This is a genomic window from Streptomyces sp. NBC_01166, assembly GCF_045039765.1.
Classification (GTDB): Bacteria; Actinomycetota; Actinomycetes; order Streptomycetales; family Streptomycetaceae; genus Streptomyces.
In genome coordinates, this window is record NZ_CP108613.1 from 3,188,513 (window position 1) to 3,246,183 (window position 57,671).

Below are 57,671 nucleotides of genomic sequence, written 5' to 3' on the forward strand. Positions count from 1 at the left end.
GGGCGGCGTCGTCGGGCAGGGCGTAGGAGACCGCGTCGCACAGTTCCCGCAGCGGCCGGTCCGGCGGTGAGAGCGCCTGGACGAGCGTGCCCTCACGGAGGTCGGCGTGGTCCCGCAGCGCGTTGCTGTGGAGCACGATCAGGCTGCCCTCCCGGAGCGGGAAGGAGGCCGCGGCGACGGGCCCGCGGCTTTCCGAGCCCAGCGGCGGCCCCTGGGGGACGGTGACCTCCGTCGTGGTGCCGTCCGCGCCGATGACCAGGGGGGCGCAGTGCCCGGCGGAGGCCACGGTGCACGTCTCGGTGAACGGGTCGTACACGGCGTACGTGCACGACGCGGACAGTGGTTCACGGTGCAGCGGGTCGCTCTGGGGCAGATCCGCGCGTTCCCGCGCCAGCCGGTCCGCGGTGTCGTACAGGCGCGCCAGCAACTCGTCGGGCTCCAGGTCGAGTGCGGCGAGGGCGTGGACGACGGTGCGCAACTGCCCCATGGTGGTGGCCCCGTGGATGCCACTCTCGGTCACCTCCCCGATGACGAGGGCGGTGCGGGCGCCGGGCAGCGCGATCGTGTCGAACCAGCTGCCCGCGCCCCCGCCGGGCAGCAGCAGGTGGTCCGTCTCGACGGCGGGCTGGGGGGACGGGCGCTGGGGAAGCAGCCGGCGCTGCAGGGCGCTGGCGATGGTGTACTCGTGCACGTAGCGACGGGCGGTGTCGATGCCGAGAGCGGTGCGGGACGCCACCGCGGCCGCCACGGGGATGTCCTCCTCGTTGAAGGCCTCGGAGTCGCCGCAGCGGTAGAGACTCATCAGCCCGAGGACGGCTCCGCGCAGCGTCAGCGGCGCCAGCAGGAGCGTGTGGGCGCCCTGCTCCCGGATGGAGCGCGCCCGCGCGGGGTCGGCGTCGGCCCAGGGCGCGTCCTCGACCGGGACGACACGGGCCCGCAGGTCGGACAGGGCCCGCTGGAACGGTGTCCCGGGCGGCACGGCCCGCACGTCGCCGATCGGGTGGGCCGGGTCGTCGCCACCGCCGAACGCGGCCCGCCGCAGCGGCACGTCCCGGCCGAGCGGCCCGGGCTGCGGGGTCTCACCGCGAAGGACCGTGTCGACGACCTCGACGACGCCGATGTCGGCGTAACCGGGGACCAGCGCGTCGACGAGGTCCCGGCAGGTGGCCTCCACGTCCAGCGTCCGGCCCACGCTGTCGCGGACCGCGTCGAGCGCCATGTCCCGGGCCTGGCGCCTCACCTCTTCGGTGACATCGACGACGGACACGGCGACGCCCAGGACGGTGCCGTGGTCGCCCGGCCGCGCCCCGAGCCCCTCCTGGAGCCGGAACGCCGTCAGGGAGAAGGTGCGCCGCCCACCGGGCACGTCGCCGGGGCGGGCGCGGAACGAGCGCTCGACGCCGGGCACCCCGGTGCGCAGGACCTCCCGTACGAACGCCTCGACCCGCTCCGGTTCCTCGAAGGCGCACACATCGCGGAAAGGCAGGCCGCGCAGCCGCTCGGTCTCGTCGGTGTCGGGGTCCATGGAGTGGTCGCTGATCCGCAGGAGTCGGAGCTCCGGATCGAGCACATGGACGCGTACGCGTGCCTGGGTGAACATCACGTCCAGCAGCGCCTGCCCGAAGGCCCCGGGGCCGGTGCTCTCCTCCGCGGCCCAGACGGCCCAGCCCGCCCCGGCGAGCGGCTCCAGCCGCAGCCCCGTACGCGCCTCGCTGCCCCCGTCCGCGCCCCGGGTGTCTCCCGCGTCGCCCGCCAGTACGTCCATGAGGCGAAGGCCCAGCGCCTCGGCGGTCGCCGCACCGAAGCGCCGCTCGGCCGCCCGGCTCCACCCGGTGACCACTCCGGCGCCGTCCACGACCATCAGGGGCGCGTCAGCCATGAACCCAGCTCCTTCGCCCCCTCGCGGCGGCCGGGCAGGGCCTCCGCACACGTGGACACGTACCGAACCAGCATCGGCCCGCGGCCCGCAGCCCGCTACCGGAGCAGGCGGGGGCGGGCGGGTCCGTGTGTCGGGGGGACCGCATAGCCTGCGCCCATGGACGACACGGGCGGGACCGACCGCAGCTTCCCCATGGCCCTGGCCGAGGTGGCCGGGGTCGACTTCTACGACGACCACTACCTCGTGGTCGACGAGGACGGGGACGAGTACCACCGCTTCGGCTTCGAGCCGAACCCGTACTTCGAGTCCGCCGAGTGGACCACCGAGCTGCTCCGAAGCTGGACGGGCAACAAGGAGGTCGACGGTGACGCCTACCTCGTCTTCGGCCAGTGCGGCGCGGGCGGCCGCGCCATGATCTGGCGCGCCCGGCCGGGCCTTCCGCTCGCCGACCAGCCGGTGGTGTTCCTGGGCTCCGAGGGCGAGCGCGGCGTGGTGGCGGGCAACCTCTCCGACTTCCTGTGGGTCCTGGCCGACGGCTTCGGTCCGAGGGAGGCCGCCCTGGCCGCCGAGCTCCCGTCCGAACCCGACGAGCCCCTGACCCGCATCGCCGGACGCCACGCAACGACACCCCGTCGGACGGCGCGGGAGATCGTCACCGGGGCCCGGGCGGAGTTCCCGGCCTTCTCGGAGGACCTCGACGCACTCTGCCGCTGAACCTGTGGGCGTCCGCCGTGGATCAGCGTGCCGACGCCGCAGGACGGCTGCGGTCCTCCGAGGGCGACGGCGTGGTGGGTGCCCGCCCGGCCGTACCTCGCAGGAAGCCGAACGAGAACACCCCGGCCCCGGCCATGACCACGGCCGCGCCGACCGCCGCGATGCCCAGCCCGTGGGTGAAGGCGTCACGCGCGGCCGACAGCACGGCGTCCGCGGTCGCGGCCGGCAGGTCGGCCGCGACCGCCGCCGCGCCGCCCAGGGTCTCGCGTACCGCGTCGGCGTGCTCCATCCCGGCGGGCAGGGCGTCGGCCATGTCCCTGCTGTAGACCGCGGCGCCGATGGAGCCGAGGATCGCCATGCCCAGGGCGCCGCCCAGTTCCTGGCCCGACTCCAGGACTGCCGCAGCCGATCCGGCGCGCTCCGGCGGGGCGGCGCCCAGGGCGAGTTCGTTGGCGAGCGTCATGGAGGCGACCAGACCGCCCGCGTAGACGGACCCGCCGACGAGGGCGAACCACAGGGGCGAGTCCGTACGCAGCTGCGCCAGCCAGAGGAATCCGCAGGCGGCGACGAGGAAGCCGCCACCCATCACGTACGCCCGGTCGGTCCGCTGGGCGAGCGCGGCCCCGGCCGGCGCCATGACGGCGACACCCGCGGCGGGCACGAGGCTCCACAGCGCGGCGGTGAGAGGGCTCTGGCCGAGCACGGACTGCAGGTACTGGGTGAAGAAGACGGCCATGCCCACCGTGGCGAACATCGCGAGCAGGTTGGCGAGCACCGGCCCGCCGAAGGCACGCCGTCCGAGCAGGCCGAGGTCGATCAGCGGGTGGGCGAGGTGCCTCTGACGCCGTACGAAGACGAGGCCGAGCACCAGCCCGGCGGCGACGCAGAGCGCGGGCAGCGGTTCGTAACCGTGCCGGGCCAGCTCCTTGATGCCGTAGATCACCGCGAGGAGGGCGCCGAGCGAAAGCGCGGCGCTGATCAGGTCGAAGCGGCCGCGGGCGGTGGTGGCGGTCTCCGGCACGAGGACGGGGACCAGCACGAGCAGAAGCACCATGGCGGGCAGGTTGATGAGGAACACCGAGCCCCACCAGAAGTGTTCGAGGAGCAGTCCGCTGACGACGGGCCCCAGCGAGATGCCGGTGGTCATGACGCCCGTCCAGACGGTCACCGCCTGCCCGCGCTGCTTCGCGTCGTGGAAGAGGTTGCGGATCAGGGCGAGGGTCGACGGCATCAGGGCGGCCCCGCCGATCCCCAGCAACGCGCGTACGCCGATGAGCACTTCGGCGGAGTGCGCGTACGCGGCCGCGACGGAGGCCGCACCGAAGACGGCGGCTCCGGCGAGGACCAGCGTGCGCCGCCCGATGCGGTCACCGAGGGCGCCCATGACGATGAGCAGGCCGGCGAGTACGAAGCCGTACATGTCCAGGATCCACAACTGCTGTGTGGCGCTGGGCTCCAGGTCCTGGCTGATGAACGGGATGGCGAAGTAGAGGACGGACACGTCCATCGAGACGAGGAGCAGCGGCAGCATCAGGACGCCGAGGGCGGTCCATTCCTTGCGGCCCGCGCGGGGGCCGGGTGTGTTCTCCATGTGCAGCAGGGAAGCGGGCCACGACGTACACCGCAAACAGCTCCCTAGTGCACCGGCCCGAACCCGCAGCTGACAGGGGTGCGGGCGCCCCAGGTGCACTAGTACGGTGGCGCCATGAGCACCGAACCGCCCTACCTCCGCATCGCCGGGGAGATCCGCCGCCGCATCGCCTCGGGCGAGCTGGGCCCGGGCGATCCGGTCCCGTCCACGCGCCGGATCACGCAGGAGTGGGGCGTCGCGATGGCCACGGCGACGAAGGCCCTCGGGGCGCTCAACCAGGAGGGCCTCGTGCGGGCGGTGCCCGGCATCGGCACCGTGGTCGCGGAGAGCGGCCGCGAGCGCGCCATGCCCCCGGGCCGGCAGCTCAGCCGCGAACGCATCATCCGTACGGCGATCGCGCTCGTGGACGCGGAGGGCCTCTCCGCACTCTCGATGCGGCGCCTCGCAACGGAGTTCGGCACCTCCACGATGGCCCTGTACCGCCATGTCCGGAGCAAGGGCGAGCTCGTCCAGCTGATGGCGGAAGCCGTCTTCGACACCGGCCCGCCCGGCCCACGCCCGACGGGCTGGCGCCCCCTGCTGGAGCGGGAGGCACGCTGGCTGTGGAAGCAGTACGAGCGCCACCCCTGGCTGGCCCGCGCCATGGCCGGCCTCACCCGCCCGATGGCCTCCCCGAACGCGATGCAGTACACGGAACGGGTCCTGACCGCCCTCACCGGCATCGGGCTCACCCCGGAACAGATGCTGCACGTCCACCTGACGGTGCTCGGCTACGCCCAGGGCGTCGCGATGGCCGTGGAGCTGGAGTCCCAGGCGCGGCAGGACAGCGGCATGACGGCGGACGAGTGGATGGCGGCGACCGAGCCACGCATGGACGCGATCCAGACGCCCACGGCCTACCCGGTGCTGTCCACACTCTTCGACAAGGACGGCTTCGACCTGGACCTGGACACCCTCTTCGAGTTCGGCCTGGCACGGGTTCTGGACGGGGTGGAGGGGCTGGTGGCGGGGGCGGGCTGATGCGACGGGCGGGCCGACGGCCTCGGGCTCCTATCAGTCGCACGATGAATTCATCAGGGATTCCCCTCATGTCGCACCTTTGCAATACGATCACATTCAACAACTAGCTCCGGGCCACTCACCCCCCACACAGGCCCCGTTCCGTCTGTGCGAGGAAGCCCATGCCGCCCTACCAGCCGTCCTCGGACTGGCAGTACGAGATCCCGACGACCGGCAGCAAGCGGCTCCCGCCCGCCGCCCGTTACGTCGAATCACTGTCGCATCAGGGGTACGGCTTCGAGGCGGCGATAGCCGACCTCGTCGACAACTCCATCGACGCGGGTGCGCGCAACGTCGTCATCAGCTTCCTGCGCGACGAGGATCGCCTTGTCAGTCTCCTGGTCGTCGACGACGGGCGGGGCATGAACGACGAGACGCTCGACACCGCGATGACGGTGGGCGGCCGGCAGGAGTACGGGGAGAACGCGCTCGGCCACTTCGGTGCCGGTCTCAAGGCCGCGTCCCTCTCGCACGCCGATTCGCTCACGGTGATCAGCCGCACCAAGCGCAGCCCGTCCACCGGCCGCCGGTGGCTGACAGCCCGCGCCCAGGCCGATTTCACCTGCGACATCGTGGACCCCGGCTACTGCCAGGACCTCGTCGACCGTTACGACGGCCTGATCGAGTGGCACGGCACCATCGTGCGCTGGGACAAGGTCCGCGCCTTCGACACGGTCACCGCCGGACAGGCCGACCGCTATCTCGACGACGCGATCGAGAAGCTGGAGACGCACCTGGGGCTCCACCTGCACCGCTTTCTGGCCGACGACTCGTTCAACGTCGACATCGTGGTCGAGGACGTCGCGACCAAGGAGGAGCTGGACCACCGGGGCGTCGAGCCGATCGACCCCTTCGGCTACCGCCTCCCCGGCCGGGCCGGTTACCCGCGTACGTACACCGCCCCCGTCGAGGGCGTCGGTGACGTGGCCCTGACCGCTCACATCTGGCAGCCGAAGTCCCCGCTGGTCAGCTTCCGCGGGATCGGGCCGCTCGCCGAGCGGCAGGGCTTCTACATCTACCGCAACAACAGGCTTGTGCAGGCCGGTGGATGGAACAGCACCCGCAGTGCCGAGGGCCACCTCGCGCTGGCCCGTATCGCGATCGACCTGCCGGCCGAGGCGAACGACGTCTTCAGTCTCACGGTCAAGAAGGACGGCGTGACGGTGACCCCCGCGTTCGCGCGAGGGCTCGAACAGGCGACGGACGCGACGGGGCACACCTTCGGCGAGTACGTCCAGGAGGCACAGACGACGTACCGGGAAGCCGCCAAGCGGGTCACCGAAGTGACGCGCGACGCGGTCATCCCTGCCGGGAAGGGTCTCGACCCGAAACTGCGGCGGACGCTGCGGGACGAACTGCCTGAGCTGGAGGGGGAGGAACCGATCACCTTCCGCTGGGCGTCCCTGGCACCGGATCTGTTCTTCGAACTCGACCGCGACGTACGTGAGATCAGGCTCAACAAGCTGTACCGGACGGCCTTCAACGGCGGCCGCAGGGGCGGGCTCAACGATGCCCCGGTCGTGAAGAGCATGCTCTATCTGATGGTGGAGGAGATCTTCCAGAAGTCTCGGGTACGGGCCACGCGCGCCGACAAGATCGCCTTGTGGAACAGCGTCCTGGTGACAGCGGCACGCTGCGAAATGACCCGCTGACACCCGCGCCGCACTCCGCCCCTCCCCGAGAAAGTCCGTACCGCCATGACCGACCACCTGTTCAACCTGCACGGCGATGTCCTTGCGGCCATGCGCCGGGGCCCGAAGGCGTTCGCGAAGCTGGCCTTCGTGCTCTCGGAGGCGGAGGAACCGGCCGACATCGACCTCGGCCACTTCCGGGACCGGATCGTCGCGGCCGGCCCGGGGGACGAACTCATCGCACTGTGGCACCGCACGCTGACCGCCTGGGATCTGGCGGAGCAGTCGGACTGGTCCGATGCCCCGCCGCGTACGGACGCCCGGCGAGCCGACACCCATGACCGTCTCGGCTTCGGTGCGGACCTGCGAAAGGCCCTGGACGAAGCGGTGCCGGTGTTCAAGGAGCCCGGGGCCACGGTCATCAGCAAGGAGTTCACGTCCTGGTACTCCAGGGACATGGCGGCGGCGCGCGCCTTCTACTGGAATTCGTACGAGCAGACACTGCGCCGTAAGGGCTGGTCGGACGCTGCCGTGTCGAGCCTGGACGAAGCCAGCCACGCCGTGGTCGAGCGCCTCTCCGATCCCACCCGCGCCGAGGCATACGGCGCCCGGGGCCTGGTCGTCGGCTATGTCCAGTCGGGAAAGACGGCCAACTTCACGGGTGTCACCGCGAAGGCCATCGACGCGGGCTACCGTCTGGTCATCATCCTCGGGGGCACGCTGAATCTCCTACGGGGCCAGACCCAGCGCCGACTGGACATGGAGCTGGTAGGCCGGGAGAACATCCTGCGGGGCGCCGTCCCGGCCGACACGGACGCGCTCATCGGTGTCGACTACCAGGACGACGAGGACTGGCCGGCGAAGTTCGTCAGCCACGGCGGCCGTCCGTCCACGCTGGGCGCCTTCGACATCGAGCGCCTCACGACGCGGGACGACGACTACAAGAGCCTGCTGAACGGCATCCGCACGCTCGAATTCGAGAAGCAGGTCCGCACGCAGCCTCTGTACGACCCGGCCAATCTGCACCACGCCGCCGCCCGCGTGATGGTCGTGAAGAAGAACGCGGACGTGCTGGACAAGCTGCTCAGGGACCTCAAGAAGATCGGCCCGATCCTCTCCGAGATCCCTGCGCTGATCATCGACGACGAGTCGGACCAGGCGTCGGTGAACACGACGGACCCCAAGAAGTGGGAGAACGGCAAGGTCGCCCGCAAGGCGATCAACGGCCAGATCACACAGCTTCTTGGCCTCCTTCCGCGCGCCCAGTACGTCGGCTACACGGCGACGCCGTTCGCCAACGTCTTCGTCGACCCGGGCGACGAGGAGGACATCTTCCCCCGCGACTTCCTGATCTCGCTGCCCCGGCCGACCGGCTACATGGGCGTGCAGGACTTCCACGACCTCGAAGGCGAGGGCTCGGCCGAGGAGACGCACGTACGCGGCATCTACGACGACACCGGGGACCGCCTCCAGGAAGCGCTGGACGCCTTCGTACTCACCGGCGCGCTGAAGCTGTACCGGGCAGCTCACGGTGTGCCCGAAGGGCCGTTCCGCCACCACACGATGCTCGTCCACGAATCCGTACAACAGCGGGAACACGCGGCCCTCGCTCTGCGGATCAACTCGATGTGGCACCGGTCGGCATATACGGGCCAGGAGGGTCACGCACGCCTCGCCACCCTGCTGACCACCGATTTCCAGCGCTTCACGGACGAGGGTCTGCCGGCCCCCGCGTCGTACGACGATCTGAAGCCGTACGTCTCCCGGGCCCGCCAGCTCATCAACTCGGGCGGCGAACCGGTGATCATCGTCAACGGCGCCACCGAGCGCGACTACGAGCAAGCGGAGCTCGACTTCGACCGGACACCGCACGTGTGGAAGATCCTGGTCGGCGGCACGAAGCTCTCCCGCGGCTTCACGATCGAGGGCCTCACGGTCACGTACTACCGCCGCACGACCCAGCAGGCCGACACCCTCATGCAGATGGGCCGCTGGTTCGGCTTCCGCCCCGGATACCGTGACCTGGTGCGCCTCTACATCGGCCGCGAAGTACCGATGGGCAAGAAGAAGACCGTCGACCTCTACGAGGCCTTCGAGGCGATCTGCCGCGACGAGGAGACCTTCCGCGCCCAGCTCACCCGGTACGCGGCCCTGGTGGACGGCAAGCCGCAGGTCACCCCGGCGCAGATCCCGCCGCTGGTCTCGCAGCACCTGTCCTGGCTCAAGCCGGCGGCCCGGAACAAGATGTTCAACGCGGAGCTGGTGGAGATCCGGTCGCCGGGGCAGTGGGTGGAGCCGACGGCGTACCCGACGAACGCGGCGGACCTGCGGCACAACACCGAGGCCTGGCGGCCCGTTCTCGAAGCGCTGGATCCTGCCACGGTCACATTGCGGTGCTCCTCCACCGAGTACGGCCGGGACGACAGCTACGCAGCCGTTCTCGGGACGCTCGACCACGGCGCCCTGCTCGGGATCCTGTGCGATCTGAAGTGGTCCGTGCCTGCCCAGTTCTCGCCGCACCTCGAATCGCTCGTCTCGGCGGCCGACGCCGGCAATGTCATCGACGACTGGCTGGTCGTCGTTCCGCAGCAGACGTCGGTACGTGCAGTCGAGGCGACCATTCTCGGCTCGCGTCCCCTCTCGCTGGCGAGCCGTACCCGGCGCCGCGGTGATCTGTTCGGCGCGATCAGCGAGCCCAAGCACCGTGGGGTCGCCCTGCGGGTGGCGGGTGCGCTGAAGGACTCCCAGGACCCCCTGGTCGAATCGCTCACACGCGACCGACGCGGTGTCCTGGTCCTCTACCCGCTGGTGGAGAGCGAGCCTCGGCTCTCCTCCGGCGGCGCGATAGACCCGGGTGACGTGGTCATGGCCTTCTCTCTGGTCGCCCCGACGTCTCCGGGCGGTGGGCGCAGGAGCCTGGTGCGCTTCCGTGCGATCGATTCGAGCAGGAGCAATCTCGCCGTCATTGATCGCGAAGAGGTCTGAACGTAGGAAACTGGGCAGTGATGAGCACCGCCAAACCGTCCTCCCCAGGCGTCTCTGCCCGCATGAGCCGCCAGGCACGACGCGACACCGCCCCCGAGGTGGCGGTCCGGAAGCTGCTGCATGCATCCGGTTACCGCTATCGCCTCAACGAGCGCGTGCCGCATATGTCCCGGCGCACGATCGATATCGCTTTCACACGGGCCAAGGTGGCGGTGTTCCTGGATGGCTGCTTCTGGCACGGCTGCCCCGAACACGCTACGCAACCCAAGTCGAACGCGGAGTGGTGGCGGCAGAAGCTGGACCGCAACATGGCGCGGGACGTGGAGACAACAGCACATCTGGTCGCCGAGGGGTGGGTAGTCCTGCGCTTCTGGGAGCACCAGTACCCGGCGCAGGTCGCAGAGCAGGTGGCGGAAGTCGTGGATCGCAGGAAGTCCGCGAAGCGGAAGAGATTAGAAGGTGGGGGCTTGTGAGCGGATTGCGGTTCGTGGACGTGTGCGCGGGGGCCGGCGGGCTGGCCCTGGGACTGGAACAGGCAGGGTTCAAGCCGGTACTGCTGTTGGACAACAAGCCCGTGGCCTGCGAGACGTTACGCATGAACCGACCCCAGTGGGATGTCCTGGAGATGGACCTCCTGGACTTCGTTCCGGACGAGCACCCGCAGACGTACGACGTCGATTTGCTCTCGGCCGGGTTGCCCCGCGTGAAGTCGAGCGCGACCGTGGCGAGGACCGAGACGAACGAGGAGGAGCGGCTCCTGGAGGCGGCGGTCCTCCTCGCGCACTCGATCCAGCCTCGCGCGGTGATCATCGAGAACGTGCCGGGGCTGGTCGACGCCGCGGCGTTCGAGCTACTGCGCGAGTTCGTCCGCAAGGAGTTGGAGCACCTCGGGTACCGACTGCACTGGTTCGTGCTGAACGCGGCCGACTTCGGGGTGCCGCAGGATCGGAAACAGGGGGTGCTGGTCGCTCTCAAGGAGCGGTACTTCCACTCCTTCCGGCCGCCGGTGCGCACTGCCCCCAAGCACCTCTCCGTGGGGGACGCCCTACGGCAGTCCATGGCTGCTCGCGGATGGAGCGGCGCCGACGCCTGGGCGGATCAGGCGACCAGTGTGGCGCCCACGCTTGTGGGCGGCTCCGACAACCGCGGGGGCGCGGACCTGGGCCCGACGGGCACGAAGGCCGCTTGGGCGCGCATGGGGGTCAATGGAGGGGCTCTGGCCGACGAGGCTCCAGGCCCCGAGGTCGATGACTGCCCGGGTCTGATCAAGCTCACGGATGTGCAGGCCGCGCTATTGCAGAGTTTTCCGGCCGATTGGCTATTCGCGGGCAGGAAGACGGCTCGGTACCGCCAGATCGGGCACGCGTCGCCGCCGCCGGTAGGGGAGGCCCTGGGTACCGCCGTCGCGCAAGCTTTGCGTGGTTGAGCACGCACGTACAGTCTCGATCCGAGGGCTAATTGATCTTGAACAGCCGGCTACACTTCAATCCCATGACCCACGCACCTCATCCACCACTTCTACCTGCGGATTTCCGCATCGTGGACTTGTTCGCAGGCCCGGGCGGCCTCGATATCGCGGCCACGATCATGGGAGCGAAGAGCATTGGGGTCGAGTGGGACGACCCGACCCGCGCGACGCGCACCGCAGCCGGTCTTCTGACCACGGTGGAGAAGGACGTCGCCGCATTGGGCCCTTGCGACGCCCAGGTCGTGGACGCCAACGTGCTCACAGGCGGGCCGCCGTGCCAGTCGTTCAGCGTGGCCGGTAAGCGGGAAGGCCACAAAGCCCTGGACGACGTGAAACGGTTGGCCGACCGCTTGGTAGGCCATGAGGACCTCAAGTCCTTCGAAGCTGCTTGGAAAGCTGTCAAGGCCGAGACCGACTCCATGTCCGACGAACGCACAGGGTTCGTCCTCCAACCGTTGCGTTGGATCATGGAAGCGAAGCTGAAGCGCCTCAAGGCGTACGACGTGGTGGTACTGGAGCAGGTACCCACGGTGCTGCCGGTGTGGAAGCACTACGCCGAACTCCTCAGGCGAACCGGTTACGCGGCTGAGGCCCATGTGCTGCACGCCGAGGACTTCGGCGTCCCGCAGACCCGCCGGCGCGCCGTGCTGATCGCCCAGTGGGACCCCGAGAACACGGGGCGGCACGTTCACTTTCCGCGTGCGACCCATCAGCGTTACCGCAAGGGAACCGAGCGCCTACTACCCCAAACGCACCCGGACGCGACCGCTGAGCAACAGGACGGAACTCTGTTCGCGCCGCCGACGAACCCCAATAGGGTGGACCCCTGGGTGTCGCTAGGTGACGCTCTCAGCGCAACGCGGCCCCGCGACTTCGTTCAGGTCTCCAACTACGGATCCGGCGGCGACCCGAAGAACCGAGGACGCCGCACCTCGCAGGAACCGGCCGCGACGATCACCGGAAAGTTCCGCCGCAATCGACTCTTCCTCCTGAAGGAAAACGAGGCGGGCGAGAAGGAGGTCGGCGAGGAGCTGGATCGGCTGTCGTTCGAGGAGGGCGGGCTTCTCCAGTCGTTCCCCGCTCGCTACCCGTGGCAGTCCACCGACGTGGCTCAGCAGATCGGCAACGCTGTCCCGCCGCGTCTTTCCCTGCACATTCTGAGCGCCGCGTTGCTACGCGAGGCTCCGAAGAACGAGTGGTTCACCCACCTCAAGGAGTGGAAGCCACGGTCTCGTTCCGCGGAGAAGGACGCCCCCGCCGAAGGCTCCTGATACGAGGAGCCTTCGGCCCGGCGCCGGTCAGTCCGCAACGTTGTCGTCGGTCTTCCTCCCTCGAACGGGGGCTCCGGCGAAGAGTTCCGTGAAGTGGTCGGCGAGGGCGGTCACCGAGTCCTCCGGTGCCCTCTCCTCGTCCGGCCCTGCCGGGAGGCCTCTTCGCGGCACGGCCGGCGCCGACTCCGCGGCCTCGATCCACTGCGCCAGAGGCCGGCCGTCCCGTTCGACGTCCGGTGCCACGACGTCGTACATGAGCGTGGCCGCGGAGGCGTTGACCGCCTTGGCCAGGGCATTGACTTCCCGACCGGTTCGCACAGTCCCTCGATCGATCAAACTCACCAGGGCCTGTGCTGTCGGCCGGTGGTCGATCACAGAAAGTCGCAGCGCGGTATTGAGCATCTCCTGCTGGGCGCAGGCAGTCGCCACCGGGCCGTAGTCGGAGCCGTTTCGGAACAACTCAGCCGCCCACCACAGTCGGGCGAAGGCCTGAGAGTCTGAGGCACCGCGAAACCGCTTGGCCGCCACCCTCGGCGCATCCCCCTTCCCGGGATCCGTCGTGTGTCGCCAAACGACGTAGTCGGGCGCAACTCCCAGCGCGAGGTAGTTCCACAGCCTGCGATCGGCGGCTTCTCGGCGAGTGAGCCTCAGTGTCGCGTGGAGCCGAGGAGCCAACCAGGCGTCGGCAGCAGTGACCTTCTCCTCGCGAAACGCGTGCATGGCGTCGTCGACCAGGTCGCGGACCGGCGCCAGCTCCCCTCGGGCTTCGTTAACCGGCAGCGGTTCGGTGACCTTGTTGAGCGCTATGGCCGGGACGTCCTCCTTGCCGGTGAGCAGGCCTTCAGTGAGGTATCGGGCGGCATTGAGATCTGCAAGGAACGCCAAACGCTCGGGCAGATGGCTGGGCTTACCGGTCACGCGTCGGTCCCCCGGTCGAGTCGGTCAAGGCCTCGGATGGTTGCGGTCAGCGCCTTGGGCACGTCCGCCCTGCGCGTCGCTGCGTAGTGAATACGCGGTTGAAGGTCCGTCCATCCTGACGCTCCGATCCTTCGCCCGTGGACTTCCCGGAGCGCGTCCCCCAGAGGTCGACCGGGCACGACGTCCGGAAGCATTTCTCGGAGCACCTCGCCCCGCCAGTCCTGCGGGAAGAGCGGGGTGCCGTCGTCCTCGAACTCCAGGTCACCGATGGCCGTATGGAACACGGCCGTCCACACGTCCGTGCACATCTGAGCGATGAGGAGATCGCGAACCAGGGCCTCGACCGCCGTGCCGTTGCCGTCGACCAGTTCGGTGATGCCTTCGAAATCGGTGTTCATGTGCACGGTGGGCACTTCGCCGGAGGTGTCGACGGTCCACGGCACGTCCTCGAAGGGGCGCAACCACTCGGGGCCCTCGCGGAACCCGACCTCGGAGACCTGGAGTTCCCGCTCACGCAGAGGCGCGTCGGCCTTCAGGTCGACGATCCAGTCCTTCTCCGACGCGGCAATCATGCGGCCCGGCACCTCGTCGACCGTGGCAACAACGTGGACAGCCATGGTCGCGCGGTCGAGGTGATCGGCTCGCCAAAGATCGAGGTGCCCGGCCCATTCGCGGCCGCCCTCGGCGCGGGGCTCCAGGCACACGGTGGTCCGGGCATTGGTGGCTCCCTCGGTGAGCACGACCACGACCGCCACGTCCGACCAGGGCCCGTCGGGGTCTGTCGCGCGTCCCGGCACAACAGCCGTGAGTGTCAACCGGGCCCGCTCCCAGTCGTTCCGTTCGGCCAGCCCCAGGGCGACCACCTGCTCAATGGTCGAGAACGCCTTCGTGTCGAGCGGTTCCCGGGCCTCGCTGGGGCCCCGCAGTTCGACGGCGGTCACCCGGAGCGCCACCGCGCCAGGAAGCCGTTTGTACGGATAGCCCCTCACGCCTGGCCTCCCCTGTCGGTTCCGAGTTCGACGATCAAGCCGGTGAAAACGGCCCGAACGGGGTGCGTGGACACGTCGGTCGTTCCCCGGAACGTCGCCTTGCGAGCGCCCGGCGTGAAGTGCAGGACCCCGTCCACAACTTCGCAGTTGTGAACGGCCACGAGCTCGGACCACGCCAGCACGGGGCGCGGGCCTGAGCGCACGTCCAGCTTCGCCACGGGGCTCGGCCGCGAGGAGTCACTGCCGGCAGGGATTTTCACCTCGCCGGTGACACACCACGCGCCGTCGGCGTCGACGAACGCGTCGAGTTCCTCCAACGTCGGCAGCGCCGTCGGGCCGGCGGCCCGAGGCGCCTTCTTGCCGCCCAGCGTCAGCTTTTTACGAAGCCGTTCAGCTCCACCCGTCCGCTTCGCCTTGGGCAGGGCCACCAGTTCGCGCACCGCCTTGTTGGCGTCGGTGGTGAGCTTGGCGATCCGCCGGTACGCGGACGGCGAGTACAGCATTCGTAGCTCTTCCGTCTGCCCCCATTTGTTGTGCTCGGGCGGCTCGGAGGTCCTGAGGAAGGCCTCCGCCTCGTCCGCGCCCAGGGAGTCGCCGCCCGCCGCGTGACCCGCAAGCAGTACAGCTTGGAAGGGGTTGGTTCCCACCGGCAGTTCCCGTACCCGGGCCGTCCTGACGGTCATGCGGTTGCCCCGCATCATGACCACGCTGTTCGGCTTGCCGTCGTCTCCGTCGTCGGCCTCCGTCACGAGAACGACAGCCCGGTGCCCGACTCCCCCGGCCCGTCCCGCAAGGGCGGGCACATTGAGCGACACCGTCGCCATGGCCACCTGGCCGGACTCGGTCAGCCGCTCCACGGTCGTGCCGTCGAGGAAGGCCTGCAAAGCGCGGGTGCGTGACGGTTGCATGCTCCGGGGATCGACCCGCTCCTCCTGGATGATCTCCGCGCCGTTGCGGAGTGTCTTGACGGAAGCCTCCAGCAGCGGTCGCCGGGTCTCGCCCACGGTCATCGCTGCCCAGAAATTACGGCTAAGGGCTTGAACCAAACGCTTGTGCATCCGGTGCACGCTGTCGTCGTCCTCCACCCCGTCGCTGTCGGCCGCTGGGTCTGCCTCGACAAGACTCGCCACGTCGTGGGCGCCCACGATCAGGAAGGACGTGCCGGGTTCGTCGCTTTCCCGTGTGAGGTGGAGCCGTTCGACCTTCTCCTCGTCGGCCCACCATGAACGGGCCACGTCCGAACTCTCGGCATCGGGGTCGGGGCGGCCGAACCACGCGGGGCCGGCCCAGGGATGGCCGTCTACTTTGCGCCAGGGAAGATCGAGCCGGCCGATGAGACGTCGCTCGGTGCGCCCCTCGTGCGGCACGGAGAGGGTGGAGTTCATGAGGACGAGACCGAGACGGCTCGTCGCCCAGAGCGTCGCCTTTCCAAGTCCGTACGAACCTCCCGCTCCGCTCACCGTCTTGTGACTGTCGAGCTGCCGACGCACCACGGCGGCGAATCGACCGGTCTCGTAGTCGTCGCCGGTGAGGCCGGAGGCGTTGTAGTCATCGACGCGTAGAAGGACCAACCGGTCGCGCTCGTACATGTCACGCAGTCCGGCGGCGATGACCCGCCCGACTTTCTGATCTTGGGACGCCGCTGCCTCGTAGTGCGGAAGGAGTTCGTCCCAGCGGATCTCCTCGCGGAAGCGAGCCAGGGACTCACCCGTCAACTCGTGCAGGGTGTACCGCACTCGGACCGGTTGGTTGCGGTCGAGACGCTCGTCGAGGCTGTTCTGCGTCGCCTCGCGCGCCAGCACCTCGACATCGGCCTCGAAGGCGAAGGCGGCCGCGTTACCGAAGTCCCGCCCCCCGTCGGCGTATCCGGGGCGGTGATACCAGGAGACGGGCAGACCGGCCAGAGTATCCGCGGTGCGGGTGTGGATCGTGCCGAGGTCGGTGCCGAGCGCTTCCGCAATCTTGGCGATGGTCTCCTCACGAGGAGTCGCGCGCCCGGTGATCCAGGCCGATACCGCGGCCCGTGTCATCCCGATGCGCTCGCCGAGGTCGGCCTGACTCATGCCTGACTGCTTCAACTGCCGAGCGAGCCATGGCCCGAAATCCATGCCGCTGTCCAACGTCACCACTCCTCAGCTGCCCGGACGACCATGGGGCTACGGTACACGGAAATTTGACATGCCCCCAGGGGCGACAACGAAATTTGACAGCGTCCCAGGCGGTCGGGACGTTCACTGCTCCACAGATTTCCAATGCACCATAAAGTCCCACATTATGCCTCCACGTCCGGCTTGTCGCTATCGCACGCTCAGCCCCACTTGCACCATAAAATGCGCCCGCAATAACGTGCCGTAAGCCTCTTGTGGTGGTCCCGATGGGACCTGTAGCGTTGCGAAGAGGAAGAGCCCTGACCGGGCTCGAAAAGCACGCTTTTCCAGGTGCCTTATTTGCTGTGCCCGGACGCCACTCTCACGGCCGGGTCGCAGGGTTTCGGCGGGTCGGCATAACCGTTACCCACCTCCGAGGAATGCGTTTCAATTCTCGCATCTCTCCTCTGGATACGATTTCCAATTCACTCGAAGAAACCTTTCGCCTGCCGAATCCACCTCCCCCACCTCGTGTGCATTCAGCCCTCTGCACGTGCGCCATCACCGTCATCGATCAACCCGCGCAATTTCACGAGAGCAGAGGGCCCACCATCATGAGCTTGAGCGAGCACGACCCTTACGGCGAGTTTCGCTTTGTCCACCAGTACGACTCCTTCGAGGACCCGCAGTTGCGGTCGGACTACCTCGACGAAATCGGCAAGACGCGCCCCTATATCAATGCCCTCCGCCGCCGGCTGGACGCCGCCCGCAAGGCGGAGAAGGCAGCCGGCGAGCGCACGGCGGGGCCCACCCCTCGTGGCGAACCGCGTCGTCGTTCGCGCTCTCCCCGTCGCCCCCGGGTGGTCGGAACCCGTCCCCCGAACCGCGGCGACATCACGCACGCGTTCCGGCGCCGCAGGGCCCGCTCCTTCGTCCTCGTCATCGTCATCAGGCTTGACTGACCCGGCATCCCCCCGGACATCCGCCACCTATCGTTGAGTTCGTCGGCCGGCCGCGCCCCCGCAGCGGCCGGCCTCCGCTCCCCCCACGTTCATCTCACGGCCATGAAATGGGATCACCTTGAACCACAGCGACGTGACGGGTACTTCGGGAGCCTTGCCCGTCATCCAGAAGATCCTCGACCAGTCGACGCGCGTCCTGGAGACGTACCGTGTGGACCCCGGGTTGATCCTGGAGCATGCCAACGGCGAGCGAAGGATCACTCAGGGCGGTTACGGAGACCGCCAGTTGTTCGAGCTCGTGCAGAACGCGGCGGACGAGATCGCCTCCGCTCCCGGCGGAAAGGTCCATGTCGTCCTCACCAGGACGCATCTCTACTGCGCCAACGAGGGAACGCCTGTCACGCCCGAAGGTGCCGAAACCATTCTCCGTATGAGTGTGTCGAAGAAGCGCGGTGGCCAGATCGGTCGGTTCGGTGTCGGCGTGAAATCAATCCTGTCCGTCACGGACACCCCCCAGTTTTTCAGCAGTTCGGGTGCATTCGGATTCGACCGGGTGTGGTCGTACGAGGAAATCAGGAAGGCCCGGGGCGCATCACCCGAAGAGGTATTCGAAGCACCCGTGCTGAGGATGGCTCGCCCTCTGGACGCCGAGAAGGAGCGGCTGACGGACCCCGTCCTGAACGATCTACTCGACTGGGCCACGACGGTGGTGCGGTTGCCGCTGCTGCCCGGGGCCGCCGAGCGGCTGGGTCACGACATGCACGACTCCATGAACAAGGCCGAGCAGAAGCGCGAGTTCCCCGCCAGGTTCCAGTTGTTCTCCCATCACGTCGGGACCGTGATCCTCGAGGACACTCGGCCCAAGCCGCCGGTCCGCCGCGAGATCACGGTCGACCACGATGGCTTCCGGCACACGATCCACGAGGCACGAACTGACCGGCCGGAGTCGAGTTCTGCGTGGAAGGTGTTCGCGCACGCCCACCAACCTTCTGAGGCCGCACGGGCCAGCGCCGGCGAGATGCACGATCGGGGGACCATCGACATCTCGTGGGCCGTTCCCGAGTACACCGGCGACGCAGTCCTCACCGTCCCCAGGGGCCGGGGAGAGTTCTGGTCGTTCTTCCCGACCAAGTACCCGATGACCTTGGCCGGCATCCTCAACGGAGCCTGGAAGACGAATGAGGACAGGCAGAACCTCCTTGACTCCAGTCCGTTCAACGAGGAGATCATCCACGTCGCCGCGAAGCTGGTCGTCGAATCGCTGCCGCAGCTCGCACCGGCCGAGGATCCCGGTGCCTACCTCCCCCTGCTGCCCGGTCGGACCAGGGAGTCGGAGACCCTCAACTGGGCCGATAGGTACCTGACCGAGCAGATCTGGAAACTGACCGCGCAACTTCCCTCACTTCCAGACCAGGACGGCATCCTGCGGATACCCCGCGAGCTGCGCGTCCACCCCGCGCCGGTAGGCAAGGCACCGCTCAAGCTCGAATGGCTCCGGATGTGGAACGCCTACCCCGGGCGTCCTGTGAACTGGGTGCACCCCTCCGTGGAGGCCGCCGAGTTCCGCCCCGGCAAGGTCGCGCACGTTCTCGAACAAACTAGGCAGGGTCGAGCGACCGTCCGGGAGTGGATGGAGGCCTTGGTCACCGACGGTACGGCCGAAGCTTCTGCCGTGGCGATCCGTATCCTCGCCGCGATGGTCCGCGAGGGGTCGCCCTTCGCGGAGGAGGCCCGAGCGGCCCGCATCGTGTTGACGGAGGAGAGCGGGTTGGTGCCCGCGGTAGTGGGCAAGGTCTTCCGCAGGGCCGTCCAGGACGGACTACGGGACGGCACCACGTACGTGGACCCCGCGCTGTCGGAGGACGAGTCGCTCATCAGCGATCTCAATGCCGTCGGCATTCGGGAGGCGGATTCCCGAGGGCGTTTCATCGGCGTCCTGGAGCAGGGCTTCACCGGCTACGGGCCCCAGGACTGGGCACGGTTCTGGGAGCTGTTCCACAACGCGGGTGGCAGCCAGGTGAGCGGCGAGGTGATTGCCCGCGTCCCCGAGCCGATGGCGACACTGTATGTACGCACGGTGGACGGGCGCTTCCACCGTATGCGGGACTGTCTCCTCCCCGGTGCCGTGGTACCTGCCGACGGCAGCCGGGACCGCTCGGTCGCTGTGGACCTGGACTTCCACTCCGACGACCGAATGATTTTCCACGAGTTCGGACTGCGCCCGGCACCCACCGTGGGCCACCGCCCTTCGTCGGACGAAGCATGGTTCGCCGAATATTCCACAGCGATCTACGACAGTTACTGCCGCACTTTGAGCAGCAACGCGGCACGCCCGTCCTTCAACAGGCTCAAACTGGAGGGGTCCCCCATCGGCGGGCCACTGCATCTCCTGGAGCTTCTGTCGGACGAGGGGCGAGCGGCCTTCGTGAAGGCGCTGCCCGACGGGAGTGTCATCGACACCTGGACCCTGCAGTTCGGCGCCCAACTGTCCACGCGCAAGATCATCCACTCCCCTTTGCGTTGGATGCTCGGCCGATTCGGTCGGGTCCCGACCTCGCAGGGCATCGTCCCGCTCTCCGACGCGGTGGGCCCTCAACTGCAGGCATACGCCGATGTTCTCCCGGTCGCAGACATCAGCGCCGAGAAGGCCCGTAAGCTGCACCTGCCGACGGTGGTGGACGACGTCCCGGCGAAGCAGTGGGACAGCCTGCTCGAACAACTCGGCACCAGCGACGACGACACCTTCGTTGGCCGTACGTACGTGATGCTCACCCGGCTCGAAGTCGACTTCCCCGAAGGAGTACCCACCCGCTGCCGGATCGGATCGGACTGGTCCACGCAGGAGGACGACAAGATCGCTGTCGCGGCGTCCGAAGCGGAGTACCGTGCGCTGCGCGCGGAGCAGATTCCCGCTCTGTTGGCCGGTAGTCCCGAGGACGCGGCTCTGCTCGTCAAGACCTGGGGCATGTTGCGCTATGCCGACGTCATCAGCCGCGAGACGCGCCACGTAGGCGCCGGTGAGCCGACACTTCTGCACGACGAGTTCCCCACGCTGCGCCAGCGAATCGGAAACGCGGTCAACAACTACCGGCTTCAACGCTGCTCCGAGTTGGAGGAAGTGACCCGGACCCCCCAGGGGGCGACTCCCCATCCTCGCAAGAGCGCGCTCCAGGGTAATACCGTGCTCGTCCTGGAACCCACGGACCGGCTCGCCGCCCTCATGGCCGTCGATCAGGAGCTGCGCTGGGGGCTGAAGGAGGCGGGGTGCCGGGCGGTTCTCGAAGCCCAGGAGCGGCAGGAAGCCGACCAGCAGCTCCAGGCAGCCCTGCGACAGGTCCGGGAGGCGGAGAGCGTCGAGGAGAAGCTGGAACTGCTCATCGGCGAGTTCGCCCTGCGGGCCGGTCTGCCGCCGGGTCTGCTGGAGAGTGAGCGTGCAGAGCTGGGAGGTGTCGAGCCGTCGGCTCGACGGATCGCACGGATGGCGTACAACGCGCATGGTGACGGGGTACTGCAGATGCACACCCGCGATCTGCAGGCCGCGTATCCCAGCCACGCGCCATCGAGCTTCACCGGCTCGTCGTCCGCGGTGAAGTTCGTCTCCGAATTCGGCTTCCCCGATTCCTTCGCCGGCACCAGGACACCGTCGCTGCCGCCGAGGATCGAGGTTCCAGGCCCCACCGAGTTCCCGCGCCTGCACGACTACCAGGAACGTCTCGCGGCGAGAGTCTTCGCGATGCTCGACCGGTTCGCACCGCAGCGCGGGATGCTTTCGCTACCCACCGGTGCGGGCAAGACCCGGGTGGCGGCGGAGGCCGTGATTCGCTGGGTCAAGTCCGTCGGGGAGCTGGACGGTCCCATCCTCTGGATCGCCCAGACGGAAGAACTGTGCGAGCAGGCGGTCCAGAGTTGGAGTTTCGTGTGGTCGAAGGTCGGTGCGGAGAGCTCTCTCTCGATCAGCAGACTGTGGACCACCAACGAGGCGGGCCCGGTGAGCGACCGCCCGCACCTCGTGGTCGCGACGGACGCGAAGCTCCGCCTCTGCCTCGACACCGAGGGGTACGCCTGGATCCGACAGGCGAGTCTGGTCATCGTCGACGAAGCGCACGTCGCCATCTCGCCTCAGTACACGAAGATTCTCGAACACCTAGGTCTGACATCACGGGAGACGCGGCGTCATCTGTTGGGTCTCACCGCGACCCCCTTCCGCAACACCAACGACGAGGAGACCCGGCGGCTGGTCCAACGTTTCGGTGCGCAGCGTCTGGACGACGGCGTCTTCACGTCCGGTGACGCCTACGGGGAGCTGCAGGAGCTCGGCATGCTGGCCAAGGTCGATCACCGGGAGCTGCTGGGCGGCACCATCGAGCTGACCCACGACGAGAAGGAGCGGGCCGACCAGATGAGCCTGCTGTCGAAGGCCGCCGAGCAGCGTCTCGCCGACGACCACGACCGCAACAGGCGCATCCTGGATGAGATCGGTGAGATGCCCGCCGACTGGCCGGTCCTGGTCTTCGCCACGTCCGTGGCGCATGCCAAGTTCCTCGCCGCGAAGCTCAAGGACCGAGGCATCACCGCCGCCTCGGTGGACTCGGCCACCTCCACGGGCGAGCGCAGGAAGAGCATCGACGACTTTCGCCGCGGTCGCGTTCGCGTTCTCACGAACTACGGTGTCCTGACACAGGGGTTCGACGCACCGGCCACCCGGGCAGTCGTCGTCGCCCGGCCCACCTACAGCCCGAACGTCTACCAACAGATGATCGGTCGAGGTCTGCGCGGTCCCGGCAACGGAGGCAAGGAGACCTGTCTGATCCTCAATGTCCGCGACAACATCACCAACTACGGCAAGGCACTCGCCTTCACGCAGTTCGAGCACCTGTGGAGGGCCAAGTGACCGACGTGTACCACGACAGCCCGCACCTGACCGAGGAACAGCGGGCCGTGGTCGAGCAGCCCTGGGACGCCCGGCTGCTGGTCACTGCCGGTGCGGGCGCGGGCAAGACGCACACCTTGGTCCGTCGGCTCGACGCCCTGATGGGACACGAGGACGACGCGCTGGAGGCAGGCGAGATCCTGGTGCTCAGCTTCTCGCGCGCGGCCGTCCGCGAGTTGCGCGAGCGCATCGCGCTGCACGCCCGGGAGGCACGTCGGGTCAGGGTGCAGACCTTCGACTCCTGGGCCTATTCGGTGCTGCGCGGCGAGCAGCCCGACCGGGACTGGGGCGCACTGCGCTTCGACGAGCGGATCAGGGAAACGACCGAGGCCATCCTTCGCGGTGCGATCGAGGAGAGCGAACAGGGCGCCCCGGCCCACGTGGTGATCGACGAGGTCCAGGACCTGGTGGGTGATCGACGAGACATGGTGGAGACGCTGCTGGACCGCTTCCAGGACAACTGCGGCTTCACGGTGGTGGGGGACGGCGCCCAGGCCATCTTCGGCTTTCAGGTCTCCGACGAGGAGGCCCGTGCCGCAGAGACCAACTACTTCTTCGACTGGCTCCGAGCCTCGTACCCGGACGACCTGGTAGAGCTGCACCTCACCACCAACTTCCGGGCCCGGACCGAGGAGGCACGCACCGCCCTCGCCCTCGGTGCGGCGCTCAAGAGGCTGCCGTCGGAGCCCGCCGAGTCCGACGCGGCGGGCGAGAGGTTTCATCGGCAACTGACCGACCTCCTGCGTGCGTGCTCCGATTTCGGTTCTCTGGAAACCCAGTTCACCGTCGAGTCGCTCCGGGACTATCCAGGCACCTGCGCCATTCTTTGCAGGGACAACCGCCAAGCCCTGGTGCTGTCCGAGAGGCTGTTCTCCCTCGACGTGCCTCACCGGGTCCAGCGCGCGCTGCAGGACAAGCCGGTCCCGGCCTGGGTCAGCTCCGTCCTTCGGTACACCGGCGCTTCCACGTTGAACGAGGAACGCTTCCAGGAACTGCTCGCAGCAGGCCCGACCGCGCCTGTCGGCGATCGCGCAAGGATCTGGCGCTCCCTCCGGGGGGCTGCTCGCGCACCCAGGGGGCTGATGGATGTCTCGGCGGTCCGGCGTCTGGTCGCGGAGGGACGCTTCCCGGACGACCTTGCTGCCGTGGAACCCGCGAACCTGGTGGTCTCGACGGTGCATCGTGCAAAGGGACTCGAATTCGATCGGGTCATAGTGGTGGAACCCGCCACCACGGCGGAGCTGCGCAAGCAGCACAGCCACGTCGACCCCGCGGCAGAGGCTCGCTCACTGTATGTCGCCATGACTCGCGCCCGGGACGATCTCTTCCGTATCGCGGCGCCGGACACAGCACTTGTGCGCCGGGACAGAGTGACCGAGCGGTGGTACCTGGGTGGGTGGAAGTCGTACATCCGCGACGGCATCGTGGCCTCCGGGCAGGACGTGTGTCGGGAGCACCCTCCCGGCACGGACGGCTTCGTCGACGATGCCGCCGCCGTGCAGGACTATCTCGCGTCGTCGGTCGTCCCCGGTGACGGCGTGATGCTCCGACTCCAGCACGGGATGGCCCTGGCTGCCGATCAGAGCCCTCCGTACACGGTCTTCCACGGGGACCGGCCGATCTCCGTCGTCTCCGAGCGGTTCCGCAAGGACCTCCACACCTCCCTGAAGATCAACAAGACGTGGGAGATCAACTGGCCGGTCGAGATAACGGGCTTCCGGGTCGACTGTCTGGAGAGCGTCGCGGGCAGTGCGGCCTCCGGCGCCCGCGCCGGGTTGGGCGACCATGGCATCTGGATGGTGCCCCGTATGTCAGGACTCGGGCGCTACAAGCGCACCGGAAGGACCACGCAGGAAGGCATCGCCGGATGACGGACGGGACCAGCATGCACGCGGCTCACTACGCACTTCGGGATGGGCTCGTCGAGCAGCTCCGCAGGGACCTGCTCGGCCCCGGCTCCGCCGACGAGATCCTGACCCAGGACCCGCCGATCACCACCTACCCGATGGGAGTGCTGTTCCCGAGGCCGTCCGACCCCGAATCCGAGCGGGTGCTCCAGGAGGACGCGGCCGAGAACGAAGGGCTCGACGAGACTCCGGTCATGCGGAGGGGCAGAGACATCGAGGAACCTCCGGCTGATCTTGCCGCCGCCCAGGCCGGCGACCGGCGACCGTCTTCCATGGGACTGACGTTCGCCGTGGACCCGAAGATCGCCCCGCGGCTCATCGTGCGCACCGAGGCTGCGGCCTACGACCCTGTCGACGTCGACGGGCGCCCGGTGGCCGCCGAGAGGGCCCAGGCCAGGACGGTGTCCGAGCAGAGGGAGCATTGGCGTCGGCGGGAGCTGACCATCCGCCCGGTGATCGTCGACGTCACCGTTCCCCAGCGCCATCGACTGGGCGATCTGCACGAGGGGGCAGCGTTGGACGTCATCGTCCGCCCCGAGGCTTCGTCGAGCGGGACGGTCACCGTGACGGTCACGTTGATCAACACACAACGAGTCGGAAAATACGCTCTGCAGGACGCCTTCTGCCTCTACCAGCCCCGCGTGACCGTCACCACCGAATCCGCCGCAACGGGGATCGTGGACCGCCCTTCCGAGCGCAGAGGGCTGGACCAGGAGGTCGCGACGAGTCGGCTGCTGCACCGCCACGCTCCGACCTTCGCTGTGGGGCACGGATGCTCGGCGGCCTGGGACTGGACTCCTCCGCCTGTCGGCGAACCGAATATCAAACGTGCGGGGATCGCCGCCGTGCGTACCGAGTTCGTGCCGGCACACGAGGTGCTGCTCACCGATTCCAACCCCGACATCGACGACTCGGCCCTGACGATGGAGGGTCTGGCGACCCGCCCCGAAAGCGAGGTCCTGTCGGCGCTCAACGACCTGATGGCCGGGTACGCAGAGTGGATCGACGGCAAGGAGGCGGAAGCGAAGGACTTCCGGGGCACGCAGCACGAGGCTCCTGCACGGACACAGATCGAGCACTGCAGAACGGCTCTGGCTCGCATGCGTCGAGGCATCAGGGTCCTGGGCACGGACACTGAGGCGATGCGGGCGTTCCGTCTCGCCAACCGTGCGATGGCCCAGCAGCGGGGCCGTAGCGAGTGGGTCAAGAACGGGCGGCAGGGCGAGCCGGACACGGCTGCAGGCAGGTGGCGTCCGTTCCAGATCTCCTTCATGCTCCTCTGCATCGAAGGGATCGTGGATCCAAAACACGACGATCGTCGCATCGCCGACCTCCTCTGGTTTCCCACCGGCGGCGGCAAGACCGAGGCGTACCTCGGCCTGATCGCCTTCACGACCTTCCTGCGACGCATGCGCCTCATGGAGCGGGGCGGGGGCGTGACGGTCCTGATGCGCTACACCCTGAGGCTGCTCACCCTGCAGCAGTTCGAGCGTGCTGCATCCCTCATCTGCGCCATGGAACGCATTCGTCTCGGGGACGAGCAGACGCTGGGGACGGAAACCATCTCGATCGGCATGTGGGTGGGCCAGTCCGCCACACCCAACAAACTGTCGGTCGCCGAGGAAAGCCTCGTGGAGCTCCGGAAGGAGAAGGAGCTCCAGGAGAGGAACCCGGTCCAACTACACGCGTGCCCCTGGTGCGGCACCCGCATCGACGCGTACCAGTACGAGGTCGACGAGGAGGCTAAGCGGATGTACGTCCGCTGCCCCGACACCTGGTGCGACTTTCGCGACGGACTGCCGGTCCACCTGATCGACGAAGCCGTCTATGACGCACGCCCCACCCTGGTGATCGCCACTGTCGACAAGTTCGCCGCCATGCCATGGCGCGAGCAGACCGCCGCACTGTTCAACCGCGATCGTGGGGACGGTACCCCGCCGCCCGAGTTGATCGTCCAGGACGAGCTCCATCTCATCTCGGGCCCGCTCGGAACGCTCACCGGCCTGTACGAGACGGCGGTGGACCTGCTCGCGAATGAGCCGAAGATCATCGCATCGACCGCTACGATCCGTCGGGCGTCGGAGCAGGGCACCAAACTCTTCGCGCGCGACGTCGCCCAGTTCCCCCCGGCTGGCATCGACGCCAGGGACTCGTGGTTCGCGGTGGAGACGCCCAGGGAACGCAAGGCCAGTCGACAGTACGTCGGCCTACTCACCCCGAGTACCAGCCAGTCCACACTCCTCATCCGTACCTACGCCAACCTGCTCCATCGAGCGGTGCAGGGCGGCGACGGTGATCAGGTCCGTGACGCCTACTGGACGCTCGTGGGGTACTTCAACAGCCTCAGGCTGCTGGCTGCGGCAGAACTGCAGGTCCACGACGACGTCGACGCACATCTCGGCTATCTGGCCGACCGTGACGGCGGTGTACGCCGAAGGATCCTGGAGCAGACCGAGTTGACCAGCCGCGCCAACTCCAGCGAGGTACCGAAGCGCCTCAAGCAGGTGGAGCAGCGGCTGGGGCACCCCGACGTCGTGGACGTCCTTCTCGCGACGAACATGATCTCGGTCGGCGTCGATGTCGACCGACTCGGTCTGATGGCCGTCATGGGGCAGCCGCAGACCACGGCCGAGTACATCCAGGCGACCAGCCGGGTAGGCCGCCGCCACCCCGGTCTGGTCGCCGTGATGCTCAACTCCAACAGGTCCAGGGACCGGTCGCACTACGAGAGCTTCCAGCACTTCCACTCCGCGCTGTACCGCGAGGTGGAGTCGACCAGCGTGACCCCGTTCTCCTCCCGTTCCCGCGAGCGGGGGCTGCACGCGGTCGTCGTCGCACTCGCCCGGATCATGATCCCCGCGGCCCGTCCGAACGACGGTGCGGGGCGGATCGAAGAGTTCCGCGACGAACTGGATCGGATCGTCCGGACCACGCTGTTGGCCCGGGTCGAAAGGGTCGACAGGGACGAATACGAGGCGACGGCCGACGCCTACGACGAGTTCGTCGACTGGTGGTCGAAGGAGGCAGAGGCCCTGGGCGGACTGCTCTACGAGCCCAAACGGGGTCGAAAGACGCCCTCATTGTTGTGCGGGTTCGACGACTCCGAGCCGGAGGCGTGGCCCACCCTGTGGAGTCTGCGTGATGTGGACGCCGAGTCCGCTCTCTTCATGGAGGCAACCCGATGACCCCTCCCCCCGCTCGACGTCGCCGGACCGGAGCCCCGGAGCGCAGTTACCCGCGTCGAGGCTCCGTGCGCCGCGCCCAGATGATCACGACGTACGGAGTCGGATCGCTGGTCGCCGTGGACAACGAATCGTTCATAGTGGCCGGGACCGACTCCTGGAACATCAGCGATGCTCCGACCATCTTCGAGCATCGGTTGGCGCGGGTCCTGGGCGTGAAGTCGTTCCGACTGCCGCCCGCGTCGGACGACACGAGCAAGGACGGCGTACACGTCCGCAGATTCCCTCTGTGGCACTCCTGCCCGAAGTGTGAAGCCCTCCAGCATGTACGGCAGTTCAACTCCCCAGCAGGGAGGAACGAATGCGGTGAATGCGAGGAGGACCTCGTTCCCTCGCGCTTCGTCATGGCCTGCGGCAAAGGCCACATCGACGATTTCCCCTATTGGAAGTGGGCCCACCGCAAGAATCGGCAGGAGGGGGAGACAGGTCTCTGCAGCGGCGAGATGCGGCTGCGCACCAGCGGAAAGACGGCATCTCTGCGCTCGATCCTGATCTCCTGCAGCTGCGGAGTGCCCGAGGTGTCGATGGAAGGCGCGTTCAGCAGTACGGCTCTGTCCGACTTGAAGGTGTTCTGCAGCGGCAAACGCCCCTGGTTGAAGGACGCACCGGCCGATCACTGCTCTGAGCGGCCGCGCACCTTGCAGCGCGGTTCTTCCGTTGCCTGGCAGCCGATCGTACGAACGGCGCTGTCCATTCCGCCTTACAGCGACGAGCACTTCACCAAGCTCGAAGCCCGGCTGGACGACCTGAGGGAGATGTACGAGACCGGGGACGAGCACGGAATTCGGGTCTATCTCAAGGTGCTCGGGCTTGAGAAGAACTACGTTTTCTCGCCCGACAAGGTGATCGCACTCCTCGCCACGGAGAATCAGGAGGACGCCGGCTCCGACGAGGAAGCCACCGTGGACAGCGCGTTCGTCCGGCTCCGGAGGCAGGAATACGAACGGCTGATCGCGGGGCAGCCCGAGAAGGAGAGCGGCCGCGGTGACCAATTCGTGTGCGAGCACCCCCTGTCCTCGCCGACCCTACTGAGTCCGTACGGTGTGACGGGTCCGATGCTGGTGAAGCGGCTGCGGGAAGTCCGTGCCCTGAAGGCCTTTTCCCGGGTCGACACCCCGGAGACCCGCACGGACGTCCACGAAGCCGCCCTGTCCCTGCAGGAGCTGGACTGGCTGCCCGCGATGGAGGTGCAGGGCGAAGGCGTCTTCCTCCGGCTCGACGAGGAACGAGTGGACGCCTGGGCCCGGAGCGTAGCTGTGGCGGCCCGTGCCGATCGCATGCGGAACAACCACACCCGCATGATGCGCGAACGTGCCCAGGACCCGGAGTCCGTGCCCGACTCGCCCGCCTCTCCCCGCATGGTCCTCCTCCACACCCTCGCACACGCTCTGATCAATGAGTGGAGCCTGGACGGGGGCTACCCGGCGGCCTCGCTGCGGGAGCGGCTGTATGCGAGCGACACCATGGCGGGCATGCTCATCTGCACCGCGACGAGCGACTCCGCCGGAAGCCTGGGTGGCCTGGTTGCCCAGGGCGAGCCCGACCGACTGAAGGAGTCCTTGGAATCGGCCCTCGACCGGGCTCGTTGGTGCTCAGCCGATCCCCTCTGCATCGAGTCGGAAGGAAGCGGGGTCGGAGGAATCAACATGGCGGCCTGCCATGCCTGCGTGCTGCTGCCCGAGACCAGTTGTGAGCACAACAACGGGCTACTGGACAGGGCGCTTCTCATCGGCACGCCGGAAGACCCCTCCATAGGGTTCTTCAACGATGTCCTGCAGCACTGACGACACAACAACAGGTTCGGGTGGTCGGCAGTCGATCGAAAGATTGCCGACCATCCAACTGGCTGAGCCCCTTCCCGGCCAGAGAGCGCAGCAGGTTGGCCGCGACTGCCCTGTCCACTGCGTCACGCACCTTCGACGCCCAAGCGCTCCGCTGCCTGGGAGCAGGTACTGCGACGGTTTTGAACTGGCCGCCAAGACCGCGATGCCGATGAGGCGGTCCTGCTCGTCGAAATCAAGGTTGCTCGTTCCGTCGACGTCCTTCGGATCGCAGACCGACCGAAGGAGCCCACGGCAAGGAAACTATCGGTCAGCCATCGGACCGACTGCGGAGCGGTAGACGTGCTCTTGCCCATCGTCGTCCTCAAACTCGACCGTGAATGGCAGGCCCATCTCCTTCAAGGCTGCCAGGAGGACAGCAAGGCGGGCGGGGTCCACGAACCCGCTGAACACCACGGGATCCAACGGCATCAGCTCAAGCTCGGCGAAGGCAGTCTCAACCTTGAACTCGGTCCAGCTCGACCGGCGCACCGCCCAGCCGATGGCGTGGAACGCCTCGGCCGCGCGTTGAGCGCCGGCTGTTGCTGTAAGGGATCCACATATGTTGTTGCCACGTTCAGCGTGTGCCCGAGCAGCGGCGTTCAGACGTGGCCCGTCTGTCCCGCCGGAGGTGAAGTTCACGCTGGACGGTACCAAGCAGATGTCTCCCGCCGAGGGCCCGCCGGAACTGCTCCAGCGGCAGGGGGGGAGCTCCGCGAGATGAAAGACGAGCTGTGTGCGCTGATGCAGGACGCCATTGTCGAGCCTGCTCGGTAAGGGGGCTGGACCTGAAGCGCTAGGCGACCGGCGTGATATCCCAGTGCCCGGAGCCTCCCGCGGCGCCACACTGTCACGATGGATCATGTGAGCATCGCCAAGGAACTGGTGCGGGACCGTTTCCCTGAGGCCCAGGCCGCCTTCCTGGCCGGCAGCGTGCTGACACACCACCGCACACCTACGTCCGATCTGGACATCGTGGTGCTGCTGACTGGTCCACCTGCCCCATTCCGGGAGAGCCTGATACACGATGGCTGGCCTGTGGAGCTGTTCGTCCAGACAGAGGCCGACTGGCGACTCTTCGCTGAGCGGGAGACGGCTGCGCGCAGATCGCCGCTGCTGGCCATGTGCGCGGAAGGCCTGTTGCTGACCGATGCGGACGGGCTTGGAGCTGCCCTGCAGGCTGAGTCCCGCGAACGGTTGGCAGCGGGGCCGCCACCCGCATCAGCGACAGAAATGGAAGACCGGCGGTATGCACTCACCGACACCTTGGACGACCTTCGTGGCTGCACCGACCCCTTGGAGCGGACCTACCTGGTGGCCCACCTCTTGGAGCGGGCCTCAGAGTTGGCCTTGCTCACGGGCGGGCACTGGCTGGGCGGTGGCAAGTGGCTTTCACGACGACTCGCTGCAGCCGACCCGGAATTGCACAGGCGTCTAACAGCAGGTGCGGTTGCAGCAATGTCCGGTAGGACCGATGAGGAAGGCCAGTTCGCGCACGTAGTGGGCGAAGTCCTGGCATCGGCCGGCGGCCCCCGGTGGGCCGGGTACCGCCGCAGTTAAGGCTGGCGGCTGGAAATTCGAACCGTGAGGAGGCCACGGGGCAACTGCTCGCCCTCGGGCTACTCAGACGCGCGCGTCAGCAGCCAGCCCCGCGAACGCTGACCACGCACGAGGAGAGACAGTCAGCACATCCCCCTGCATGTCTTTCGAGTCCCGGACCAGTACAGCCTCGGGGTAGACAGCGATCTCGACGCAGTTGTCGCCGCCACCGCCGCTGTAGCTGCTCTTGAACCAGGCCAGTTCTACGGTGCTCATCGCTCTCCTCGCATCTGTTCCAGCAGGCTTGTGGTGTCCTGATGGCTCAGGGCTTGTGAGCGCATCTTGCCATAGCGCTGAAGCATGTAACTTGCCGCTTTCGCGTCAGTGATGAGCACGCTAGTGCCGTGACCTTCGACGTAGCCTGCCCACCGGTGATCAGCGGTTTCCGCGAGGTACATCTCCCCTTCGAATCCGGCGTGGTCCTCCTGCACGAGGGGCATTACCTGGATTTCCACGTTGCGGTAACGCCCCACGAGGAGCAGGTGATCGATGAGTGCCTTCGTCACCTGGGCCCCGCCCAAGCGCCTTTCCACCAGAGCTTGTTCGATGATGAAGCTGAAGGAGGTGTTCGGCCGGTCGATGAGCAGTTGCTGTCGGGCCAGTCGCGCCGCCACCTGGCGCTCAGACTGCTCCTGCGTGAGCGGGGGCAAGTGGCGTTCGAAGAGTGCGTGGATGTACGGCTCAGGCTGCAGAAGGCCAGGGATGACCCGGCACTCGTAGGCGTACAGCGAGGCCGTGTCCTCCTCGACCGCCGCCCACTGCAGGAACCAAGAAGCCAGCCCCACCTTCCGCGTCAGGCTCTTGGCCGCCGCCGCCAGCACCCGTGCCGCCGTCGCCCCCAGCACCTCCTCCGAGCGCTCCAGCAAGTCCCTCGGCGGGAATCGCTTGCCCTGCTCGATCTTGGCGATGTACGCCGCCGAGTACTGCACCCGAGGCGCGAACTGCTCCTGCGTCAGGTGTGCTTCGTCGCGCAGCGCCTTGAGTACGGCCCCGAACGTCTTGAGGCTGTCCGATGACTCCGGCTCGCCACACTGTCCCCCGCCTCCGTTGTCCGAAGCCATGCCCGGCCGCCTCTCCCCTGTGCTGCGCCCGCTTGTGGGCCACAAGCAAGGGTTACGTACAGTGACCCTCCCAGTCCAGCGCGTGAACCAGTACAAGCCGATCTGTATCGGCGCCGTGCCTGCCGCGCGGGCTCACCTCGACACCAGGCTGGGGCCCATGCCAGCCCCTCGCGCCTTTTCTCCCGCTACCACGCGCCTTTTCGTGCAGCGCTTCTCCGCGACCCGACGCGGAGCCCGACTCGCACGCCTGCTTGCCGGACTGCAGTTGGTCGAGTGGGGGCACCCCCGCGGTGCGGACGACCACGACACGGTCACGATCGTGGTCGCCGAGCTCGCCGCGAACGCCGTACTGCACGGCCGCGTACCCGGAAGGGACTTCGCCCTGCTGCTCCGTTACGACGCCGGCCGGGGCGTCATCCGTATCGAGGTGTCCGACACCCACCGGGCCCGCCCCGCCCTCGTCGTGCCGGCCTCCGACGAGGACCACGGCCGTGGGCTGATCCTCGTCGACGCCCTCGCCACCCGTTGGGGCGTTCATGACCGCGTGGGCCCTGGCAAGACGGTCTGGGCGGAGTGCGCCCTGTCCAAGGGGGCCGGAAAGCCTGCGTATGGGCAAGCTGCCCGATGAGGCGGAGCCTCGGCCCCACCCGCGCGCATCGCCGGTGCTGCCGAGGCCTTTGCCCGAGGGCCTGGGTAGCTGGAACCTTCCAGATACCCGTGTCGCCGAGCGGCTGGTGGACGGCGGGGCCGGTTGGTCAGGGTGTCCGCTCCTGGCCGCTGCCGCTGGGCGCGTGGCTCAGGTCCACCACGCAGAAGATGTTGCCGTCCGGGTCGGCGAGCACGACGAAGTCGGGGTCCGGCGGGTACAGGTCCCAGTCGACGCTCTGCGCCCCGAGGCCGATCAGGCGCTTCACCTCCGCCTGCTGTTCCTCGGCCGTGTCCGTGAAGAGGTCCAGGTGGATACGGGGGCGCGGCTCGGCCGGGGAAGCACTCTGCATCAGGCCGAGGGCCCGGCCCGAGCCGTCGGGGTGCAGGAGTGTCCGCCATGTGTCGCTCGCCCACTCCTCAGCGACGACCAGGTTCAGCGCCTCGGTCCAGAAGGTCACTGCGCGGGGGATGTCCGTGACACCGATGACAGGGATTCCGAGTTTCAGCATGGAGCGAGCCTAGTAGTGCTTCATCACCTTGGGTGATCCTGCCTGGTGGGCTTCCTCGGGGTGTGAAGCTGGGGGATGTCGAATGGTTCCGGGATGAGTTGGCGGAGTTCGCGGGTGATGTGTCCGGGTGGTCGCCGCGCCAGGGTGCGTGTTATCTGCGGGGTCTGATGCTGGACGGCCGGCGTAAGCCGGGCCGGCTGATGGCTGAGCGGTTGCCGGACGGGAACACGCTGGACCTGCAGCAGTCAGTTCGTCGAGGCCATGGCTGGCACACGACGTCGTGTGCCAGGGTTGCGGGTATGGATTGGCAGTCTGAGAGCCCGGAACTCTGGATGTTCCTGGAGTCCCTGCACCGAGGCGACATCCTGTCCGGCACTGTCGCGGCGATCGAACGGTTCGGGGTCTTCGTGGCCCTGGACGACGGGCCTGACCATCCCACCCTGCCCGGTGTCGGGTTCCTCGGTATCCCCGAACTGTCCTGGCGGCGCTTCGATGATCCCACCGATGTCGTTCAGGAAGGACAGCGTGTCTCGTGCGAGTTCCTTGGGTCCGACGCCCACAACGCTGAAGCGCGACTGTCTTTGAAGGCACTGGAGACCGACCCCCTCCAGGTTTTCGCCGACCGCACAGTGGTGGGCCAGGAACTCCGCGGGACGGTTGAGAAGGTGCTCCCCATCGGCCTTTTCGTCGACCTCGGGGACGGGATCTTGGGGCTGGTCCCCTCCAGAGACATCGACGGCCGCCCTGCGGCGAGTCCGGCAGAAGACGTCGAGGCCGGAGAGGAGATTGCCGTCGTCGTCGCGGAAATCGAGCTGCCCACCCGACGGGTGTTCCTCTTCAGGCCGGAGAGCGGCCGGCACACAGGTGTCGTGCTGCCCGCGTGACGGCCGCCGTGCCCGAATCGAGCAAGGGCGGCAGGGTCACGACTCACCCCGCCGGCCAAGGCGAACCGTGGCTGGGACTGGGCCCCTTCCCTCCGGCTGGCGGGCGCCTCTACGCTCGTCCCGTGGCAGGAAGCTCGCGACCAGGTGTCAGGGCCGTTACCCAGGGGAGACAGTGGACGTCCCATCGTTGATCCTTTTAGGGGCGGCGGGTGGTCTGCTGCGTGGGGCCCTGGACCTGTACACCCGATTCGTCTCCTGGCAGGCCGACCGCCGTGCCCATCGGCAGTCAGCCGCAGCAGATGCGGCCCAGGAGGAAGCTCCCCGGTTCCAGGCCTATTTCGATCCCGCCGTCGACACGGTCGCGGCCGTCGTGCACAGCGTGATGGGCGCCGGGGCCGCGGTGCTGTTCGGGACCACGGGCCAGATCAGCGGTGGATACGCCGCCCTCGTCGTCGGGTTGTCGGCCCCCATGCTGCTCACCCAACTCGGGCGTATCCAGACGGTGAACGAGGCGGTCACGGGCGAACGGCAGCCGGCCGAGGCGGTCCCGGAGCCCGGAGCACTCTCGCCTGTCGGTGCTGACGGCAGGGGGATGGGCGGTGCGGATGACTCCGGCGCCGAGCAGGCCCCGAGTGCGGTGAGCGCCCGAGCCCCGTCCGCGCACCCGTCCCAGGTGCTGCGACCACCCGCGCGGCCGGTGTCCTCGCCCAGGCCTGCCGCCGCGGTTACGGATGCCGGCTCGCCGGGCCACGCGGGTGGCGAGCCCACCGCGGACCGGACACCATTCCCGGAACGCGCCAGGGAGACTCCCTTCCCCGCGTCGGCAGAAGCCTCCGAAGGGGCTGGGTCTGGCTTCGACGGTCGTGGCGCGCCACGATGGCGGCAGGGGCCGGCGACCGGGGAGGAAGAACTGTGAGGAGCGCTCCGCACCTACTGGCCGAAGACCGGCCCGAGTACGAGCGGCTCCTCGGTCACGCGCTGAGTCACGCCCACGAACGGCCAGAACTGGCCGGAGCCGGAGAACGTCTCAACCTGGAACGACTGCGCACCATGGCGCTGAACGCCACCGCCTTGATCACGGCAGCCGCGGCGACCGAGTACGAGCAGTACGTACAGGCCCGGGAACAACACCATGGCTCGGCGTCACCGGACTGGTCCACCGGCTCTCTGCCCGCCACCTCCGCCTACCCCGTCACCGACGGCATGGCCACTGACCATCCTGCCTCGGCAGGTCTGGGTCATAGGTTCGGCGCTGCCGTCCTGGGTGGCGGACGGCCCGATGGCCGGCGGATCAGCGACGGAGTCTCTCCAGTGCGTTGGACCGGGATGTCCTTCGGCCGTCGCACGCTGGCGGCGCTGCTGGGCCTGCGAGTACGCCCCGAGCCGCCGAAGGCACGGGGAGGTACGTCGCGTGCGCCCGCGCAGCGCTCGCTCGGTCGCACGCCGCTTCGCGCCCGTGCGACCGAGCGCGGGGCTCCGGTTCCGGAAGGGACCGGAGCCGGTGTGCCTGCCGTCGTCACCGTCCTGGTGACGGTGCTGGCCGGTGCTGCGGCGACGATCCTCCTGCTGGCCGGCTATCTCCTGAAGGCCTTCAATCCGCCGTCACCGTTCGCGAGCACCCTCGTCGGCGCTGGTTGGTGGGCCGCGGTGATCACCGCGGCGGGCGTCGTCGTCGGCGCCGCGGGTCTCTGCGTCACCGCCCTGCGCAACGGGCCTTCGCCACCGGTCGACGTCTTCGTCGACGCCGACGAAGACGAAGACGCCGATGCCGACGACCTGCCGGAGGAGGTGGCGCGCGCTCGCGAGGCCTGGCGTCATGCACTGATGGAGCGGGGCATCCTGCCGTTCATGCGGGACGCTCTCGGTGACCCCGCCGATCCCCCACCGCGGACACCGCGCCGCTCGGCCGACCTCATTCCGAGGCTCGGCTACAGCCGACCGGACTTCTCCGGCCCGGCTGACCGGTCGGCAGCAGGCCCACGCCCGTCGTTCTCCAGCCCGGACCACACCGACCCGGACTTCGGCAGCCCGGAAGCCCGGCCGGAATGACACGCTGGACTCCTGCCGTGCCGCCGAAGGTGCGGGCGGCCGCTTCTCCCGCTCCGACCGGTGCGGGCGTACCCCGGAGAGCCTGCGGTCGGCCTCCGGGGTACGCCGTGGCGGACGTACCTCCCCGCCGTCGTCAGACCGCTCCCGGGCCGGGCCGGCGCGGGGGTGGCTCGTCCGGAGGCCGAGGGAGGAAGTTGATCTCGTCGTCCATCAATTCCGTACGGGACCAGGTCCGGTAGTCCGCCGGAGGGGTGTCCGCGTTCGGCCAATGCGGGTCGGCAGGCGTGTAGTCGTCCTCCGACAGCCCCGCGACCTGCAGGAGGTCCAGGAGCATGCGCTGCGTCAGCGGTTCGTCCAGGTACTCGGCGGCGTCCTCTGCCCCCCAGCGCACCACGGTTTCCGCTGCCCGGGCGATGCCCTCCACGGTCGCCGCGGGGAACGCCAGAGCGAGGGAGACCTTCACGATCTCGACGGCATCCTCTCCTCGCACGGTCTACCGCCTCCTTTCGCAGACGATGCAGAGCCCGACCAGGGCGGTGAAGAGCAATCCCATCTTGCTCGTGTTCTGGGCCTGGCGCAGACACTCGCGCCGGTCGAGATGGGCGTACTGCGGAGTGGACATGATGTCCCGGACGTAGACCTCCCAGTGGTCCTGCGCCCGCTTCCAGTCGTTGCGGTGGGCGACCCGGACCCAGGCGTCGACGAACTCCTGCCGGGCGTGATCGCCGTGGAAGTAGGGCCTCAGGTCGTCGATCAGCCCGGGCGGTCTCAGCCGCTGGCCCCATGTGCGCTGCCGGAAGAGCGAGTTGGCGGAGATCGACTTCACGCTGCCGATGCGCGTCGTGATCACGTGTCCGGCGAATCCACCGATGATGGCCGGGACCAGGAGCCAGCCGAGAAGGGACAGGGCCCAGAGAAGGGTGTGCTTGGGCGCCTCGATCAGCGTGAAGACCTCGTACACGCCGCTGGGGCTGCCGGCTCTGGCGGCGAAGACGTACAGCACCAGCAGGCACAGGGCGATGGGGACGCCCCAGTCCAGCACCCACTGTGTGACGCCCTTCAGCGCCTTTCGCGATCTCCAGGCGCGGCGCAGTCGCGCCGTGAGTCCGGACCGGCCTGGCGGCAGATTCAGGTGACTCGGGACAGGAACAGGGCCGTGCACCAACTATCGCCCCCCGGCTGGTCCTGGTGACAGGTACGCGGTCACCGGTCGCGTCACGCTCCCCGGCAGCCGCAGTCGGCTTCGCCAGGCGAAGGTCAGGATAAGGGTCGTGCCGCCGCCTCCGGTCCTCCCGGAGACATTGCCGGATCCCCTGGGCCGGCAGGGCTCCCCGAGCGCTCATCGATCACCCAAGCGGCTTGCGGTAGCGGACGTACTCGTTCCGCCGCTGGAACCCCACACTCTCGTAGAGGTCGTAGGACCGGTGCGGGTTCGCCGTGCCCGTGAAGAGCCGGGCGGTCGTCGCGCCCCGCTCGCGCAGGGTGCTCAGCCCGTCCAGCAGCAGGGCCCGGCCGATGCCGAGCCGTCGCCGGTCCGCCCGGATGCTCAGCTCTTCGACCTCGCCCACGGTGCGGTCGTGGCGGCGCAGGGAGCAGAGTGCGACCCCGACCATGTCGTGCCCGTGCCATGCCGCCCGCCAGCATGTCGGGTCGGCGCTGGAGACGAAGTCCTGGAAAGGCCATTCCTGAGTGAATCCGGTCCCCGCATACGAATCGACTACCGTCCTCCAGGCCGCACGGTAATCGCTCTCCCCGACGGGCCCCGTCCGTAGGCCCGTCGGCAGTTCGCCGCCCCGCTCCGGCAACTGGCGCAGATCGCCCAGCTCCAGCTCGACCAGGCTGAAGACCCGTCCGTAGCCGGCTTCGAGCAGCAGCGTCGTCGCGTCCTGCTCGGAAGCCATGGCGTTCGCGCCGATCACCGCCGTGTCCGCCGTTCCGTGCTGTACGACGAGCCGGCGGATCCGCTCCTCGGCCCAGCTCAGCATCGCGGATCCGACGCCCTGGCGGCGGTGCTCGGGCAAGAGGTAGCCACGGTGCACGTAGAGCCACGTGCCGTCCCGCTCCCGCAGCCACCGGATCGTCGCGTAGCCGACGACGCCCCCGTCGCGCACGACCAGGATCTGGTTCCTCGACGGTTCCTCCAGCTTGGCCGAGGCTTCCGCGATCTCTGCCTCCGTCGGGAGCCCTTCCACGACCGAGCGGGCATCGACCCCGTCCCGTTCGGCGCAGCCCAGCCGCACCGCGGCCATGGCGTGGTGGTCTCCGTCCTCGTCGCGATACGGCCGGAACCCGAAGCCGGCCGGAAGTCCCTGTCCTGGTACGCCGTTTGACATGACCGGATGTTCTCGCACCTCGCAGCGGACCCGCCGCCGATTTACACAGCCCGGTGACGGGGCGCCCTCCCCCTTCAGCTGCCGCTCAGCGGCGAGCCCCACGCGGATTCGTGCCGGGGTGTTCCCATGAGGTGGGCCAGCAGTCGCCCCGCCGTGCCGGAGGCGGTGTCCAGCGGCGCTCCAGCCGAAACCAGGGCGGCGCCGGGCCTCGGCCACTGACACAGCCCGGTCAGGGATCCGCCGCGCCCTCGCCGCTCGGTCACGGGAAGCCGCTCAGGTCGCCGCCGCGAAAGCGTCGACGCCCGTGAGGCCGGCCGACAGCGCCCACAGGCGGGCGGCCTGCTCCGGGTCGGTCGCGTGGGCGTGCACGCCTCCTTCCGCGCCGTCACGGGCCGGCTCGGCGATGTCGCAGTCCTCGCAGTACACGCCGCCCATGCCCGCCAGCCGGGGCGAGGTCGCCGCCCATACCTGCGTCGCCGCGCCCTGCCGGGGCGTCTTGAAGGTGGGGTCGGTCGGGTTGTCGTTCTCGTCGATCCATCCCGCGTCGACCATGTCCGCCTTCGCGAGGTGGCGCTGCAACGGGGTCAGGATGCTGCCCGGATGCAGCGCGAACGCCCTGACTCCGGCGTCACGGCCGAGCGCGTCGAGCTGCACGGCGAACAGCACGTTCGCCGCCTTCGCCTGTCCGTACGCCCGCCATCTGTCGTAGCCCCGCTCGAACTGCACGTCGTCCCAGTGCATTCCGGCACCGTGGGCGCCGGAGGACACCGCGACCACCCGCGCGCCACCGCGGGCGATCGCCGGCCAGAGTCGATTGACCAGCGCGTAGTGGCCGAGGTGGTTGGTGGCGAACTGCGCCTCCCATCCGGGGCCTACCCGCGTCTCGGGGCAGGCCATGACGCCGGCGTTGTTGATCATGATGTCGACCCCGCGCCCCGAGGCCAGGAACCGCTCGGCGAACCCGCGGACGCTTTCGAGGTCGGAGAGGTCGAGGTCCTCCGTCTCGACGCCGTCGATGCCCTCGACCGCAGCCTCGGCTGCCGTCCGTCGCCGGGCGGGGACCACGACGCGGGCTCCGGCACCCGCCAGTGCCCGGGTCGTCTCCAGGCCGAGCCCCGAGTAGCCACCGGTGACGATCGCGGTGCTGCCGCTCAGGTCGATCCCGCTCAGGACGTCGTCCGTGGTGCTCCGGGCGCCGAAGCCCGATCCGATCTTGCGCTGAGGTGTGGTCATGGCCGGGACGCTAGGTGCTGGAGCGCACTCCAAGTCAAGGCCCGATGACGGAGCGTGCGGGGCGGATGCCGGGTGAACGCGTCCGTCCCACACCCCCGGTGCGGGACGGACGCGTACGGCGGCTCAGTCGCAGAGCAGCGCCCACGAGTTGTCGGGACGCCAGGTCTTCTCACCCGAGGACGCCCCCTTCCAGCTGAACGTCGCCACCACACCGAAACTCGACGTCGGCCACTTGCACGGGTCGACGGTGGTGGTGCCGGCCAGGTCCTCGGTGTCCTTCCAGCCGTCGCCGTCCGCCGCGGTGCGCAGCGTCACCCAGCCGTTGCCGCTGAAGCGCTGAAGCTTCACGTCGGTGACCTTGACCTGGTAACTGCCACCACCCGCGACGTCGGTGATCTTCGCCCGCGCCCGGTAGGTGTCGGCCGTTTCGTCCCACCAGACGGCGGCGCAGCGCTTGACCGCGGTGCCGTAGCACTCCCAGGCGCTCTCCGCGGATGCCGCCGACGGAGTGAGGACGACCGACGCGCCGAGCGACGCGGCGACCAACGCGCCTGTCGTACCGAACCGGCCCACTCGCTTGAACCTCATGAAACCCCCTCATGATTCACCAGTGATTCCGGGGGACCCTATCCAGCGGGAGTCGGTAACTCCGGCGACGTGCGGAGCGGTTGCTCCGCTGTGACAAAGTGACGCTCGGGCGGCTGCTCCGTGGGAGATCGAGGACACGCACGGGCCCGGTTCGGGCGGGTTCGGCTGTCCGTTGCTTCCCAGCGACCAGGCGCCCGTCATCGGCAACAGCCCCGGCGTCGGCAAGTCCACTCACCTGCGGTACGAGGAGGAGTTGACCCGCCGCGTCCTGGCGCGGTCCCCATGGCGTCTCCTGACCGTGGACGCCGGGACGCTCGGCGCCCGGGAGTCGGCCGACCACACCCTGCGGCTGCTGGCGGGCGTGCTGGGCGATCCACGGCACGAGGCCGCGCTCCCTGATCCGGCCTGAGCCGGACGCACGCCCCCTAGCGGTTGTCTCGCCCGTCCTCCCAAGGGCGCCAGCGGCCGGCGTCGTCGACGGTTCCGAGCTGCTGGTCGGCGAAGTGCACGCCGAAGCCGAAGACACCGTCCTGGGCGAGGAATTCGACGAGCCGGCGGCGCGAGTCCTCCGCCTCGGCCCGGTCGTGGTCGAGGACGACCTCCCAGTCGGGGTGCTGGACTTGGACGGGTGAGTGCATGGCGTCGCCGAAGGCCACGACCCGGCGGCCGTCACCGGTGTCGAGGACCCAGGCCGTGTGCCCGGTGGTGTGCCCGGGGAGCGCCCAGGCACGTACGCCTTCGGCTATCTCGGTCCCGTCGGCGACGGCTGTGGTCCGTTCGTCCTGTCCGGCGAGCCGTGGGCCGGCGGCGGGGTCGGGGCCCTCCAGTTCACCTGCCCCTACGAGCCAGCGCGCGTTGGGGAACAGGCTGCGCGGATCGTCGACGGCGTCCGGCCGGGCCCAGCCGGTGTGGTCGTCGTGCAGGTGGGTGAAGGCGACCGTCTCCAGGGTGGCCGGGTCGACGCCCAGGCTTTTCAGGTGGTCGGGAAGGGTCTGTACGTGGTCGAAGCCGTGCTGGAAGTGTTCGGGGTCCTCGCCCGAGATGCTGCCGTGTCCGGCGTCCAGGAGCAGGCGCTTCCCTCCACGTTCGACGAGCAGTGCTCCGCAGCTCATGGCCAGGTGGCCCGCGTCCGTCATGTGGGGGCCGTGGTCCGCCCAGTCCTCGTCGGCGGAGGCGGGGTAGACCCGGGTGGGGATCATGTGGACGCCGGCGTCGGGGACGTACGTGATGGTGAGGTCGCCCAGGGTCCGCGTCCACAGGTGCGGCAGGCGGCCCCCCGATATGTCGGCGGCGTCGTGCGGCGGGTGGGCGGTGGTGGTCTGCTCGCTGGCGGTCATGGTGGGTCCCTCTGCTCGTTCGTCTGTCGGGGTGGCGGGGCGTGGTCCGGTCACGGCGTGAGCACGCGGACCGGTGCGCCGGAGGCGTAGGCGAGGATGTCGCCGAGTGCGTCGCGGTAGAAGATCTCGTAGGCGTCGGCGGTGACGTAGCCCAGGTGTGGGGTGAGGACGGTCCGCGGAGCGTCGTGCCAGGGCGAACCGGCGGGCAGCGGCTCGGTGAGGTGGACGTCCAGGGCGGCTCCGCCCAACGTTCCGGCGTGCAGGGCGGCCAGTAGCGCCGTCTCGTCGACGACGGGCGCCCGGGAGGTGTTGACGAGCAGCGCGTGCGGCCCCATGAGGGCGAGTTCGTCGGCACCGATGAGGCCGACGGTGCGTGGGGAGAGCCGGACGTGGAGGGTCACCACGTCCGACGTGCTCAGCAGTTCCCGCTTGCTGACAGGGGCGACACCCAGCGCTTTCGCGTGCTCCGGATCGAGGTGGGCGCTCCAGGCGACGACGTCCATGCCGAAGGCGACTCCGACCTGGGCCACGCGGCTGCCCACACCTCCCAGGCCGATGACGCCCAGCCGGGCGCCGTGCAGGTCACGCCCCACGGTCCGCTGCCAGACACCGTCACGCAGGTTGCGGTCCTCGGCGGGGATGGAGCGCGTCAGGGCGTGCAGGAGTCCCCATGTCAGCTCGGCCGTCGAGGTCAGTCCTGCGGCGCGGGTGCCGGACACCACGATCCCTTGCCGCGCGGCCGCAGCCGTGTCGATGGCCGCGTTGGCCGGGCCCGTGGTCACCAGCAGGCGGAGGTTCGGCAGCCTGCCGAGCACCTCGGCGGGGAAGGGGGTGCGCTCGCGCATGGCGACGACCACGTCGAACGGCCGCAGTGCGGCGATCACCTCCTCGGGCCCGCCCAAGTGCTCGGAGAAATACGTGAGGTGGGCGCCTTCGGGCAGGGTTTCCCAGGCGGCGTGACGGTGTGCCGTGTGCTGGTAGTCGTCCAGGATCGCCACTCGGCGGACCTCAGGCATGTGCGGTCTCCTTCGCCTGTGCGCCGGTGAGTTCGGCGCAGGCGCGGGCCGTTTGGGTGTCCTCGTCGGCCGAAGGGCCGGCGAGCGGCTCCGCGGGGCTGGGGCGGAGCAGTTCGAGGGACCAGATCGCGAGGCCGATCAGCGCGATCACCGCTCCGAGCGCGGAGACGCCCGCCCAGCCCACGAGCGGATACAGCGCCGCTGTCAGCGCGGAGGAGACGGTGCTGCCGGCGAAGGCGGAGACCATGAGCGCTGTGGTGACCCGGCTGCGGGCGTGCGGGATGCGGCGGTACAGGACGCTCTGGTGGCTGATCAGCAGTGCCTGCTGTGCCAGGTTGAGCGCCACGATGCCGGTCATCAGCGCGCCCAGACCGAGCGGGCCTCCCAGGCCGGCGAGGACGAGGACGCCCCAGCTGCCCGTCAGCACGATCAGCCCGCCGGTGGTCACCTGGCGGGCGCGCCCCCGGTCCGCCAGCCGGCCGGCCACCGACGCGAGGGCGGCTCCGACGACCCCGACCAGGCCGAACAGACCGATGATCGCCGGGCCGTACCCGTAGGTGGGGCCGGCCAGCAGGAACGACGAGGCGGTCCACAGGACCGTGAATCCGCCCATGCCGACCGCCGCCAGACCCATGCGCCTGCGCAGCAGCGACTCGGTGCGCACCAGCGTCACCACCGAGCGCAGCAGCTGGGGATAGGGCGTCGTCGCGGTCGGCGGCACGAGAGGCAGAACCAGGCGCAGGGTGATCGCCAGCACCACCATGACGGCCGCCGCGAAGACGAACACCAGCCGCCAGTCCCCGAATTCAGCCAGGGCCCCCGCGACGGTCCGCGCGAGCATGATGCCGATGAGCAGGCCGCTCATGACCGTACCGACCGCCGCGCCGCGTTCGTGGTCGGCGGCCAGGGAAGCGGCCATCGGCACCACGATCTGCGCCACGGCGGAGGTCACCCCGACCAGCGCGACCGAGGCGTACAGCGCGCCCAGCGAAGGGGCTGCCGCCGCGCCCAGGAGAGCGACGGCGCTCAGGGCGAGCAGCCCGCTCACCAGCCGGCGGCGCTCGAGTACGTCGCCCAGGGGCACCAGCAGTGCCAGCGAGAGCGCGTAGCCGATCTGGGAGGCGGTGACGATCAGGCCGCCGGCTCCCTCGGAGACACCCAGGGCCTCGGAGACGACGGGCAGCAGCGGCTGCGCGTAGTAGATGTTCGCGACTGCCGCGCCGCACGTCACCGCCAGCAACAGCACCATCGCGCGGCTCAATGGGGAGCGGGCGCCGGCGCCGCCCCCCGTGGATTCTGGATCGTTCATGCCGAAATACTCCCCTCGGCCTGGCGTGCCGGTCAAGGGTTTTTAGATCGACCGATCCAGAAGTGAGGGGGATCACTGCAGTGCCGCCCCCAGCCCGACCCCATTCCTCGGCGCGGGGCTCCGCTGCGCCCCGGGCCCCGGCCGGGGCATGCCGGGGCCCGGAGGCCTGGCTCCCGTGGCCCTCGACGGCATGCGCAGGCCCGGGCGTGCCGCCCGTGAAGTACTCCCGGTCAGGGAACCGGTCCACGCGCCCGTCGAGGCGGGCCCGGCAGGCCGCCCCCGGGGCCCACCGCCCTCAGAAGGTGGGCCGGACCGATCCCACCACCTCGCCGTGGCCGAGGACCGGTGCCGTGGCGAGGGCGGTGAGGGTCTCGTCTCCGTCCACGTCCACCCCTAGGTGGCGCAGGGCGGCGATCATCACCACGGGGCGGGAACGCTGGGATCCGTCGGCGATCTTCAGCGACACCGCCGATCCGTCCGGCAGGCCGAGTGCGTAGACACCCTCGGCGCCGTCCTTGGCGACGGCGCCCGGCAGCGCCCCCATGAGGCGTGTCACGTCACGTCCGGTGCCACCGACGTGGCGCGGGTGCGCGTTCATCGCCCGGGCCACGCGGTGTTCGAGGCTTCCCTCCGGCGCCGAGGCCAAGCGGCCGAACGCCCGGGCGAGGCCGCGCAGGCTGATGGCGAACAGCGGCGCGCCGCAACCGTCGACACCCGTCGCCGCGACCTTCTCTCCCGCCGTCTCCTCCAGCGTCTCGCGCAGCAGCACCTGGAGCGGGTGCCGGGGATCGAGGTACGTGGCGGTGTCCCAGCCGTTGGTGACACAGGTCGCCAGCATGGCGGCGTGCTTGCCCGAGCAGTTCATCGTCAGCGGGGAGGGCTGCCCCCCGGCCTCCAGGTAGGCGCGCAGGGCGTCCTCGCCGATAGGCAGGGCAGCCGTGCAGCGCAGCGCGTCCGTGCCGAGCCCTGCCGAGGCCAGGATCGCCCGTACGCCCTCCAGGTGAATGCCCTCACCGGAGTGGCTGGCACAGCCCAGCGCCAGGAGGGGGCCGTCCAGTTCGAGTCCGGCGCGCAGCATGCCGAGCGCCTGGAGGGGCTTGTTGGACGAGCGCGGATACATCGGGGCATCGACGTCCCCGATCCGTACACTCTCGGACCCGTCCGGGCCGGTCGCGAGAACCGTCCCGTGGTGCACGGACTCCAGGAACTCGCCGCGCCATACCTCGGCCACCACGGTGTGCATCAGTTACGTCCGCCTCTCGGGTTGGTGTCAACTGTCGACAGTTATCACTTGGCGTGGAACCTGTCGAATGCGGGAGCGATTTCGTGGACAGCCCTTGACAGCTGCGGAAACGTGGTTGTCAACTGGCGACTGTCAACACTTTCCCGGTCGAAGGAGGCAGTGCCCGTGAGCGAGACCCTGCAACGCGGCCTTGCCGTCCAGATCGTCGAAGTGCTCCGCGAACGGCTGCTCAGCGGCCGCCTCGCCCCGGGCACCCGGATCAACGAGGTGGTGCTCGCCCGGGAGCTCGGAACCAGCCGGGGCCCCTTGCGCGAGGCGGTACGTCAACTGGTCAGCGAGGGCCTGCTCGTGCACACCCCCAACCGGGGCGCCACGGTCTTCGCGGCCGACCCGGACGACGTGGCGGCCCTGTTCGAGCTCCGTACCGCGCTGGAGACGGCGTCCGCCCGGCTCGCCGCCGAGCGCCGTGACGACAAGGACGTGGCCGCGCTGCACGCGGCCTGCGCCCGCGCGCGGAAGACCATCCAGGGCGGCCGGCGCCTCGTGCACCGGCTGGATCTGGACTTCCACCGAACCCTGATCGACACCGCGCGCAGTCCACGGGTCGCGGAGCAGCTGTGGCGTGTGCAGCAGCAGATCATCCTGCTGCGCAGTCCGCTGGACGTTCCACCGGCCCACACGGCCGACTCCCTGGACGATCACGAGGAGATCGCCGCAGCCGTGGCGGACGGCGACGGAGAGCGCGCCGCCGCTCTCATGCAGCTCCATCTCGACCGCGTACGGGCTCAGATGGCGGCCTCGACCACGGACCCGGCGGCGACCGCCCCGACGTCGGAGTCACCGACCGCCGGCTGACCCACCCCGGGGAAGCCCCACCCCTCCACACGCCTCGGGCGCCGTACTCGTACCGCCCGGGCGCACCTCCGCATGCCCTACGCCGCATGATCCGGCCCCCTCCGGGGTGTCCCGGCGTCCTCCGGCCGACGCAGCTGCCCCCTCAGCCGTCGGCCGCCCCCTCCTGCCCCGCCGACCGGCCCGGCCCCAGCCGGGCACTGGAGTACCCGAAATGACCGATCCCTCCACCGTGGCGGCGCCCCCACGCGTACGTCGTACCCCCGGGCTGTTCGTCGCCGCGCTGCCCGTCGTGCTGATGCTGGCCCTGATGATCACGGGCACGGTGTGGCTCGGCCTCGATCCCGTGGTCCTCCTCATCGCGGCCTGCGTCGTAGCCGGCGCCATCGCGCTGTGGCTCGGTGTCACCTGGGACGAGATGCTCGCCGGCGTTCGGTCGAAGATCGACGCCGCGATGCCGGCGCTGCTGATCCTCATATCCATCGGCATGCTGATCGGCACCTGGACGCTGAGCGGCACGATCCCGATGATCGTCGACTGGGGGCTCAAGTCCATACAGCCGTCGTGGATCGTGGTGCTGGCGTTCCTGATCACCATGGTCGTCTCGACGGTGACCGGCACCTCCTGGGGAGCCGTCGGCACGGTCGGTGTCGCCCTGATCGGGGTGGCCGGCGGTCTCGGTGTGTCCCTGCCGATGACGGCGGGCGCCATCATCTCCGGCGCCTACTTCGGCGACAAGATGTCCCCGATGTCGGACACCACCAACCTGGCCCCCGCAGTGGCCGGTTCGACTCTCTTCGAGCACATCCGGCACCTCCTCTACACGACGGGCCCGGCCGCGGTCCTGGCCGGCATCCTGTACCTGGTCCTGGGGCGCACCCAGCACGCCGACGGGCAGGCCGCCCAGCGCACCGAGGCCCTGCAGGACGTGCTGGAGCAGGCGTTCCACTTCAATCTGCTGCTTCTGCTGCCACCGGCCGTCGTGCTCCTGGGCGCGGTCATGAAAAAGCCTCCGCTGCCGACCATCATCGCCTCGTCGGCGGTCGCGGGAGCCCTGGGCGGGATCTTCCAGGGGTTCTCCCTCCAGCAGATCTGTTCCGCCGCATCGACGGGCTTCACCTCGTCGATGCTGAGCGGCCACGGAGACATCGACCCCCAGCACCTGTCCGAAGCGGCGGACACGCTCCTCAACCGCGGCGGCATGTCGTCCATGGCGACGACGATGCTGATCGGTCTCGCCGGCTTCGCCTTCGCGGGCATCCTGACCGAGACCGGCTGCCTGGACGTCCTGATGCACCGTCTGCTGTCCAAGGTCCGCAGGACGGGCGGGATCATCCTCGCCACCGCGCTGAGCTCGCTGGGTACGGCGCTCGCGATGGGCGTCTCGTACCTGACGATCATCGTGCCGGGCCAGGCGTTCCGGGACGTCTACCCGGAGCGGGGACTCGCCCCGAAGAACCTCTCGCGCACCCTGGAGGACTCCGGGACGGTCTTCGTCCCGCTGGTCCCGTGGACGGAGGCCGCCACCTACATGTCCGCGACCCTGGGTGTCGCCACCATGGCGTACGCCCCATACGCGTTCCTGAACTACTTCGGCGTGATCATCGCTGTGATCTGCGGCTACACCGGCTTCGGCATCGCGCGCCAGGAGCCGACCCGCCACCCCGCCCACCCCGCGGTCCCGGCCGCCGCCTGACGGTGGGGGCAGCCGTCGTTGGGAGATCACGGACAGGAATCGGCCCGCAAAAGGGGCGGTTGACGTCCGTAACCTCCCAGCGACGATCGGCTACCCGGCGGCCGGGGCTGAGACGGCCGCGCGGCGGGTGCCGATGGCCGGGGCCAGGAACACGGCCACGGTCACGAACGCGAGGACGACGATCATGGCGGACCTCAGCCCGTAGTGGTCACCGAGGAAGCCGAGCCCGGGAGGCCCGACGAGGAACGCGATGTAGCCGATCATCGCGACCAGGCTGACCCGGGCCGCCGGGTCGGGGCCCGAGTCACCCGCCGCCGAGAGGGCGACGGGGAAGCCGAGCGAGGCGCCCAGGCCCCAGAAGAGGACGGCCGCGCCGGCCAGAACGGGCGAGTCGGCGAAGATGACGAGAGTGAGCCCGAGGGCGGCGGACAGTGCGCTGGCCCGGACGACGGGGGCGCGGCCGAAGCGGTCGATGAGGAAGCCGCCGCAGAAGCGGCCGAGCGTCATGGCGGCGGCGAAGCCCGCGTAGACGGCCGATCCCAGGGCGGGGTCGACGCCGTGGCCGTCGACCATGAGCAGGGGCAGCCAGTCGTTGGCGGCACCCTCGGCCAGCGCCATCGCGAGGATGATGCCGCCGATCAGCAGCAGGCGGCGGTCCTTCCAGACCGCGGGGCGGGCGGGCGTGGTGCCACCCTCGGACCGCCGGGCCTTCCTGGTCCTGCCGACGCCGGCGGGGATCGAGCGGATGGCGTACGCACACATCCCGGCCGTGACCACGGCCATGGCGGTCAGGTGCCACTGCACCGGGAAGCCGACGGCGGTGCACAGGATGCCGAGCGAGGCTCCCACGACGGTGCCGAGGCTGAAGAAGCCGTGCAGGGTGGGCAGCACGGTGCTGCGGGTGATCTGCTCGACCTCCGCGCCGTCGACGTTGACGGCCACCTCTCCGCCGCCCATCCCCGCCCCGAAGAGGAACAGCCCGGCGGCGACGGTGGGGGCGGAGGAGAGCGGCGTACCGCAGCCGATGGCCACCGCGCCGGCGATGATCAGCACGGTCCCCACACCCATGACGGGCCGGGTTCCGAAGCGTGCGACCAGCGGCCCGGAGGTGAGGATGCCGAGCATGGAGCCGACGGACAGGCCGAAGAGGACGAGCCCCATCTCCACGGTCGACACCCCCAGTTGGTCCCTGATGTCGGGTGTCCGCGTCACCCAGGAGGAGATCGACAGGCCGGGTATGAGGAAGAAGAGGAACAGTGCCGCTCGGCGGCGGCGTGTGGCCAGGTCCATCGGTGACGCGCTCTTTCAGGAGTGCACGGCCGGGCGGACGCCGCCCCCCGGATGAGTATGTACAAACGTACACTCCACTGCGGAAGCCCTCTAGAGCCAGCCGTGCTCCCGCGCGATGCGGGCGGCCACGTGCCGGTTCTCCGCGCCGAGCTTCATCGCCGCGGCCGAGAGGTAGTTGCGGACCGTTCCGCTGGACAGCGAGGCGCGGGAGGCGATGTCCGCGACCGGGGCTCCGTCCTCGGCGTACGACAGGAGTTCCGCCTCCCGGGGTGTCAGGGGTGACTCGCCGGCGGCGATCGCGTCGGCCGCGAGTTCCTGGTCGACGTAGCGGCCGCCGGTGTGAACGGTCCGGATGATCTGCGCCAGCTGCTGCGCGGAGACCGTCTTGGGTACGAAGCCGCGCACCCCCACGCTCAGCGCGCGCTTCAGGGCCCCTGCCCGGGCGTGGCTGGTGACGATCATCGCGGCGCATCCGGGCACGGCGGCGCGCAGCTGCTCGGCGACCGCCACGCCGTCGAGGCCGGGCATCTGGAGGTCGAGCACGGCGACGTCGGGGCGGTGCGCCCTCGCCATGGCCAGGGCCTCGTCGCCGGTTCCGGCCTGCGCGACGACGGCGATGTCGTCCTCCAGGGTGAGGAGGGAGGCGAGCGCGCCGCGGATGAGGTGCTCGTCGTCCGCCAACAGGACCCTGATCATTCGGCTTCCTCCCAGGGGATGCTCGCGGTGAGGCGGAAGACTCCGCCGGAGTGCTGTTCGAAGGCCAGCGTGCCGTTCAGCGCGCCCAGGCGCTCCTTCAGTCCGGCCAGGCCTGTGCCGGTGCCTGGTTCCGCTTCGGACACCCCGTCGTTCTCCATCACGAGCAGGGCCGTGGTCGGACCCGCCGTACGGAGTGACATGGTGCAGCGGGACGCGCCCTGCGCGTGGCGGAGCACGTTGGTCGTCGCCTCGCGCACCACCCAGCCGAGGGCCGACTGCACGTCGGCGGGCAGGCGGTCGGCGGGTCCGTACTCGATGCGGCAGTCGATGCCCGCGGCCTCCAGGACGGAGCGTGCTCCGGCGAGTTCGGTGTGGAGGTCGGCGGTGCGGTAGCCGCGGACCACCGAGCGGATCTCCCGCTGGGACTCCCGCGCGATGTTCTGCACCTCCTCCATGTGGTCGACCGCCTCGGGCCGGCCGCGCCGCGCGAGCTGTGCGGCGAGTTCGCTCTTGAGCGCCACGACCGCGAGGTTGCGGCCGAGCACGTCGTGCAGGTCGCGGCCGAAGCGCAGGCGTTCCTCGGCGACGGCCAGGCGTGCCTGCGTCTCGCGGGCGGCCACCAGTTCCTCGACGAGCCGGACGCCCCAGCCGGAGGCGAGGGAGGCGGCGGCCATGAACGGCACCATGACCGCGGTGGCGCCGATGAGCAGGACCAGGGTCTCGCCCGACAGCCCCGCCACGGCCGCCCCCGTCAGGGACGCGACCGACACGACCGCCACGAGGGCCGCCCCCGCGCGAGGTCCGAGGCCCAGCACGGGCGGCCCGGCGTAGAACATCAGCAGCCACAGCATGTAGGCCGTCAGGTCGTTGTTCTCGATGCGGCCGGACGACAGCAGCACGCATCCCCATGCCGCCATGGCCAGGGTCAGGACCGTGTACACCGCCACGAGCCGGTGGGGCCGTGGGCCGAGGGCGAGGTAGTGGTAGAGGGCGGAGCGCCACAGCAGGAGCTGGACCCCGGCGTGCGCGATGCCCAGCACGATCACGGTCGTCGGCACCAGCACGCCGAAGTCGCCCCGCACGACCCAGACCGTCCACAGCCCCACCTCGCAGACGGACATGAAGCCGACGCTGCTCACCGCGTAACGGCGGTACCGGCTGGGGCCGTCCGGGCCGCCGAGCCTCTCCACCCAGTCCTCCACGCTCATGGTGCTCATGGTCCCCAACTTCCTCGTCCGTGCGCCCCCGTGCTCCGGGGCGCGCTGTCAGCCGCGCGGACCCCAACGGAACCACTGCCGCACTCCGAGAGCCGCCACACCTGTCCACGCCAGGGCGGCGAGCAGCAGCCGGATCTGGTCCACGCCACCGAGGCTGCCCGTCCAGCCGCCCTGGAGGAGGTCCATCACCGGCGAGAAGGGCAGCCAGGCGCTGATGTCGCCGGCCACGCCCGGCAGCACCCCGCGCGGTACGAACATCCCGGAGCCGACCATGCTCACCAGCCAGAACGGCAGGAAGGTCAGCTGCGCGCTCTCTGCCGTCCGGGTGACCGCGGCCGTCAGGGCGCTCGCGGCCACGAGCATCGCCACACCCACCAGCAGGCCGAGGACCACCAGGTGCGGCGCCGCGGGCGCGGGTGCGTCCAGGACCACCGTGAGGCCGATGATCAGCAGTACGCACTGCACCAGCGCCAGCATCAGGGCCGGGAGTGCTCCGCCCGCGAAGATCTCCCAGTCGCGCACCTCACCCGTACGCAACCGCTTGAGCACGAGGCTCTCGCGTCGTGTGACGTACACACCGACCAGATTCGAGTAGACGGAGAAGATCAGCGCCAGCCCCAGCGAACCCGGCAGCAGGACGGTGGCGATCGACAGGCCGGTGCCGCCCAGGTCCAGGCCCTTCACCATGCCGCGCATCGAGAAGGCGGTGACGGCCGGCACGAGGAGTGCGGTGACCAGCGCGGCCCTGCTGCGCAGCAGGAGGGTCAGCTCCGCGCGGCCGAGGGCGACCAGCCGGGCGGTGGCACCGCTCCGCGCGGGCGCGGTCGTCCCCGGTCGTGTCACGCTCGCGGTCGTCGTCATCGTGTCTCCTCGTTCCCGGCGTTCTCGAAGTCCTCGAAGCCCTTGGCGATCTCCATGAAGGCCTCTTCCAGCGATGCGGAACGCGCGTCGAGCGCGTGCAGCTCGACGCCCGCGTGGTGGGCCCAGGTGAGCAGTTCGGTGGTCGTGCGCTGCAGGTCCCGGGTCTCCAGCCGCACGGTTCCCCCCTCGTCGGAGTGCCGGGTCACGCCCATCGGCGCGAGCGGCGGCAGTTCACCGAGGAAGCGGTCCTGGGGCAGCTGGAAGCTGATCCGTGAGGGGCGCTCGGCCACCACGTCGGACACCCGCCCGGTGGTGGCGATCAGCCCCTGGTGCATGATCGCCAGCCGGTCGGCGAGCTGCTCGGCCTCCTCCAGGTAGTGCGTGGTGAGGAGCACGGTCGTGCCCTGGGCCTTGAGTTCGCGGATCAGCTCCCAGGTGTCCCGGCGCGACTGGGCGTCAAGGCCGGTCGTCGGCTCGTCGAGGAACAGCACCTCGGGCCGGCCGAGCAGGGCCAGGGCGAGGTCCAGGCGGCGGCGTTCGCCGCCGGAGAGCTGCTTGACCCTCACCGAGCGCCGGTCTGACAGCCTGGTCAGTTCGAGGGCCTCGTCGGCGGGGCGTGCGCCGGTCGTGCAGCCCGCCCACATGCGTACGGTCTCCAGGACCGTCAGCTCCGGCGGGAAACCGCCCTCCTGGAGCATCACCCCGATGCGGTGGCGGACCGCCGTCCGGTCGTGGAACGGGTCGTGGCCCAGCACCCGGACGGTCCCGCCGGTGGGGGTGTCCTGCCCCTCCAGGAGTTCGAGGGTGGATGTCTTGCCCGCGCCGTTGGTCCCCAGCAGGGCGAAGAGCTCTCCGCGGGCGACCGTGAAGTCGATGCCGCGTACGGCCTCGAAGCCCCGATAGCTCCGTTTCAGTCCGATGGTTTCGATGACTGCGTTCATGTCCTCCACACTCCCGGCGGTAGGGGGTGGACGGCAGTGCGGTGTGTCATCGGGTCCGTATGACGCCTGTCATGAGGACGCATGACAGGCGTCATACCGCTGAACACAGGAAATCCCCGTTCCGCAATTGCGGAACGGGGATTTCCTCACGTATATTGAGTGGTTCTGTGTGCCCACAGAAAAGGCCCCTCACCGGGGGCCACTAGAAACACCATATCCGGCAGGGAGCGATTTTGTCAACTCGCGGAAACGTCGAATTGCAGAAGGAGCAGGAATTCATCGACCGGCTCTACGACCGTGTCGACGAGCTGCGCGGGGTCACCGCTCAGCGCGTCGAGGACGCGTTGACGCCGGTGGGGAACGGCCTGCAGGCCCGGCTCGAACGTGATGTGCTCGTCTCCGAGCGCTCCGGCCTGCTGGCCGCCCTGAATGCGGTGGACGGTTCGCTGTGCTTCGGCCGGATCGATCTCCGCGACGGCGCCGCGCACCATATCGGCCGTATCGGAATTCGTGAGGACGACACCGAGCACACGCCCCTTCTGATCGACTGGCGGGCACCGGTCGCCCGTCCCTTCTATCTCGCGACCGGGTATACGCCGATGGGGCTCCGCCGGCGCAGACACCTCACCACCGAGGGCCGCACGGTCACCGAGCTGCACGACGAGATCCTCGACCTGGGGGACGACGAGCGCAGCGGTTTCGAGGACCCGAGCGGTGACGCCGTGCTGCTCGCCGCCCTGAGCTCCGCCCGCACCGGCCGCATGGGCGACATCGTGCGGACCATCCAGGCGGAGCAGGACCGCATCATCCGCGCCCCGCACCGTGGGGTCCTCGTCGTCGAGGGCGGCCCCGGGACCGGCAAGACGGCGGTCGCGCTGCACCGGGCCGCGTTCCTGCTGTACGAACACCGCGAGCTGCTGGCCAAGCGCGCGGTCCTGGTCGTGGGCCCCAACCCGGCCTTCCTGCGCTACATCGGCGAGGTCCTGCCCGCGCTCGGCGAGACCGGCGTCATGCTCGCCACCCAGGCCGAGCTCTTCCCCGGGGTCCACGCCCGCGCCACCGACACCCCCCGCGCGGCAGCCGTCAAGGGCGGTGCGGGGATGGCCGAGGCCCTCGCCCTCGCCGTACGCGACCGGCAGGGGCTGCCCGAGCCGGGCGCGCCCATGGTCATCCCGCACGACGACGGGGACCTGATCCTCGACTGGGAGATCGCCTACGAGGCACGGCAGTCGGCCCGCGAGACCAGGCTGCCGCACAACCTCGCCCGCCCGTACTTCACGTTCCAGGTGATCGACGCGCTCACCAGGCAGCTCACCGAACGCATCGGCGCCGACCCGTACGGCGGCCCCAACTTCCTGGGCCCGGACGACGTCGCCCAGCTCGGCAAGAGCGTCGCCACGAGCGAGGAGGTGCACGCGGCGGTCGGCGAGCTCTGGCCGCTGCTCACCCCCGAGGACTTCCTCGCCGACTATCTGACCGAGCCGGTGTACCTGCCGGACGAGGACGCGCAGGCGATCCGGCGCGCTCCCGGCGACCGGGAGTGGACGCCGGCCGATGTGCCGCTCCTCGACGAGGCGGCCGAGCTGCTCGGGTCCGACGACAGCGCCGAGCGGGCCGCCGCCGAGGCGGAGCGCCAGGAGCGGGTCGCCTACGCGCAGGGTGTCCTGGAGCTGTCCCGGGGCTCGGAGACCTACGAGTTCGAGGACGAGGAGGAGTCGGAGATCCTGGCCGCCCACGACATCATCGACGCCGAGCGGATGGCGGAGCGCCAGGAGGAGGCCGACCACCGCAGCGCCGCCGAGCGCGCGGCCGCCGACCGCACCTGGGCGTTCGGGCACATCATCGTCGACGAGGCGCAGGAGCTGTCGCCGATGGCCTGGCGGCTGCTGATGCGCCGGTCGCCGACCCGCTCGCTGACCCTGGTCGGTGACCCGGCGCAGACGTCCGAGGAGGCGGGCATCGGCTCGTGGGAGAGGATCCTGGAGCCGTATGTCGGCGACCGCTTCGAGCATGTGCGGCTGGGGGTCAACTACCGTACGCCCGCCGAGATCATGGAGCTGGCCGCCAGGGTGATACAGGCCGAGGACCCGTCCTTCGAGCCGCCCGGATCGGTGCGGTCCACCGGCGAGACCCCGTGGACGCGGGACACCGGCGCCGACCTGGCGGGCGCGGTCGCGCGGGCCGTCGAGGAGCTGACGCCCGAGGAGGGCCGCCTCGCGGTGATCGCGCCGCGCGAGCTGCACGACGAGATCGCGGCCCCGCTCGACGGGATCACCCCGGGCGCCGAACCCGACCTCACCCGTCCCGTGGTGCTGCTGGGCCCGCGTGAGGCCAAGGGGCTCGAATTCGACAACGTGCTGGTGGTGGAGCCCGGGAGGTTCGGGACGAGCGACCTGTACGTGGCACTGACCCGCGCCACGCAGCGGCTGGGCATCCTCCACCGGGAGGAGCTGCCCGAGTCGCTGCGGTGACGGGCGCCCCTGCCCGCCTCGGCGCTCGAAGCCCGGGACCCGGGATCCGAGCGCCGGGACGGGCCTGTTCACACTTTCGGGGCCCGGAATCGAGGCTTCCGCCCGGCGCCCGAGCTTCGGGATCCGGGCGTCGGGATCCGGGCGTCGGGATCCGAGGGCCGGGACCCGAGCGGTGCCTTTGACCGGTAGGGAAAGAAGGGGGTTTGGGAAACCCTCCCCAACCTCCCTGACCCGCCACGGCCAGCAAGTATGACTAATAGTGACTGACTTGCGGCGGAGCGTGGGGACTGCTTACGGTGCGAGAACCAAACGACCCCGACGCGGTGTTAGTCGCACCAGGCCGGGGTCTGACCGCAAGATCGAAGAAAGCGATCCCGTGGCTACCGAGCACCTTAACTTCGCCCTGCGCACCCCCGCAGCCTCGCGCCCGTACCCGATGGCCAAGCCCGGTTACGGCAAGCGCACCATGCCTGACCAACTCCAGCGCACCGCAGATGACTTCGCCCTGCTTCCCGCCCGCGAGCGGTACATCGCCGGGTTCATCGACCAGCTCCCCGAGGGCGCCTCGATGGACGTCAAGAGCCTCGCCAAGCAGCTGCCGCTGTACGGCCAGCAGGCCGTCGGCTCGGCCCTGAAGGCGCTGGCCGCCGCCGGATATCTGCGCCGCGTACGGTGCCTCGTCGGCGAGCAGGGGCAGGTCCGCTGGGTCTCGCGGACCTTCTGGTCACGCACGGCCCGCGACAACGAGTGGTGGGCGGCCACCGAGGTCACCCCGGCAGCCACCGCGGCCCGGCCCTGCACCCCTGCGGAGACCCCCGCACCGCCGGAGCCCGTCCCTGCCGCGCCCGTCGTGCCCGTCGTGCCCCCGCAGCGTGCCGCGGCCTCCGCCGAGCCTTCCCCCGCCTACCTCACGCTGGCGCGGCTGGGCCGCATCGACTCCCGCCTGACGCTGTCCGCCGCCGACTGCGCGGTCCTGGAGGCCCTGGCCGCCGCGTGGTTCGACCGTGGCGTGGACGCCGACTACCTCACGCGGGCCCTCACCGCCGGGCTTCCGCCGGGTGTCGACTCCCCGGTCGGCTTCGTACGTCGCCGCCTCACCGACAAGATCCCGGCGTACGTACCCACCGCCCCCGCGCCGCCCGCACCGGGCACGCCCGTACACCGCGTGATGCTGGAGTGCACCAGGTGCGGCACACCTGGGCGCCCGGAAGCCCTCCCCGACGGCCTCTGCCGCCCGTGCCGCCTGCCGGACGCGGACGCGGCGCCCGAGGTGCCCGTGGGACGGCCGAGCGAGGAGGACGTACGGGCGTTCACCGCCGGACTCAGGGACCTGCTCAAGTCGCCCTGATGGGAACCACAGATCGTGGCAACCCCGTTCGTCAGAGGTTCCGAGAGGCGCCCAGGGTCATGATGAGCTGCTCCGCGGCCTTGAGCTTGTCCTCAAGGCCCGCCACCTCCGCCTTGAGGCCGTGGATGCTTTCCGCTTGCTTCGAGCTCCTCACCTCCTGCGAACGCGCCCAGGCGAAGTACAGCTCGGCACGCCTGTCGTTCAGCTCGTTCTCGCTCTCCGTCAGGCCAAGCCGGTCGTGACCCAACAGCATGAGGACCTGAGTGAGCTCAGCGACGCGTTGACTCAATTCCGCACGCTCCATCTCAAGTGCCGCTATCTTGCGTCGGAGTTCGCCCTTGTCGTTGAGCTCCTGGATCAGAAGCTGCCTGAGCTGGCGAATCTCGTCTCCGATCTCATCGCGCGTCGTAAGGACCAGGAGGAGCTCTCGACTCGCCACTTCCTCGTCCCGCTTGACCTCGGACAAATGGCTCAGAATTTCCCCCTTCGCGGCTTCGAGTTCCGGGATGGTCGCGGTCGGCGGGGGCGAGTCACTCGCGAGAGGCCGGGCGTGCGAGTTCTGTGTAAGCGGCCTCAGACTGCCGTACCTTCGCTGGTACTCCGTCCTCAGCGCATCGACCACGCGGTGGCGGCGCAGCAAGTGCTTGAGCTTCGCGTCATCCGGAGCTACGCGTTGGCCTCTTGCGTGCTCGAGCATTACCTGGACGATGGGGATCAGGGCCTCTCGCTTGGGCAGCCGCTTCCCCGTGAAGGCCTCGCTGATGGTGGAACCCGACACCCCGGTCTGCTTCTCGAGGACATTCCGTATCGCCGGCTTACCGCACGCAAGCCAGAGTTCGGTGAGTTCCGCAGCGAAGGCACTCAACTCGGCGTGGAAGGCCGGGCCCTCTTTCGATTCCGAAGCGCGGTCGGTCATACAGGCCCCCTGAAGACGACAGACAACAACACCGTAGGCTCCGCCCTTGGTTCTCGCCGAGGCTTCAGCAACGTACTCGCCTGGACCGGGCTTCTCGACCGAAGCCGTACGGTGCCGTCAG

At 69.4% G+C, this 57,671-nt stretch carries 46 protein-coding genes and 1 pseudogene (1 of these 47 cut by a window edge); 23 read left to right on the forward strand and 24 right to left on the reverse strand.

The annotated features are described in order from the left end of the window. Nucleotides 1–1,879, reverse strand: partial view of a SpoIIE family protein phosphatase gene (locus tag OG379_RS14695; protein ID WP_405662831.1) — the 5' portion only. It extends 491 nt beyond the left edge of the window; the window shows 1,879 of its 2,370 coding nt (coding positions 1–1,879); the start codon lies at nt 1,877–1,879; the stop codon falls past the left edge of the window. Nucleotides 1,880–2,035: 156 nt separating this feature from the next. Here OG379_RS14695 and OG379_RS14700 point away from each other — a divergent pair, with 156 nt between their 5' ends. Beyond that, a complete protein-coding gene (locus OG379_RS14700) occupies nt 2,036–2,593 on the forward strand; it encodes an SMI1/KNR4 family protein (protein WP_405662833.1) in 558 nt (185 codons plus the stop codon). 22 nt (nt 2,594–2,615) lie between these two features. On the opposite strand, the gene OG379_RS14705 is transcribed toward OG379_RS14700, so the two are convergent. Continuing rightward, nucleotides 2,616–4,184 carry an MFS transporter gene (locus OG379_RS14705; protein ID WP_405662836.1) on the reverse strand — a complete coding sequence of 523 codons (1,569 nt, stop codon included), beginning with the start codon at nt 4,182–4,184 and terminating at the stop codon, nt 2,616–2,618. Between the two features lie 114 nt (nt 4,185–4,298). Between OG379_RS14705 and OG379_RS14710 the strand changes: the two genes are divergently transcribed. The 6 genes from OG379_RS14710 (at nt 4,299) to OG379_RS14735 (ending at nt 12,598) form a co-directional block, all read left to right on the forward strand. Further along, nucleotides 4,299–5,204, forward strand: coding sequence for a TetR/AcrR family transcriptional regulator C-terminal domain-containing protein (locus OG379_RS14710; RefSeq protein ID WP_405662838.1), 906 nt, complete (start codon nt 4,299–4,301; stop codon nt 5,202–5,204). A gap of 161 nt (nt 5,205–5,365) precedes the next feature. Further along, nucleotides 5,366–6,895 carry an ATP-binding protein gene (locus OG379_RS14715; RefSeq protein ID WP_393765859.1) on the forward strand — a complete coding sequence of 510 codons (1,530 nt, stop codon included), beginning with the start codon at nt 5,366–5,368 and terminating at the stop codon, nt 6,893–6,895. 45 nt (nt 6,896–6,940) lie between these two features. Further along, nucleotides 6,941–9,859: a Z1 domain-containing protein gene (locus tag OG379_RS14720; RefSeq protein ID WP_405662841.1), complete on the forward strand. Its 2,919-nt coding sequence runs from the start codon at nt 6,941–6,943 to the stop codon at nt 9,857–9,859. Between the two features lie 20 nt (nt 9,860–9,879). After that, nucleotides 9,880–10,332, forward strand: a complete 453-nt coding sequence (locus OG379_RS14725; protein ID WP_405662844.1) for a very short patch repair endonuclease — start codon at nt 9,880–9,882, stop codon at nt 10,330–10,332. Further along, complete coding sequence (locus OG379_RS14730) at nt 10,329–11,285, forward strand: DNA cytosine methyltransferase (RefSeq protein ID WP_405662847.1); 957 nt, start codon at nt 10,329–10,331, stop codon at nt 11,283–11,285. The genes OG379_RS14725 and OG379_RS14730 overlap by 4 nt, the downstream gene beginning before the upstream one ends. A gap of 65 nt (nt 11,286–11,350) precedes the next feature. Next, the gene (locus tag OG379_RS14735; RefSeq protein WP_405662850.1) at nt 11,351–12,598 is read left to right on the forward strand and encodes a DNA cytosine methyltransferase; all 1,248 of its coding nucleotides are present in this window, start codon (nt 11,351–11,353) and stop codon (nt 12,596–12,598) included. 27 nt (nt 12,599–12,625) lie between these two features. On the opposite strand, the gene OG379_RS14740 is transcribed toward OG379_RS14735, so the two are convergent. The 3 genes from OG379_RS14740 to OG379_RS14750 are packed head-to-tail and all read right to left on the reverse strand — an operon-like array spanning nt 12,626 to nt 16,613. Beyond that, nucleotides 12,626–13,516 carry a DUF6339 family protein gene (locus tag OG379_RS14740; RefSeq protein ID WP_405662853.1) on the reverse strand — a complete coding sequence of 297 codons (891 nt, stop codon included), beginning with the start codon at nt 13,514–13,516 and terminating at the stop codon, nt 12,626–12,628. After that, a complete protein-coding gene (locus OG379_RS14745; protein ID WP_405662855.1) occupies nt 13,513–14,505 on the reverse strand; it encodes a hypothetical protein in 993 nt (330 codons plus the stop codon). Before OG379_RS14745 ends, OG379_RS14740 begins: the two co-directional genes overlap by 4 nt. Then, on the reverse strand, nt 14,502–16,613 hold the full coding sequence (locus OG379_RS14750) for a helix-turn-helix domain-containing protein (RefSeq protein WP_405668509.1): 2,112 nt from the start codon (nt 16,611–16,613) through the stop codon (nt 14,502–14,504). The genes OG379_RS14745 and OG379_RS14750 overlap by 4 nt, the downstream gene beginning before the upstream one ends. 599 nt (nt 16,614–17,212) lie before the next feature. Here OG379_RS14750 and OG379_RS14755 point away from each other — a divergent pair. From OG379_RS14755 to drmB, 5 genes are all read left to right on the forward strand, one after another. After that, entirely contained in the window at nt 17,213–17,554 is a 342-nt protein-coding gene (locus OG379_RS14755) for a hypothetical protein (RefSeq protein WP_405662858.1), read from the forward strand. A 118-nt stretch (nt 17,555–17,672) separates the two neighbouring features. Beyond that, nucleotides 17,673–22,445, forward strand: a complete 4,773-nt coding sequence (locus tag OG379_RS14760) for a DEAD/DEAH box helicase (protein ID WP_405662860.1) — start codon at nt 17,673–17,675, stop codon at nt 22,443–22,445. Then, nucleotides 22,442–24,355, forward strand: a complete 1,914-nt coding sequence (locus OG379_RS14765; protein ID WP_405662862.1) for a UvrD-helicase domain-containing protein — start codon at nt 22,442–22,444, stop codon at nt 24,353–24,355. Before OG379_RS14760 ends, OG379_RS14765 begins: the two co-directional genes overlap by 4 nt. Then, nucleotides 24,352–27,576 (forward strand): helicase-related protein, encoded by a 3,225-nt coding sequence (locus OG379_RS14770; protein ID WP_405662864.1) that lies wholly within the window; start codon nt 24,352–24,354, stop codon nt 27,574–27,576. Before OG379_RS14765 ends, OG379_RS14770 begins: the two co-directional genes overlap by 4 nt. Beyond that, nucleotides 27,573–29,417, forward strand: a complete 1,845-nt coding sequence (drmB, locus tag OG379_RS14775) for a DrmB family protein (protein ID WP_405662866.1) — start codon at nt 27,573–27,575, stop codon at nt 29,415–29,417. The genes OG379_RS14770 and drmB overlap by 4 nt, the downstream gene beginning before the upstream one ends. A 300-nt stretch (nt 29,418–29,717) precedes the next feature. On the opposite strand, the gene OG379_RS14780 is transcribed toward drmB, so the two are convergent. After that, entirely contained in the window at nt 29,718–30,095 is a 378-nt protein-coding gene (locus OG379_RS14780) for a hypothetical protein (protein WP_405662869.1), read from the reverse strand. Nucleotides 30,096–30,308: 213 nt separating this feature from the next. On the opposite strand from OG379_RS14780, the gene OG379_RS14785 reads away from it, so the two are divergent. Then, entirely contained in the window at nt 30,309–31,013 is a 705-nt protein-coding gene (locus OG379_RS14785; protein WP_405662872.1) for a nucleotidyltransferase domain-containing protein, read from the forward strand. A 63-nt stretch (nt 31,014–31,076) separates the two neighbouring features. Here the strand turns inward: OG379_RS14785 and OG379_RS14790 are convergent, their stop codons facing one another. Together OG379_RS14790 and OG379_RS14795 are read right to left on the reverse strand one after the other, a co-directional pair. Further along, the gene (locus OG379_RS14790) at nt 31,077–31,268 is read right to left on the reverse strand and encodes a DUF397 domain-containing protein (protein ID WP_405662874.1); all 192 of its coding nucleotides are present in this window, start codon (nt 31,266–31,268) and stop codon (nt 31,077–31,079) included. Beyond that, nucleotides 31,265–32,113, reverse strand: coding sequence for a helix-turn-helix domain-containing protein (locus tag OG379_RS14795; RefSeq protein WP_405662876.1), 849 nt, complete (start codon nt 32,111–32,113; stop codon nt 31,265–31,267). The genes OG379_RS14790 and OG379_RS14795 overlap by 4 nt, the downstream gene beginning before the upstream one ends. A 157-nt stretch (nt 32,114–32,270) precedes the next feature. Between OG379_RS14795 and OG379_RS14800 the strand changes: the two genes are divergently transcribed. Continuing rightward, nucleotides 32,271–32,741 carry an ATP-binding protein gene (locus OG379_RS14800; protein ID WP_405662878.1) on the forward strand — a complete coding sequence of 157 codons (471 nt, stop codon included), beginning with the start codon at nt 32,271–32,273 and terminating at the stop codon, nt 32,739–32,741. Between the two features lie 127 nt (nt 32,742–32,868). Here OG379_RS14800 and OG379_RS14805 read toward each other — a convergent pair whose 3' ends face one another. Continuing rightward, the gene (locus OG379_RS14805) at nt 32,869–33,270 is read right to left on the reverse strand and encodes a VOC family protein (protein WP_405662880.1); all 402 of its coding nucleotides are present in this window, start codon (nt 33,268–33,270) and stop codon (nt 32,869–32,871) included. Nucleotides 33,271–33,332: 62 nt separating this feature from the next. On the opposite strand from OG379_RS14805, the gene OG379_RS14810 reads away from it, so the two are divergent. The 4 genes and pseudogenes from OG379_RS14810 (at nt 33,333) to OG379_RS14825 (ending at nt 36,203) form a co-directional block, all read left to right on the forward strand. Further along, a complete protein-coding gene (locus OG379_RS14810; RefSeq protein ID WP_405662884.1) occupies nt 33,333–34,154 on the forward strand; it encodes a S1 RNA-binding domain-containing protein in 822 nt (273 codons plus the stop codon). Nucleotides 34,155–34,326: 172 nt separating this feature from the next. After that, nucleotides 34,327–35,070 (forward strand): hypothetical protein, encoded by a 744-nt coding sequence (locus OG379_RS14815; protein ID WP_405662887.1) that lies wholly within the window; start codon nt 34,327–34,329, stop codon nt 35,068–35,070. After that, nucleotides 35,031–35,277 (forward strand): annotated as a pseudogene (locus OG379_RS14820) (hypothetical protein); the annotation flags it as partial. The gene OG379_RS14815 and the pseudogene OG379_RS14820, both read left to right, overlap by 40 nt. Before the next feature lie 80 nt (nt 35,278–35,357). Next, on the forward strand, nt 35,358–36,203 hold the full coding sequence (locus tag OG379_RS14825; RefSeq protein ID WP_405668511.1) for a hypothetical protein: 846 nt from the start codon (nt 35,358–35,360) through the stop codon (nt 36,201–36,203). 133 nt (nt 36,204–36,336) lie between these two features. On the opposite strand, the gene OG379_RS14830 is transcribed toward OG379_RS14825, so the two are convergent. From OG379_RS14830 to OG379_RS14850, 5 genes are all read right to left on the reverse strand, one after another. Further along, on the reverse strand, nt 36,337–36,693 hold the full coding sequence (locus tag OG379_RS14830; RefSeq protein ID WP_405662889.1) for a hypothetical protein: 357 nt from the start codon (nt 36,691–36,693) through the stop codon (nt 36,337–36,339). A gap of 3 nt (nt 36,694–36,696) precedes the next feature. Continuing rightward, nucleotides 36,697–37,245, reverse strand: coding sequence for a DUF6313 family protein (locus OG379_RS14835; RefSeq protein ID WP_405662892.1), 549 nt, complete (start codon nt 37,243–37,245; stop codon nt 36,697–36,699). Nucleotides 37,246–37,549: 304 nt separating this feature from the next. Then, nucleotides 37,550–38,536 (reverse strand): GNAT family N-acetyltransferase, encoded by a 987-nt coding sequence (locus tag OG379_RS14840; RefSeq protein ID WP_405662895.1) that lies wholly within the window; start codon nt 38,534–38,536, stop codon nt 37,550–37,552. A 273-nt stretch (nt 38,537–38,809) separates the two neighbouring features. Further along, nucleotides 38,810–39,769: an SDR family NAD(P)-dependent oxidoreductase gene (locus tag OG379_RS14845; protein ID WP_405662897.1), complete on the reverse strand. Its 960-nt coding sequence runs from the start codon at nt 39,767–39,769 to the stop codon at nt 38,810–38,812. Between the two features lie 123 nt (nt 39,770–39,892). Next, entirely contained in the window at nt 39,893–40,357 is a 465-nt protein-coding gene (locus OG379_RS14850; protein ID WP_405662899.1) for a hypothetical protein, read from the reverse strand. A 172-nt stretch (nt 40,358–40,529) separates the two neighbouring features. On the opposite strand from OG379_RS14850, the gene OG379_RS14855 reads away from it, so the two are divergent. After that, nucleotides 40,530–40,766, forward strand: coding sequence for a hypothetical protein (locus OG379_RS14855; protein ID WP_405662902.1), 237 nt, complete (start codon nt 40,530–40,532; stop codon nt 40,764–40,766). 16 nt (nt 40,767–40,782) lie between these two features. On the opposite strand, the gene OG379_RS14860 is transcribed toward OG379_RS14855, so the two are convergent. The 4 genes from OG379_RS14860 to OG379_RS14875 form a co-directional block, all read right to left on the reverse strand. Next, the gene (locus OG379_RS14860) at nt 40,783–41,694 is read right to left on the reverse strand and encodes an MBL fold metallo-hydrolase (RefSeq protein ID WP_405662904.1); all 912 of its coding nucleotides are present in this window, start codon (nt 41,692–41,694) and stop codon (nt 40,783–40,785) included. Between the two features lie 50 nt (nt 41,695–41,744). Beyond that, nucleotides 41,745–42,710 (reverse strand): D-2-hydroxyacid dehydrogenase family protein, encoded by a 966-nt coding sequence (locus OG379_RS14865; protein WP_405662907.1) that lies wholly within the window; start codon nt 42,708–42,710, stop codon nt 41,745–41,747. Further along, nucleotides 42,703–44,019: an MFS transporter gene (locus OG379_RS14870; RefSeq protein WP_405662910.1), complete on the reverse strand. Its 1,317-nt coding sequence runs from the start codon at nt 44,017–44,019 to the stop codon at nt 42,703–42,705. Before OG379_RS14870 ends, OG379_RS14865 begins: the two co-directional genes overlap by 8 nt. 295 nt (nt 44,020–44,314) lie before the next feature. Further along, entirely contained in the window at nt 44,315–45,262 is a 948-nt protein-coding gene (locus OG379_RS14875; protein WP_405662912.1) for an asparaginase, read from the reverse strand. A 165-nt stretch (nt 45,263–45,427) separates the two neighbouring features. Here OG379_RS14875 and OG379_RS14880 point away from each other — a divergent pair, with 165 nt between their 5' ends. After that, nucleotides 45,428–46,117, forward strand: coding sequence for a GntR family transcriptional regulator (locus OG379_RS14880; protein ID WP_405662914.1), 690 nt, complete (start codon nt 45,428–45,430; stop codon nt 46,115–46,117). Nucleotides 46,118–46,328: 211 nt separating this feature from the next. Continuing rightward, nucleotides 46,329–47,810 carry a Na+/H+ antiporter NhaC gene (gene nhaC, locus OG379_RS14885; protein WP_405662916.1) on the forward strand — a complete coding sequence of 494 codons (1,482 nt, stop codon included), beginning with the start codon at nt 46,329–46,331 and terminating at the stop codon, nt 47,808–47,810. 90 nt (nt 47,811–47,900) lie between these two features. Here the strand turns inward: nhaC and OG379_RS14890 are convergent, their stop codons facing one another. From OG379_RS14890 to OG379_RS14910, 5 genes are all read right to left on the reverse strand, one after another. After that, nucleotides 47,901–49,100, reverse strand: coding sequence for an MFS transporter (locus tag OG379_RS14890; RefSeq protein WP_405662918.1), 1,200 nt, complete (start codon nt 49,098–49,100; stop codon nt 47,901–47,903). A 90-nt stretch (nt 49,101–49,190) separates the two neighbouring features. Further along, nucleotides 49,191–49,796 carry a DNA-binding response regulator gene (locus tag OG379_RS14895; protein WP_405662920.1) on the reverse strand — a complete coding sequence of 202 codons (606 nt, stop codon included), beginning with the start codon at nt 49,794–49,796 and terminating at the stop codon, nt 49,191–49,193. Then, nucleotides 49,793–51,013 carry a sensor histidine kinase gene (locus OG379_RS14900; RefSeq protein ID WP_405662923.1) on the reverse strand — a complete coding sequence of 407 codons (1,221 nt, stop codon included), beginning with the start codon at nt 51,011–51,013 and terminating at the stop codon, nt 49,793–49,795. The genes OG379_RS14895 and OG379_RS14900 overlap by 4 nt, the downstream gene beginning before the upstream one ends. 48 nt (nt 51,014–51,061) lie before the next feature. Continuing rightward, nucleotides 51,062–51,874 carry an ABC transporter permease gene (locus OG379_RS14905; RefSeq protein ID WP_405662925.1) on the reverse strand — a complete coding sequence of 271 codons (813 nt, stop codon included), beginning with the start codon at nt 51,872–51,874 and terminating at the stop codon, nt 51,062–51,064. Further along, nucleotides 51,871–52,815 (reverse strand): ABC transporter ATP-binding protein, encoded by a 945-nt coding sequence (locus OG379_RS14910; RefSeq protein ID WP_393766709.1) that lies wholly within the window; start codon nt 52,813–52,815, stop codon nt 51,871–51,873. Before OG379_RS14910 ends, OG379_RS14905 begins: the two co-directional genes overlap by 4 nt. A gap of 257 nt (nt 52,816–53,072) precedes the next feature. On the opposite strand from OG379_RS14910, the gene OG379_RS14915 reads away from it, so the two are divergent. Both OG379_RS14915 and OG379_RS14920 read left to right on the forward strand, forming a co-directional pair. After that, nucleotides 53,073–55,286: a HelD family protein gene (locus OG379_RS14915; protein ID WP_405668513.1), complete on the forward strand. Its 2,214-nt coding sequence runs from the start codon at nt 53,073–53,075 to the stop codon at nt 55,284–55,286. A 376-nt stretch (nt 55,287–55,662) separates the two neighbouring features. Next, nucleotides 55,663–56,634, forward strand: a complete 972-nt coding sequence (locus OG379_RS14920; protein ID WP_405662928.1) for a MarR family transcriptional regulator — start codon at nt 55,663–55,665, stop codon at nt 56,632–56,634. Nucleotides 56,635–56,665: 31 nt separating this feature from the next. Here OG379_RS14920 and OG379_RS14925 read toward each other — a convergent pair whose 3' ends face one another. Next, nucleotides 56,666–57,550 (reverse strand): hypothetical protein, encoded by an 885-nt coding sequence (locus OG379_RS14925; RefSeq protein ID WP_405662930.1) that lies wholly within the window; start codon nt 57,548–57,550, stop codon nt 56,666–56,668. Nucleotides 57,551–57,671 lie beyond the last annotated feature (121 nt).

Excerpts from the sequence above, each read along its gene's own strand:
- OG379_RS14750 (WP_405668509.1), bottom strand. The coding sequence starts at position 16,613 with ATGGATTTCGGGCCATGGCTCGCTCGGCAGTTGAAGCAGTCAGGCATG.
- OG379_RS14825 (WP_405668511.1), top strand. The coding sequence starts at position 35,358 with ATGGCCACTGACCATCCTGCCTCGGCAGGTCTGGGTCATAGGTTCGGC.
- OG379_RS14800 (WP_405662878.1), top strand. The coding sequence starts at position 32,271 with ATGCCAGCCCCTCGCGCCTTTTCTCCCGCTACCACGCGCCTTTTCGTG.
- OG379_RS14705 (WP_405662836.1), bottom strand. The coding sequence starts at position 4,184 with ATGGAGAACACACCCGGCCCCCGCGCGGGCCGCAAGGAATGGACCGCC.
- OG379_RS14715 (WP_393765859.1), top strand. The coding sequence starts at position 5,366 with ATGCCGCCCTACCAGCCGTCCTCGGACTGGCAGTACGAGATCCCGACG.
- OG379_RS14850 (WP_405662899.1), bottom strand. The coding sequence starts at position 40,357 with ATGAGGTTCAAGCGAGTGGGCCGGTTCGGTACGACAGGCGCGTTGGTC.
- OG379_RS14840 (WP_405662895.1), bottom strand. The coding sequence starts at position 38,536 with ATGTCAAACGGCGTACCAGGACAGGGACTTCCGGCCGGCTTCGGGTTC.
- OG379_RS14700 (WP_405662833.1), top strand. The coding sequence starts at position 2,036 with ATGGACGACACGGGCGGGACCGACCGCAGCTTCCCCATGGCCCTGGCC.
- OG379_RS14785 (WP_405662872.1), top strand. The coding sequence starts at position 30,309 with ATGGATCATGTGAGCATCGCCAAGGAACTGGTGCGGGACCGTTTCCCT.
- OG379_RS14735 (WP_405662850.1), top strand. The coding sequence starts at position 11,351 with ATGACCCACGCACCTCATCCACCACTTCTACCTGCGGATTTCCGCATC.
- drmB (WP_405662866.1), top strand. The coding sequence starts at position 27,573 with ATGACCCCTCCCCCCGCTCGACGTCGCCGGACCGGAGCCCCGGAGCGC.
- OG379_RS14865 (WP_405662907.1), bottom strand. The coding sequence starts at position 42,710 with ATGCCTGAGGTCCGCCGAGTGGCGATCCTGGACGACTACCAGCACACG.
- OG379_RS14845 (WP_405662897.1), bottom strand. The coding sequence starts at position 39,769 with ATGACCACACCTCAGCGCAAGATCGGATCGGGCTTCGGCGCCCGGAGC.
- OG379_RS14790 (WP_405662874.1), bottom strand. The coding sequence starts at position 31,268 with ATGAGCACCGTAGAACTGGCCTGGTTCAAGAGCAGCTACAGCGGCGGT.
- OG379_RS14900 (WP_405662923.1), bottom strand. The coding sequence starts at position 51,013 with ATGAGCACCATGAGCGTGGAGGACTGGGTGGAGAGGCTCGGCGGCCCG.
- OG379_RS14870 (WP_405662910.1), bottom strand. The coding sequence starts at position 44,019 with ATGAACGATCCAGAATCCACGGGGGGCGGCGCCGGCGCCCGCTCCCCA.
- OG379_RS14895 (WP_405662920.1), bottom strand. The coding sequence starts at position 49,796 with ATGATCAGGGTCCTGTTGGCGGACGACGAGCACCTCATCCGCGGCGCG.
- OG379_RS14875 (WP_405662912.1), bottom strand. The coding sequence starts at position 45,262 with ATGCACACCGTGGTGGCCGAGGTATGGCGCGGCGAGTTCCTGGAGTCC.
- OG379_RS14805 (WP_405662880.1), bottom strand. The coding sequence starts at position 33,270 with ATGCTGAAACTCGGAATCCCTGTCATCGGTGTCACGGACATCCCCCGC.
- OG379_RS14720 (WP_405662841.1), top strand. The coding sequence starts at position 6,941 with ATGACCGACCACCTGTTCAACCTGCACGGCGATGTCCTTGCGGCCATG.
- OG379_RS14890 (WP_405662918.1), bottom strand. The coding sequence starts at position 49,100 with ATGGACCTGGCCACACGCCGCCGCCGAGCGGCACTGTTCCTCTTCTTC.
- OG379_RS14910 (WP_393766709.1), bottom strand. The coding sequence starts at position 52,815 with ATGAACGCAGTCATCGAAACCATCGGACTGAAACGGAGCTATCGGGGC.
- nhaC (WP_405662916.1), top strand. The coding sequence starts at position 46,329 with ATGACCGATCCCTCCACCGTGGCGGCGCCCCCACGCGTACGTCGTACC.
- OG379_RS14770 (WP_405662864.1), top strand. The coding sequence starts at position 24,352 with ATGACGGACGGGACCAGCATGCACGCGGCTCACTACGCACTTCGGGAT.
- OG379_RS14725 (WP_405662844.1), top strand. The coding sequence starts at position 9,880 with ATGAGCACCGCCAAACCGTCCTCCCCAGGCGTCTCTGCCCGCATGAGC.
- OG379_RS14795 (WP_405662876.1), bottom strand. The coding sequence starts at position 32,113 with ATGGCTTCGGACAACGGAGGCGGGGGACAGTGTGGCGAGCCGGAGTCA.
- OG379_RS14925 (WP_405662930.1), bottom strand. The coding sequence starts at position 57,550 with ATGACCGACCGCGCTTCGGAATCGAAAGAGGGCCCGGCCTTCCACGCC.
- OG379_RS14710 (WP_405662838.1), top strand. The coding sequence starts at position 4,299 with ATGAGCACCGAACCGCCCTACCTCCGCATCGCCGGGGAGATCCGCCGC.
- OG379_RS14860 (WP_405662904.1), bottom strand. The coding sequence starts at position 41,694 with ATGACCGCCAGCGAGCAGACCACCACCGCCCACCCGCCGCACGACGCC.
- OG379_RS14905 (WP_405662925.1), bottom strand. The coding sequence starts at position 51,874 with ATGACGACGACCGCGAGCGTGACACGACCGGGGACGACCGCGCCCGCG.